The 57,671-nt window shown below is 43.6% G+C and carries 55 protein-coding genes and 2 pseudogenes (2 of these 57 running past the window's edge); 25 read left to right on the top strand and 32 right to left on the bottom strand.

Annotation, left to right across the window (positions count from 1 at the left end; translation table 11 throughout):
• The 5 genes from B9T38_RS09745 to B9T38_RS09725 form a co-directional block, all read left to right on the top strand.
• Window positions 1–288, top strand: partial view of an MFS transporter gene (locus B9T38_RS09745; RefSeq protein WP_086196612.1) — the 3' end only. The gene continues 1,074 nt to the left of window position 1, outside the view; only the last 288 of its 1,362 coding nucleotides appear in the window; its start codon lies beyond the left edge, outside the window; its stop codon occupies window positions 286–288.
• A gap of 342 nt (window positions 289–630) precedes the next feature.
• Window positions 631–1,980, top strand: coding sequence for an aromatic acid/H+ symport family MFS transporter (locus B9T38_RS09740; protein ID WP_086196611.1), 1,350 nt, complete (start codon window positions 631–633; stop codon window positions 1,978–1,980).
• 135 nt (window positions 1,981–2,115) lie between these two features.
• Window positions 2,116–2,796: a hypothetical protein gene (locus B9T38_RS09735; RefSeq protein WP_086196610.1), complete on the top strand. Its 681-nt coding sequence runs from the start codon at window positions 2,116–2,118 to the stop codon at window positions 2,794–2,796.
• A 35-nt stretch (window positions 2,797–2,831) separates the two neighbouring features.
• Entirely contained in the window at window positions 2,832–3,155 is a 324-nt protein-coding gene (locus B9T38_RS09730; RefSeq protein ID WP_086196609.1) for an ankyrin repeat domain-containing protein, read from the top strand.
• Between the two features lie 319 nt (window positions 3,156–3,474).
• On the top strand, window positions 3,475–4,665 hold the full coding sequence (locus B9T38_RS09725; RefSeq protein ID WP_200223391.1) for a PQQ-dependent sugar dehydrogenase: 1,191 nt from the start codon (window positions 3,475–3,477) through the stop codon (window positions 4,663–4,665).
• A 983-nt stretch (window positions 4,666–5,648) separates the two neighbouring features.
• On the opposite strand, the pseudogene B9T38_RS09715 reads toward B9T38_RS09725, so the two are convergent.
• The 5 genes and pseudogenes from B9T38_RS09715 to ribF all read right to left on the bottom strand — a co-directional run bounded on the left by B9T38_RS09715 (window position 5,649) and on the right by ribF (window position 11,260).
• Window positions 5,649–6,191 (bottom strand): annotated as a pseudogene (locus tag B9T38_RS09715) (NADPH-dependent FMN reductase).
• A gap of 147 nt (window positions 6,192–6,338) precedes the next feature.
• The gene (locus B9T38_RS09710; protein ID WP_086196607.1) at window positions 6,339–6,821 is read right to left on the bottom strand and encodes an FKBP-type peptidyl-prolyl cis-trans isomerase; all 483 of its coding nucleotides are present in this window, start codon (window positions 6,819–6,821) and stop codon (window positions 6,339–6,341) included.
• On the bottom strand, window positions 6,814–7,356 hold the full coding sequence (lspA, locus tag B9T38_RS09705) for a signal peptidase II (RefSeq protein ID WP_086196606.1): 543 nt from the start codon (window positions 7,354–7,356) through the stop codon (window positions 6,814–6,816). The genes B9T38_RS09710 and lspA overlap by 8 nt, the downstream gene beginning before the upstream one ends.
• The gene (ileS, locus tag B9T38_RS09700; protein ID WP_086196605.1) at window positions 7,349–10,195 is read right to left on the bottom strand and encodes an isoleucine--tRNA ligase; all 2,847 of its coding nucleotides are present in this window, start codon (window positions 10,193–10,195) and stop codon (window positions 7,349–7,351) included. Before ileS ends, lspA begins: the two co-directional genes overlap by 8 nt.
• Before the next feature lie 63 nt (window positions 10,196–10,258).
• Window positions 10,259–11,260, bottom strand: coding sequence for a riboflavin biosynthesis protein RibF (ribF, locus tag B9T38_RS09695; protein WP_086196604.1), 1,002 nt, complete (start codon window positions 11,258–11,260; stop codon window positions 10,259–10,261).
• Between the two features lie 320 nt (window positions 11,261–11,580).
• On the opposite strand from ribF, the gene B9T38_RS09690 reads away from it, so the two are divergent.
• Window positions 11,581–12,144, top strand: a complete 564-nt coding sequence (locus B9T38_RS09690; RefSeq protein WP_086196603.1) for a 5'-methylthioadenosine/S-adenosylhomocysteine nucleosidase family protein — start codon at window positions 11,581–11,583, stop codon at window positions 12,142–12,144.
• Window positions 12,145–12,223: 79 nt separating this feature from the next.
• On the opposite strand, the gene B9T38_RS09685 is transcribed toward B9T38_RS09690, so the two are convergent.
• From B9T38_RS09685 to ubiG, 13 genes are all read right to left on the bottom strand, one after another.
• Window positions 12,224–12,838, bottom strand: a complete 615-nt coding sequence (locus tag B9T38_RS09685) for a TetR/AcrR family transcriptional regulator (protein ID WP_086196602.1) — start codon at window positions 12,836–12,838, stop codon at window positions 12,224–12,226.
• Between the two features lie 346 nt (window positions 12,839–13,184).
• A complete protein-coding gene (locus B9T38_RS09680) occupies window positions 13,185–13,994 on the bottom strand; it encodes an ABC transporter ATP-binding protein (RefSeq protein ID WP_086196601.1) in 810 nt (269 codons plus the stop codon).
• Between the two features lie 10 nt (window positions 13,995–14,004).
• Window positions 14,005–14,820, bottom strand: a complete 816-nt coding sequence (ssuC, locus tag B9T38_RS09675; protein WP_086196600.1) for an aliphatic sulfonate ABC transporter permease SsuC — start codon at window positions 14,818–14,820, stop codon at window positions 14,005–14,007.
• Entirely contained in the window at window positions 14,820–15,995 is a 1,176-nt protein-coding gene (ssuD, locus tag B9T38_RS09670; protein ID WP_086196599.1) for an FMNH2-dependent alkanesulfonate monooxygenase, read from the bottom strand. Before ssuD ends, ssuC begins: the two co-directional genes overlap by 1 nt.
• A 16-nt stretch (window positions 15,996–16,011) precedes the next feature.
• Window positions 16,012–16,935 carry a sulfonate ABC transporter substrate-binding protein gene (locus B9T38_RS09665; protein WP_251992224.1) on the bottom strand — a complete coding sequence of 308 codons (924 nt, stop codon included), beginning with the start codon at window positions 16,933–16,935 and terminating at the stop codon, window positions 16,012–16,014.
• 97 nt (window positions 16,936–17,032) lie between these two features.
• Window positions 17,033–17,995 (bottom strand): sulfonate ABC transporter substrate-binding protein, encoded by a 963-nt coding sequence (locus B9T38_RS09660; protein ID WP_086196597.1) that lies wholly within the window; start codon window positions 17,993–17,995, stop codon window positions 17,033–17,035.
• A 329-nt stretch (window positions 17,996–18,324) separates the two neighbouring features.
• Window positions 18,325–19,677, bottom strand: a complete 1,353-nt coding sequence (gene argA / locus B9T38_RS09655; RefSeq protein WP_086196596.1) for an amino-acid N-acetyltransferase — start codon at window positions 19,675–19,677, stop codon at window positions 18,325–18,327.
• 130 nt (window positions 19,678–19,807) lie between these two features.
• Entirely contained in the window at window positions 19,808–20,194 is a 387-nt protein-coding gene (locus B9T38_RS09650; protein WP_086196595.1) for an RcnB family protein, read from the bottom strand.
• 228 nt (window positions 20,195–20,422) lie between these two features.
• The gene (locus B9T38_RS09645; protein ID WP_086196594.1) at window positions 20,423–20,821 is read right to left on the bottom strand and encodes an RcnB family protein; all 399 of its coding nucleotides are present in this window, start codon (window positions 20,819–20,821) and stop codon (window positions 20,423–20,425) included.
• A gap of 300 nt (window positions 20,822–21,121) precedes the next feature.
• Window positions 21,122–21,277, bottom strand: a complete 156-nt coding sequence (locus B9T38_RS16770; RefSeq protein ID WP_166170523.1) for a hypothetical protein — start codon at window positions 21,275–21,277, stop codon at window positions 21,122–21,124.
• A 204-nt stretch (window positions 21,278–21,481) separates the two neighbouring features.
• Window positions 21,482–22,228, bottom strand: a complete 747-nt coding sequence (locus B9T38_RS09640; protein WP_086196593.1) for a YciK family oxidoreductase — start codon at window positions 22,226–22,228, stop codon at window positions 21,482–21,484.
• A 31-nt stretch (window positions 22,229–22,259) separates the two neighbouring features.
• Window positions 22,260–22,961, bottom strand: coding sequence for an HAD family hydrolase (locus B9T38_RS09635; RefSeq protein WP_171263219.1), 702 nt, complete (start codon window positions 22,959–22,961; stop codon window positions 22,260–22,262).
• Entirely contained in the window at window positions 22,958–23,671 is a 714-nt protein-coding gene (gene ubiG, locus B9T38_RS09630) for a bifunctional 2-polyprenyl-6-hydroxyphenol methylase/3-demethylubiquinol 3-O-methyltransferase UbiG (RefSeq protein ID WP_086196591.1), read from the bottom strand. Before ubiG ends, B9T38_RS09635 begins: the two co-directional genes overlap by 4 nt.
• 180 nt (window positions 23,672–23,851) lie before the next feature.
• Between ubiG and B9T38_RS09625 the strand changes: the two genes are divergently transcribed.
• Window positions 23,852–24,469, top strand: coding sequence for a thiol:disulfide interchange protein DsbA/DsbL (locus B9T38_RS09625; RefSeq protein ID WP_086196590.1), 618 nt, complete (start codon window positions 23,852–23,854; stop codon window positions 24,467–24,469).
• Between the two features lie 60 nt (window positions 24,470–24,529).
• Here B9T38_RS09625 and B9T38_RS09620 read toward each other — a convergent pair whose 3' ends face one another.
• Window positions 24,530–25,189 (bottom strand): TetR family transcriptional regulator, encoded by a 660-nt coding sequence (locus B9T38_RS09620; protein ID WP_086196589.1) that lies wholly within the window; start codon window positions 25,187–25,189, stop codon window positions 24,530–24,532.
• A gap of 173 nt (window positions 25,190–25,362) precedes the next feature.
• Here B9T38_RS09620 and B9T38_RS09615 point away from each other — a divergent pair, with 173 nt between their 5' ends.
• The 3 genes from B9T38_RS09615 to rph all read left to right on the top strand — a co-directional run bounded on the left by B9T38_RS09615 (window position 25,363) and on the right by rph (window position 28,506).
• Window positions 25,363–26,385 carry a ferredoxin reductase gene (locus B9T38_RS09615; RefSeq protein ID WP_086196588.1) on the top strand — a complete coding sequence of 341 codons (1,023 nt, stop codon included), beginning with the start codon at window positions 25,363–25,365 and terminating at the stop codon, window positions 26,383–26,385.
• 84 nt (window positions 26,386–26,469) lie between these two features.
• Complete coding sequence (locus B9T38_RS09610; protein WP_086196587.1) at window positions 26,470–27,615, top strand: fatty acid desaturase family protein; 1,146 nt, start codon at window positions 26,470–26,472, stop codon at window positions 27,613–27,615.
• 174 nt (window positions 27,616–27,789) lie between these two features.
• Window positions 27,790–28,506 (top strand): ribonuclease PH, encoded by a 717-nt coding sequence (gene rph / locus B9T38_RS09605; RefSeq protein WP_086196586.1) that lies wholly within the window; start codon window positions 27,790–27,792, stop codon window positions 28,504–28,506.
• An 89-nt stretch (window positions 28,507–28,595) separates the two neighbouring features.
• On the opposite strand, the gene nadC is transcribed toward rph, so the two are convergent.
• A complete protein-coding gene (gene nadC / locus B9T38_RS09600) occupies window positions 28,596–29,441 on the bottom strand; it encodes a carboxylating nicotinate-nucleotide diphosphorylase (RefSeq protein WP_086196585.1) in 846 nt (281 codons plus the stop codon).
• A gap of 175 nt (window positions 29,442–29,616) precedes the next feature.
• On the opposite strand from nadC, the gene ampD reads away from it, so the two are divergent.
• Window positions 29,617–30,192, top strand: a complete 576-nt coding sequence (gene ampD / locus B9T38_RS09595; RefSeq protein ID WP_086196584.1) for a 1,6-anhydro-N-acetylmuramyl-L-alanine amidase AmpD — start codon at window positions 29,617–29,619, stop codon at window positions 30,190–30,192.
• A gap of 75 nt (window positions 30,193–30,267) precedes the next feature.
• Window positions 30,268–31,818: a murein biosynthesis integral membrane protein MurJ gene (gene murJ / locus B9T38_RS09590; RefSeq protein WP_171263217.1), complete on the top strand. Its 1,551-nt coding sequence runs from the start codon at window positions 30,268–30,270 to the stop codon at window positions 31,816–31,818.
• Between the two features lie 176 nt (window positions 31,819–31,994).
• Here the strand turns inward: murJ and B9T38_RS09585 are convergent, their stop codons facing one another.
• Complete coding sequence (locus B9T38_RS09585; RefSeq protein WP_086176419.1) at window positions 31,995–32,153, bottom strand: DUF1328 domain-containing protein; 159 nt, start codon at window positions 32,151–32,153, stop codon at window positions 31,995–31,997.
• 191 nt (window positions 32,154–32,344) lie between these two features.
• Between B9T38_RS09585 and B9T38_RS09580 the strand changes: the two genes are divergently transcribed.
• Both B9T38_RS09580 and B9T38_RS09575 read left to right on the top strand, forming a co-directional pair.
• Window positions 32,345–32,797 (top strand): YcgN family cysteine cluster protein, encoded by a 453-nt coding sequence (locus B9T38_RS09580; protein ID WP_086196582.1) that lies wholly within the window; start codon window positions 32,345–32,347, stop codon window positions 32,795–32,797.
• A gap of 160 nt (window positions 32,798–32,957) precedes the next feature.
• Window positions 32,958–34,232 (top strand): replication-associated recombination protein A, encoded by a 1,275-nt coding sequence (locus B9T38_RS09575; protein WP_086196581.1) that lies wholly within the window; start codon window positions 32,958–32,960, stop codon window positions 34,230–34,232.
• A 340-nt stretch (window positions 34,233–34,572) separates the two neighbouring features.
• On the opposite strand, the gene purC is transcribed toward B9T38_RS09575, so the two are convergent.
• Genes purC through dapA form a run of 3 tightly spaced genes read right to left on the bottom strand, consistent with a single transcriptional unit; the run spans window position 34,573 to window position 36,847 of the window.
• Window positions 34,573–35,292, bottom strand: coding sequence for a phosphoribosylaminoimidazolesuccinocarboxamide synthase (purC, locus tag B9T38_RS09570; RefSeq protein WP_086196580.1), 720 nt, complete (start codon window positions 35,290–35,292; stop codon window positions 34,573–34,575).
• A gap of 36 nt (window positions 35,293–35,328) precedes the next feature.
• Window positions 35,329–35,934, bottom strand: a complete 606-nt coding sequence (locus B9T38_RS09565; RefSeq protein ID WP_086196579.1) for a lipoprotein-34 precursor (NlpB) — start codon at window positions 35,932–35,934, stop codon at window positions 35,329–35,331.
• 13 nt (window positions 35,935–35,947) lie between these two features.
• Entirely contained in the window at window positions 35,948–36,847 is a 900-nt protein-coding gene (dapA, locus tag B9T38_RS09560) for a 4-hydroxy-tetrahydrodipicolinate synthase (RefSeq protein WP_086196578.1), read from the bottom strand.
• Between the two features lie 722 nt (window positions 36,848–37,569).
• Here dapA and mhpT point away from each other — a divergent pair.
• From mhpT to B9T38_RS09545, 3 genes and pseudogenes are all read left to right on the top strand, one after another.
• The gene (gene mhpT, locus B9T38_RS09555) at window positions 37,570–38,775 is read left to right on the top strand and encodes a 3-(3-hydroxy-phenyl)propionate transporter MhpT (protein WP_086196577.1); all 1,206 of its coding nucleotides are present in this window, start codon (window positions 37,570–37,572) and stop codon (window positions 38,773–38,775) included.
• 282 nt (window positions 38,776–39,057) lie between these two features.
• Window positions 39,058–39,693 (top strand): bifunctional nicotinamidase/pyrazinamidase, encoded by a 636-nt coding sequence (gene pncA, locus B9T38_RS09550; RefSeq protein WP_086196620.1) that lies wholly within the window; start codon window positions 39,058–39,060, stop codon window positions 39,691–39,693.
• Between the two features lie 97 nt (window positions 39,694–39,790).
• A pseudogene (locus B9T38_RS09545) lies at window positions 39,791–40,739 on the top strand (bile acid:sodium symporter family protein).
• 94 nt (window positions 40,740–40,833) lie between these two features.
• On the opposite strand, the gene B9T38_RS09540 reads toward B9T38_RS09545, so the two are convergent.
• The gene (locus B9T38_RS09540; protein ID WP_086196576.1) at window positions 40,834–42,087 is read right to left on the bottom strand and encodes a hypothetical protein; all 1,254 of its coding nucleotides are present in this window, start codon (window positions 42,085–42,087) and stop codon (window positions 40,834–40,836) included.
• A gap of 77 nt (window positions 42,088–42,164) precedes the next feature.
• On the opposite strand from B9T38_RS09540, the gene serB reads away from it, so the two are divergent.
• The 3 genes from serB to B9T38_RS09525 all read left to right on the top strand — a co-directional run bounded on the left by serB (window position 42,165) and on the right by B9T38_RS09525 (window position 44,772).
• Window positions 42,165–43,385 (top strand): phosphoserine phosphatase SerB, encoded by a 1,221-nt coding sequence (gene serB / locus B9T38_RS09535; protein WP_086196575.1) that lies wholly within the window; start codon window positions 42,165–42,167, stop codon window positions 43,383–43,385.
• Window positions 43,386–43,808: 423 nt separating this feature from the next.
• Entirely contained in the window at window positions 43,809–44,144 is a 336-nt protein-coding gene (gene aciT / locus B9T38_RS09530) for an AciT family ciprofloxacin tolerance protein (protein WP_086196574.1), read from the top strand.
• A gap of 148 nt (window positions 44,145–44,292) precedes the next feature.
• Window positions 44,293–44,772, top strand: coding sequence for an SCP2 sterol-binding domain-containing protein (locus tag B9T38_RS09525; RefSeq protein ID WP_086196573.1), 480 nt, complete (start codon window positions 44,293–44,295; stop codon window positions 44,770–44,772).
• 70 nt (window positions 44,773–44,842) lie between these two features.
• Here the strand turns inward: B9T38_RS09525 and dtd are convergent, their stop codons facing one another.
• On the bottom strand, window positions 44,843–45,283 hold the full coding sequence (gene dtd, locus B9T38_RS09520; protein WP_086196572.1) for a D-aminoacyl-tRNA deacylase: 441 nt from the start codon (window positions 45,281–45,283) through the stop codon (window positions 44,843–44,845).
• 358 nt (window positions 45,284–45,641) lie between these two features.
• Here dtd and pncB point away from each other — a divergent pair, with 358 nt between their 5' ends.
• The 3 genes from pncB (at window position 45,642) to asd (ending at window position 48,659) form a co-directional block, all read left to right on the top strand.
• Window positions 45,642–46,847: a nicotinate phosphoribosyltransferase gene (pncB, locus tag B9T38_RS09515; RefSeq protein WP_086196571.1), complete on the top strand. Its 1,206-nt coding sequence runs from the start codon at window positions 45,642–45,644 to the stop codon at window positions 46,845–46,847.
• 115 nt (window positions 46,848–46,962) lie between these two features.
• On the top strand, window positions 46,963–47,811 hold the full coding sequence (locus B9T38_RS09510) for a sulfurtransferase (protein WP_086196570.1): 849 nt from the start codon (window positions 46,963–46,965) through the stop codon (window positions 47,809–47,811).
• Complete coding sequence (asd, locus tag B9T38_RS09505) at window positions 47,808–48,659, top strand: archaetidylserine decarboxylase (protein ID WP_086196569.1); 852 nt, start codon at window positions 47,808–47,810, stop codon at window positions 48,657–48,659. Before B9T38_RS09510 ends, asd begins: the two co-directional genes overlap by 4 nt.
• Window positions 48,660–48,799: 140 nt before the next feature.
• On the opposite strand, the gene B9T38_RS09500 is transcribed toward asd, so the two are convergent.
• The 5 genes from B9T38_RS09500 to B9T38_RS09480 form a co-directional block, all read right to left on the bottom strand.
• Entirely contained in the window at window positions 48,800–49,411 is a 612-nt protein-coding gene (locus B9T38_RS09500; RefSeq protein ID WP_086196568.1) for an SPOR domain-containing protein, read from the bottom strand.
• Between the two features lie 225 nt (window positions 49,412–49,636).
• Entirely contained in the window at window positions 49,637–51,427 is a 1,791-nt protein-coding gene (argS, locus tag B9T38_RS09495; RefSeq protein WP_086196619.1) for an arginine--tRNA ligase, read from the bottom strand.
• A gap of 317 nt (window positions 51,428–51,744) precedes the next feature.
• The gene (locus B9T38_RS09490) at window positions 51,745–53,052 is read right to left on the bottom strand and encodes a DUF445 domain-containing protein (RefSeq protein ID WP_086196567.1); all 1,308 of its coding nucleotides are present in this window, start codon (window positions 53,050–53,052) and stop codon (window positions 51,745–51,747) included.
• A gap of 30 nt (window positions 53,053–53,082) precedes the next feature.
• On the bottom strand, window positions 53,083–53,634 hold the full coding sequence (locus tag B9T38_RS09485; RefSeq protein ID WP_086196566.1) for a CC0125/CC1285 family lipoprotein: 552 nt from the start codon (window positions 53,632–53,634) through the stop codon (window positions 53,083–53,085).
• Between the two features lie 51 nt (window positions 53,635–53,685).
• Window positions 53,686–54,225 carry a DUF924 family protein gene (locus tag B9T38_RS09480; RefSeq protein ID WP_086196565.1) on the bottom strand — a complete coding sequence of 180 codons (540 nt, stop codon included), beginning with the start codon at window positions 54,223–54,225 and terminating at the stop codon, window positions 53,686–53,688.
• A gap of 226 nt (window positions 54,226–54,451) precedes the next feature.
• Here B9T38_RS09480 and gshA point away from each other — a divergent pair, with 226 nt between their 5' ends.
• Together gshA and B9T38_RS09470 are read left to right on the top strand one after the other, a co-directional pair.
• The gene (gene gshA / locus B9T38_RS09475; protein ID WP_086196564.1) at window positions 54,452–56,029 is read left to right on the top strand and encodes a glutamate--cysteine ligase; all 1,578 of its coding nucleotides are present in this window, start codon (window positions 54,452–54,454) and stop codon (window positions 56,027–56,029) included.
• 18 nt (window positions 56,030–56,047) lie between these two features.
• Window positions 56,048–56,572 carry a disulfide bond formation protein B gene (locus B9T38_RS09470; RefSeq protein ID WP_086196563.1) on the top strand — a complete coding sequence of 175 codons (525 nt, stop codon included), beginning with the start codon at window positions 56,048–56,050 and terminating at the stop codon, window positions 56,570–56,572.
• Window positions 56,573–56,939: 367 nt separating this feature from the next.
• Here B9T38_RS09470 and B9T38_RS09465 read toward each other — a convergent pair whose 3' ends face one another.
• A protein-coding gene (locus tag B9T38_RS09465) for a PGAP1-like alpha/beta domain-containing protein (RefSeq protein WP_086196562.1) crosses the window boundary here: on the bottom strand, window positions 56,940–57,671 show its 3' portion. It continues 600 nt past the right edge of the window; only the last 732 of its 1,332 coding nucleotides appear in the window; the start codon falls outside the window, past its right edge — the gene reads right to left on this strand; the stop codon is at window positions 56,940–56,942.

Raw genomic sequence — 57,671 nt, 5'->3', positions numbered from 1 at the left:
GGTTCACAAATTTTGCTTTATAGTTATGTCGCACAGTATTATCCGCTAACCGTACGTTCAACGGGTATTGGCTGGGCTTCTGCAGTGGGACGTACTGGTGCGATTATCGGACCAATCCTGATTGGAATGTTGCTGGGTATGGAATTGCCACATCAATTTAACTTTATGGCAGTCGGTTTACCGGTAATTGTTGTGGCACTTGCGGTAGCATTGATTGTTCGTCAAGACAAAGTGGTAAAAGCTGATCCATTAGCGGTGAAAAAACTGAACACTCTAAAAGCCCAATGATCGTATTGTGATCAGAATCTTTAAGCGTTAAATATTTCAAAAATATCTAAACCTCTTCAAATGAAGAGGTTTTTTTATGCTATTTCATAAAAGATTAAACCAATCAAAAAAATAATCGAGCTAGAAGGCCTGAAAAGCCCAATTTACTTATAAAAATGATCATAAATTACTCTAATAATAATGTGATATGTCAATCAAATAAATGTTATTTCAGTGATCATAGAAGAATATCAATTAGTCTTATTGTGCGTTAAATCCGGCTTGCGTATATTGCGTCGAATTAAATATTCAGCTGAATATTTAAAGAATGTTACGGACAAGTACTCATGGGAGATGAGAACGATGACAATGGAAACTGTAGATATAAATTCTGTGGTCGACAATGCGAAATTTACGCCTTTTCACTTCAATGTAGTTGCTTGGTGTTTACTGGTAATTTTATTTGATGGTTATGATTTGGCAATTAATGGTGTAACTTTACCACTATTAATGAAGGACTGGGGCCTCAGTGCCGTTCAAGCGGGAATGCTTGCCAGTACAGCTCTTGCAGGCATGATGTTTGGTGCGATGATCTTTGGTTCTTTGGCGGACAAGATTGGTCGTAAGAAAGTCATCATGATCTGTATTGTTTTATTCAGTGGTTTGACCTTTGCTGGTGGTTTTGCCTCTAATCCAACCGAATTTGGTATGTTACGCTTCCTTGCCGGTCTGGGGATTGGTGGTGTGATGCCGAACCTGGTGGCACTGACTTCTGAATATGCTCCACAAAAAATGCGCAGCACACTTGTGACCACCATGTTTAGCGGTTATGCGGTTGGTGGTGTGATGGCAGCATTATTAGGTTCATGGTTTACGCCTGATTTTGGTTGGCAAATCATGTTCTTTATTGCAGGTATTCCTTTATTTTTGCTGCCTTTAATCTGGAAATTCTTGCCTGAATCTTTAGCGTTTATGGTAAAGCAAAACAAGCAGGCTGAAGCACGTCGTATTGTGCGTCGCTTGTCGCCAAATACCAAAGTTACTGACCAAACCACATTTACTTTGCCACAGGAAAGTGTACCTGAAGCGGCAAACGTGGTGAGCCTGTTCCGTCGTGGCCGTGCAACCAATACCTTATTGTTCTGGGTTGCATTCTTCACCTGCTTACTGACCATGTATGCCTTGAGCAGCTGGTTACCGAAGCTGATGATGGCGGCAGGTTACTCAATGGATAACAGCCTGATGTTTATGATGGTCATGAATGTTGGTGCAGTGGTCGGTATTGTGGGTGGCGGTATTCTTGCAGACCGTTTCCACTTGAAACCGGTATTGATGATCCTTGGTATGATGGGTGCGGTTGTGATGAGCTCAATGGGCTTTGCGTCTAACCAATTCTTACTTTACATCTTGGTGTTCCTGGCGGGTGCGGCGTCGATTGGTTCGCAAATGTTGCTGTATAGTTATGTCGCGCAGTTCTACCCACTTGCGGTACGTTCAACCGGTATTGGCTGGTCGTCTGCGATTGGTCGTATGGGCGCGATTGTAGGCCCGATCCTGATTGGTGGCTTACTGGGCATGAACCTGCCTGCACATTTCAACTTTATTGCAGTCGGTTTACCGGTGCTAATTACTGCGATTGCTGTTGCATTGATTATGCATGACGATGAATCTGAAAAGATTGGTTCAGCTGAACCAGCAGTTTCTAAAGCTTAAAAGTTAAGTTTAAAAAGAAGCCTCCGAAAGGGGGCTTTTTATTTATATAATTAATTTAAGTATTTTTCTAAGTTATTGATATATTAAAAAATAAATTATATATTTATAGAAAATTATTGTAAAAAAGAGATAAAAGTGGCTGATTACATTGATAAAAATATTTTGAGTCAAGCATATATACATGTTGAACCAAAAGGTTTGGATTCTGAGCAAGATTTATTAGTATTTAAAGAACATATTCAAAAATTTGTTGAAACTAGAACTGCATTCTATCTTCATCCAGATATGTCAATAAAAGTTGAATTTGAAGAAGGATCTTTAAAAGCTAGGATCACTGTTTTTGGTGCAATTAATATACTATTACAGGCAGTTTCTAGTTATCCAGATTTACGACAAGGTGTAGCCCTCATCTATGGTGATTCAAAAAGATTAGCAGAATATATTGTTTCTGAAGTTCAATTTTCTACAAAAGCAAAACATGAAGATGTGATTAGATTAGAAGCCAGAACCGGGATAATAGGCTCATTACATAAAATATTATCTCAATTAGAAAGTATTAAAAGAAGTGCTGAGTTAGGAGTGCCTGTAACTGAAATTACTCCAAAGATAGAGCAAGTACATGAGGAAATTGAAGAATTAATTAGAAATATAAATGTAAATGATGCGAGTTTAATAAAAAATGGAATCCATGATTTATCTAAGAAAATACCCCTTACTCCAAAAGAACCTAAAGATAAAGTTAACTTACAACAAGATATTGCTTTATATAGAGATCGAAGAAGAAAATTGGTAGGATTATTTGAAAAAGCAAAATGAATATAAGATTCATTATTTAAGTGAGTAAGCTATTTATGAAACTAAACTCATTCTCCCCAATCCCTGAAGATGATGACGAACTGCATCTTCCTGAACTTGTGTACTGGGCATCTATTGGTGACATTGACCAGATTGAGCAGGCTTTACAAGAAGGTCTGGACGTCAACTCAGCTGATGAAGAAGGCTATAGCGCCTTACAGGCAGCAGCTGAAAATGATCATTTAGAAGTCGTGAAGCTATTGATCTGTAAAGGTGCAGATGTTGATCATCGCAGTACTTATACGGCTTTAGAGCTTGCTGAAATGGCAGGCAATAAAGAAGTCACAGCTTATCTTAAAAGCTTAAAAGGATTATCGTGATAAAAAAGAAGCCCCATCATTGTGATAGGGCTTCTTTATATGGGTTGCCTAGGTATGACTCCTATCGTACCTCACGTCCTGATGTTCAAACTTTATTATTGTTGTTTTCTGTTTGGGAAACGTCCTGTTTCCTGATGAATTTAGAATAAGAAATTTATCTTGATGCAGATAGAGGTTAATAGAATCATTTTGTGTACGTTATGTCTTACACAAGCTGACCATAGCAAATGAAAGTTTGTTACCAATAAAAAATAGTGATTTTCAATATTGTACTTAGAATAAAACGGGTGAGCGATTTGAATGGCAGAGGATCATCAGGATGAAAATAAAAATATTCCGACAGCGTATGCTGATCACAACTATATTAATCAGTACATCAAGTTTAACTGCATGTAATGCACAAACTGATGCTGTAAGTCCGGCATCCAAGTCAGCAGCAGAAACCACATCTTCCAAACCTTCTTCAGGTTCAGTCAATCAAACGTATAAACTCACCAGCGTCGCAGAATTTAATGAACCCTGGGCCATGACAGGGCTGAAGGATGGTCGTTTACTGGTCACTGAAAAAAAGGGAAAGTTACAGTTATTTGACCCCAAAACCAGAGAAAAAATTGAAGTCAAAGGCATTCCTAAGGTGGCCTATGGCGGGCAAGGCGGTTTGGGTGATATAGCCTTGCATCCGGAATTTGAACAGAACCATATCATTTACTTAAGCTATGCAGAAGCAGGACAGGGAGGCTATGGGGCTGTGGTGGCACGTGGCGAACTGGATTTATCCAATGTTCAGCAACCACAGGTTAAAAACTTAAAAACAATATGGAAACAGGTGCCTAAAGTATCAGGGCAGGGACATTATGCCCATCGGCTCCTGTTTGGTCAGGATGGAAAGTTATGGATTAGCTCGGGTGAACGCCAGAAGTTTGATCCTGCGCAAAATATGCAATCCAATTTAGGCAAAATATTGCGTTTAAATGAGGATGGAACACCTGCCACAGGTAATCCGTTTAGCGATCAGGGCGAAATTGCAAAACAGGTCTGGTCGTTGGGGCATCGTAATCCATTAGGCATTGCATTTGATGCACAAGGAAAACTGTGGGTGGCGGAAATGGGACCGAAAGGCGGGGATGAACTGAATCTGATTGTTAAAGGTGAAAATTACGGCTATCCGCTGGTTTCAAATGGCGATCATTATGATGGCAGAGATATTCCTGACCATCATACCCGTCCTGAATTTAAAGCACCTGAAATCAGCTGGACACCTGTCATCTCCCCATCTAGTCTGATTTTTTATAACGGTTCCCAATTTCCGGCATGGAAAAATAAGGCCCTGATTGGTGGCTTGTCTTCCAAAGCCATTGTAGTGGTAGATACAGCGATGAAACCTGTGACTGAAGTACAGCGCGTGGATATGAAGCAGCGTATCCGTGATCTGCTGCAAGCCCCAGATGGTTCAATTTGGGTGCTGGAAGATGGTAGCAATGCCAGACTGCTGAAAATGACTGCGAAATAAGGTGATTAATAGATATCTTTCATAAATCAAAAATATGTTCAATCTTAATTTTTTTAATTCAGCACAGCCTCATTTGATGGATTTCATTTTGATGCCTTTGCGTAGGCAATATCGCTACTTTTGAAAGGTCAAAATGAGAACATCAAAATATATTTTGAGTTCGCAAGAAAAACCTTTTGTTTCCCATACACGACTTCCTTGTCGTGATGAGAAACGTGTGGCATCCATGCCACACTCATGAATCCAATACCTGCTAAAAAATCAATTTTTTATTTTCGTATTATGAAATACTTATAGTCACTGAAAATGATTTATGAAATAAATTTAATAAAGTTCAAAAGCCCCTGATGGGGTTTTTAGAATAATTGATATTCATGACTGCACTGAATCAGGCTGCGTAATGCTCATCTGCATTAAACACATTGGCCTGAATCTGGATCAGTTTACGGTTGCCTTGTTTGCCATTCATGCCCCAATCGGCAATCCTGATATTAACCACAAGGGCGACATCACCTTTCTGTCATTGTAGTCACAGGGCATCACGTTAGGTACATGGTATTAAAAAAGGTCTGCTTGTCTTGAGCGTTCCATTTTATTATTTTGTTGAGGATGGCTGGAATAATTCTGAGGGTTATTCTAATGATGCCTCATTTTTGTATGCTTGTGATTATAGAGTTTGAAGTTTCAATAGCATGTAAACTTTAATCGTTTTAGTTGAAGTTTTCGATAAATGCTCAGCCCGATCAGCATCATGCATAAAGAAAAAAACCCCGACATCCTGTCGAGGTTTTTTATATTCTTTCTAAGGTATAACTCCTGTCGTACCTTGCAGCATCCTGCTGTTATATCACTTATCTTTTTAGTTGTAAGTTTAGAGACTTCCTGTCTCGGTATGAGTTAAATATATCGTGAAAGATAATGTGTGAAAAGTAGATATATTCTTCAACTCTTGTAAGCTTAAACGTACAACGATTTTCTAGGTATCAATTGCTTACGTATTGAATCAGTTTATCCAGTACGCCCTTTAAAGTATTTTCGTCAAACTCATTCGGTTCAAATTCTTCGGTTTTATTACGTGAAAAAATATCGCGAATTTCAATCACTGCATTACTGTCAACTAAGCCAAGTTGCGTTCCGACCTGGCGAATCTGGTCGATGGAACGGGAGCCATTGGTTGCACCATAGCCAATATAGGCAGCCGGTTTACCTTGCTATTCCTTACCGACGTAATCGAGGGCATTTTTAAGTGCCGGGCTGTAGCCATGGTTATATTCAGGGCTAATAAAAATGAAGGCATCGCCTGAAGCCACTTTATCTGCCCAGTCTTGTTGTTTGGGTTGATCATAAATGCCCGTAATTGGAGGATGGCTACCAGCAAAAATCGGCAGAGCCCATTCTTTTAAATCGACTAGTTCGGCCTGAACTGTACTGAAATTGGCCTGATCAATACTGCGCTTGACCCAACGTGCCACTTTAATGGCAGTCCGACCTTCACGCATGCTACCCACGACAATATATATTTTCATGTATGGACCTTAGATTTTTGAATTGTCATGTTTAACTTATTATGAATATTATTTATTGAATATTAAGGATTTGTATCTTTAACCATCGCTGCAAGCAGAAAATAAAAAAGCTCCCGAAGGAGCTTTTTAACGAAAAAGGCTGAAACCTTACATAATTTTAACGCCTTGCTGACCCGCCGGAGTCACTTTAAAGATTTCCACTTCAAAGGTAATGTTTTTACCGGCAAGTGGGTGATTAAAATCAATTTCAGTAATATCTTCACCGACCGATTTCACCACACCAAACAGACTTTGCTTGGCTTTATCTTCAAATTCAATCATATGACCCACAACAGGAGGCTGTTCGAATTTAACCGTATCAAATTTCTGTACGTTTTCAGCATTCCATGGACCAAAAGCTTCTTCTGGTGGAAGACTCACGGTACGACGGTCCCCGGCACGTAGACCAAACAGGGCTTTTTCAAAGCCCGGCAATAAACTGCCATCACCCATTACCAGGCTGACAGGCATTTCACGGCTACGGGTGTTGTCAATTTCCACGCCATTTTCAATGGCGACCGAAAAATGCAGCTCGACTTTAGAACCTTCTGCAATTCGGGTTTCTTCATTTGGATTAATAAAATCAGTCATTTTGTTGCGCTTCCGCACGTTGAATACGGTGTTTTTCCAGGAAAAACGTATCGATCAGGAGCAAGATAGTCCCCACGGTAATGGCACTATCAGCAATATTAAAAGCAGGAAAGTGGCTGTTGTTGTAGTAAACGTGAATAAAATCGACCACATAACCCAAGGTGACCCGGTCAATCAGGTTACCGATGGCTCCACCCAGAATCAGGGCAATCGCCATAGGTAAAATCACGATTTTTTTCGGCATACGCATCAGCCAAAATACAAAAATTACAGACACTAACGCTGCTAGTGAAGTAAAGAAATAGCGTTGCCATCCACCAGCATCGGACAGAAAACTAAAGGCTGCGCCATAGTTATGTAGCAATGTCCAGTTTAAAAAGGGCAGTACAGGGACCGGATCTGCATAGTTCAGATGGGTCGTTGCAAACCATTTGGTCCATTGATCCAGAATAATTGCCACTATGGATAATCCGACCCACACCAGATTGTGCGGGTAGAACTGGAATAAGCCCTTTTTATTTTGCGGATTAGGCATACTTTCTCTCTTCGCCTTGACCTGTAGGAAGGTTAATAATACAGCGAGAACAAAGGCCTGGATGTTCATGATGTGTATTCACATCAGGCAGCACATGCCAGCAGCGTGCACATTTTTCACCATCGGCAGCAGAGACTTTGACGCGTAAACCTTCCAGATCGGTTGCCTCACCTTGCGCTGCATCAAAGGCATTTACAGTAACTTGAGAGGTGATCAGGACAAAACGAAGCTCGTCGCTTAGCTGATCCAATACGGCTTTCAGTTCAGCATTGGCCCAAAGTTCAACTTTAGCCGACAGGTTAGAACCAATCAGTTTGGCATTACGTGCCGCTTCAATTTGCTTGTTTACTGCAGATTTAACGCTAATTAAAGTCGGCCAGTCAGCTTCTGAAACCAGGTTCGCAGTTGATGCGACCGGAATGTCATACCATTCGGCAGTGAACACGTATTTCTCGCTTTGACCCGGAATTAAAGGCCAAGCTTCTTGTGCAGTAAAGCTCAAGATCGGTGCCATCCAGCGTACAAAGGCCTGTACCAGATGATACAAGGCAGTTTGTGCAGAATGACGCGCTTGCGAGTCCGCTTTGGTGGTGTACTGACGGTCTTTGATGATGTCGAGATAGAAACCACCCAAGTCATTGATACAGAAGTTAGTCAAGGCGTTAGTGACGATATGGAAGTTCATATCTTCATACGCTTGCTGAATGGTTTTTTGTACGTCTGCAGCTCGTTGCAGGATGTATTGATCTAAGGCAATCAATTGATCGACTGGCAATGCATCCGTTGCTGGTTGGAAGCCATTCAGGTTGGCCAGCAAGAAACGCAAGGTATTACGGATACGACGGTAACCATCCGATGCACGGCTAAAGATTTCTTTACCGGCAGTCATTTCATAACGGTAGTCGGCAGATGCGATCCAGAAACGTAAGCCGTCCGCACCCATATCTTTAATGATGTCTTGCGGGGTAATGATGTTACCCAGTGATTTAGACATCTTGCGGCCTTTTTCATCGACCACGAAGCCGTGAGTCAACAAGCCCTTATACGGTGCGCGTTCGTTAATCGCAATTGAAGTCAACAATGAAGACTGGAACCAGCCACGGTGCTGGTCTGAACCTTCAAGATACAAATCAGCAGGGTCTTGCAGTTCTTCACGTTCACGTAATACCGCGTAGTGGGTTGTACCTGAGTCGAACCACACGTCCAGGGTATCGCGTACGGCATTGTAGTGTTCAGCATCATCACCGATGAAGTCTTTCGCTTCACGGTTGTACCAGCCATCAATACCTTCCTGTTCGATCAGTTTCGCTACTTCTTCGATCAGTTCAGGGGTACGCGGATGCAATTCGTTGGTGTCTTTATGCACGAAGAACGGGATTGGCACACCCCAGGTACGTTGACGTGAGATACACCAGTCTGGACGACCTTCGATCATCGCCTGGATACGGTTTTTACCCCAGTCCGGTACAAAGCTGATTTCATTTTCAATCGCGTTCAAAGCACCTTGGCGTAAACCTTTGGCATCCATGCTGATAAACCATTGTGGCGTAGCACGGAAGATAATCGGGGTTTTATGACGCCAGCAGTGCGGGTAGCTATGCTTGATCGGGTGATGCGCCCAAAGTTTGCCCGCTTCACTTAATGCTTCAATGATTTTTGGATTGGCTTTATAAATGTGTTCGCCGGCAAAAATAGGTGAAGTTGGCAGGTAAACACCATTACCACCGACCGGGTTGTCGACTTTTAAATTGTATAACAGGCCGACTTTATAATCGTCCACACCGTGGCCCGGCGCGGTATGTACTGCACCCGTACCACTGGTTGCAATGACGTGTTCACCCAGGATGACCGGTACTTGACGATCAGCGATTAACGGATGTTGTAGTTGCAGGTTTTCAAGTTTACTACCAGCAAAATCGGCAATCACTTCAACCGTGCTAAAGCCATAACGTTCAGTAGCAGATTCAACCAGGTCTTTGGCCAAGATAAAGTTTTGCGGTTGTTTATCTTCACCACGTGCTTTGACCAATTGATATTCAATTTCAGCATGCAGGGCAACGGCCTGGTTGGCAGGTAATGTCCAAGGTGTCGTGGTCCAGATCACGATGTCAGTTGAGTCTTTAACTTCAACGCCTAAACGTGCAGATAGGTCTGCCAAATCAACCACTGTAAAACCGACATCAATCGCGTCTGATTTTTTGTCTTCATATTCAACTTCAGCTTCAGCCAATGCCGAACCACAGTCCAGACACCAGTTCACCGGTTTTAAACCCGGTTCGATATGGCCTGCTTTGGCAATTGCACCTAATGAACGCACGATGTCGGCTTCTTGCTTGAAGTTCATGGTGAGGTAGGGGTTATCCCAGTCACCGAAAACGCCCATACGCACGAAGTCTTTTTTCTGTAATTCAACCTGGGTGTAGGCATACTCACGGCAGTGCTTACGGAAAGTTGCGGCATCAACTTTCACGCCGACTTTACCGACTTTTTCTTCAACTTTCAGTTCAATGGGCAGACCGTGACAGTCCCAACCCGGAACATAAGGGGCATCATAGCCATCCATCACGCGGCTTTTGATGATGATATCTTTCAGGACTTTGTTGACGGCATGGCCTAAATGGATTTGACCGTTGGCGTATGGAGGGCCGTCATGAAGCACATATTTTTTCTTGCCAATACGCGATGCACGAATCTGCTGATAAATGTTGTCGGCATACCACTCTTCTAACCATTTTGCTTCACGTACTGCCAGATTTGCTTTCATTGCAAATTCAGTACCTGGGAGGTTTAGCGTGGCTTTATAATCCACTGCATTTTCAGGAGTTTGCTTATCGCTCATGCAAGTTGTCTTCCAATTTAATCAGTCTGAGGCTGACGCGTTTTACAATAAAAAATCTGGGATTTAAAAGGGAAAATGGGGCGTGTTTTGTCGAAACTCAAGCAGTTTCTCAACATCGTCATCAATTCCGGCTTTTAATGCTTCAAGCGAAGGGTAGTCCTTTTCGCCATGTAAATAGTTCAAGAATGTCACCCGCATTAACAGGCCATACAGATTAGCAGAAACATCAGGAAAATGTACTTCTAATCGCCATTCCGGATGGACTTGTTTGATGGCCGGTCGGGTACCGACATGTCCGGCACCGAACAGAGCGGTAGGTTCATAGCCTGCAATGCCTGATTTTTCAGGATCGTCGGCTTTCACTTTATCTTTTAACGATAGGGTTTCACACATCACCTCTACGCCGTAAATGCCTTTCAAGCACGGTTTATGACGGTTTAGCGCGACATTAATGGTTGGAAAATCAAGGGTTCGTCCAATCTGGTCACCGTATTGTACCCGACCGGTGATGCTATAGGGACGGCCAAGTAATTTGGCAGCAAGGGCTAAATCACCTGCTTGCAAGGTCTGGCGGATCCTGGTCGAACTGACGCGTTCACCATCCAGTGCAACCGTAGTTAAGTTGGTGACCTGAAAACCATAGGCTGTTAAAAATTCACTATTGCCCTGACGGTTTTTGCCAAAGTGGAAGTCATCGCCCAGAACCAGATGTTCTGCATTAAGTTTTACTTTTAACAGTTCAGCAAAGCTTTCAGCATTTAGACTGCGGAAATGGTTATCAAATTTTGCAACGGCAATGTAGTCCACGCCCAGTTTAGTCAGATATTCCACTTTTTCACGCAGTGAGGTAATACGTGGAGGAGCATCATAACCCTTAAAAAACTCCAGAGGTTGCGGCTCAAAAATCATCACCAGCGTTTTTAAATTTTCTGCGGCTGCCAGCTGTTTTAACTGGCTAATCATTGCCTGATGGCCCAAATGTACACCGTCAAAATTACCAATGGTTACGGCCGTTTTTGGCAATTGAAAATTGGGCGCTAAAGCATTCAGGCGGAGCAGCTTCATGGGCGAATCAATAAGTGAAAAGTTATCAGGGCTATATATTGCCATAATCTTACGCGTTCGTCTTGTTGTTGTGTTTTCATACAAAAAAATATTAAATTTCTTGCAAAAATAGTATTTGAAAAAATCTGCATCCAGAAGATTCATTGCATGGAATGGTTTCAAAATCGTTCATGATAAGAAAAATAAATTTAAATATTCAAGTGAATCGGGGGGATCAAATTTTTGTACGGGAACGTGCTTATGATTTTAAATTTGCACTTATTGGGTAATTCTTTTCTAATTGGCACAATTTTAAATTTGTGCATCGATAAGGTTTTGCTATGTCTGATCTGGCTTTAATTATGGCTTTGCCCAGTGAATCTAAAGGTCTGTTTGAACAGGCAGGCATCGAAGTCCATTACAGCGGTATAGGCAAAGTCAATGCGGCATATAAAGCCTTCGAGGTGATTCACAAGACCGGTTGCAAGACCCTGCTCAATTTGGGTACCGCCGGAAGTTCGCATTTTAATGCGCATGAACTGGTCGAAGTCAGCACCTTTGTGCAACGGGATATGGATGTATCCCCGCTCGGTTTTGCAGTTGGGGTTACGCCTATGGATGAGGATCATCCGGCAGAAATCCATTTGCAGTCCTATTTTCAGCATTTGCCTCAAGGTATCTGCGGAACAGGGGACAGCTTTGAGATAGGCTTGCCTAAAGTGCCATGCCATCTGGTCGATATGGAAGGCTATGCCATGGCCAAAGTCTGTAAAAAACTGGGGATAAGATTCGTTTCTGTAAAATATATTACCGATGGGGCCAATGAAACTGCGCATCTGGATTGGGAAGAAAATTTATTGTTGGGTGCGAAAAAACTGTCAGAATTATATCAAACGATAAAATAAGATGGGTAACAGTAGTAATTTGGCGACCATAGAAGGCTATGGTCGTATGCCAAAATTATCCTTGGGGATAATTTAACAGTTATGAACGAGGAATGACGCCATATAACATCATATGTACAGTATGTTGAATACAACGTTGTTGCATACTGCGGTTGCGTAAGGTTTTACCCGTGACCATTTCCATTTGCGTGGCAAAATCTGCATAGTTTTGCGTCAATGCCCAAATATTCAAAATCAGCAGTTCAGGATCAATTTCTTTGGCAATTTTCCCCTGTTCCTGCCATACGCTAATCACTTTAGCCTTGCGCTTAAACAGTTTCTTTAAAGGACCTTTTAGAATTGGCAAAATATGGGGTGCACCTTGGATCACTTCCAGCGCAAACAGGCGGGATGCTTTCGGTTGAGTACGTGACACTTCAATTTTTTGCAATAAATAATTGGTAATCGCTTCTTCAGGTTCCAACTCTGATTCCAGCATTTGTAGCGGCGCAAGCCATTTCTGTAGAACGGTGGTAAGCACTTCTACATATAAAGCTTCTTTATTTTCATAATAGTAGAAAATATTCGATTTATGCATTTCAGCAATCTGAGCAATCTCGTCTAAGCTTGCCCCATTAAAACCGTAAAGGGAAAATACATCGAGTGCAGCATTTAGCAATTGATGTCTTTTTTGTGTACTCTTTTTTTGTTCCATTGGCAAATTTAAAAAAATTAAAGGGGAAAGGCAAATTGTACGGCAAATCGACAGATTTGTGCATTACTAAAAATTGCATTTTTATCATAATTGATAGTTTATTCTGTAGGTTAGCTATTTAATGAGTTAAAAATCCTATAGAACCTACCGATAGGCAATGATTGCATTTCTTATATAAATGATTAAATGGGATTGATTTTTTTGGTAAATGATACGGCTGGTCTTTTGTGTTTAGATTTGGTGCAGTTTTAAAAAAACTAAAGAGTATGTTTAGGCTGGACTAAAAGATGCATAAACCGAGGAAGGATAACGGATCGTTTAGATTCGTTATCGCCGTGTTGCATGCTCAGGTTGCCAATACCGCATTTAATACTTGCTGTTCCAGCTCGGTAAATGTGTAATCTTTTTTACGTGGTCGAGGCAAATCCACTTTAAACTGCTGGGCAATGTGCCCCTTATCTAACAGGATAATCCGGTCGGCCAGTTGTACGGCTTCACTGACATCATGAGTGACTAAAATGGCGGTAAAGCCCTGTTCAGTCCAGAGTTTTTCAATCAGGTTCTGCATGTCCAAACGGGTGAGTGCATCCAGTGCACCTAAAGGCTCATCAAGCAGCAAAATGCGAGGTTTATGCGATAAGGCCCGGGCCAGTGCAGTACGCTGACGCTGACCGCCTGAAAGTTGTGATGGCCAGAGTCCGGCCTTTTCTTTCAAGCCGACTTTTTCCAGTAGTGCAGAAGCATTGGCTTGCTGTTCTTTGGCTAAACCCAATTGTACATTTTGCTCAATGCTACGCCACGGCAACAGTCGTGGGTCCTGGAACATGACCCGAATGTCATCGCTGGTGATGCCTTCGCGAATATGACGTGCTGATTTAAACTTGATTTCGCCATAGCTCGGTTGTTCCAGATCGGCAATTAGACGCAGCAGGGTACTTTTACCACAGCCACTGCGTCCGACAATGGCCAGGAATTCACCCGGTTGAATATGCAGGTCCAGATCTTCCAGAACTTTCACTTCGCCATAGAATTTGTGCAGCTGTTCAATCAGAATTTCTGCACCCACCACAGCGTTAGGATTGATATCTGTAGGGTCAGGTTGTTGCGATATTGAGCGTTCTTCAGATACATGACGCCCGATGCTTAAATCAGTCATGTTTTATTCCTTATTTTTGATAGCCAGCGTGCCAACGCAGCAGGTATTTTTCTAAAGCGACGGCCAATACATCAGCCAGTTTGCCCAACAGGGCATACAGTAAAATCCCTACCAAGACCACGTCAGTTTGTAAAAACTCACGAGCATTCATGGTCATATAACCAATGCCGGATTGTGCTGAAATAGTTTCGGCCACAATCAGCAGTACCCAGACCAGACCCAGGGCAAAGCGTAAACCGACCAGAATTGATGGCATCGCACCCGGTAAAATAATTTCTTTGTACAATTGCCAGCGCGTTAAGCCGTAACTTTTACCCATTTCGATCAGCTGCGGATCGACTGAACGAATGCCATGATAGGTATTGATATAAAGCGGGAAAAATACCCCTACAGCTACCAGAAACAGCTTGGCGGATTCATCAATCCCGAACCATAAAATCACCAAAGGGATTAAGGCTAAAGCCGGGATATTACGGATCATCTGTAACGTGGTATCCAGCAGGGTGGAGGCAGTTTTAGAAGAACCATTGAGCAGGCCGAGTAATAAACCTAAACCTCCACCGACCAATAAACCGAGCAGGGCACGTCCGGCACTCACCTTTACGTGTTGCCAAAGTTCACCACTGATCAGCAGATGCCAGAATGCAGCTACGACCGCCGTCGGTGCAGGTAGAATGCGGCTTTCCAACAGCCCGGTACTGGAGGCAATTTGCCAGATAACAATCAGTGCAATCGGGAACAACCAGGGCAGCAAACGCTGCCCAAATTGTGTTCCACGTGAAACCTTGAGTTTCTCCAAGGCTCCCGCAGAAATGCTTGTGCTCATTAAGCCGGCTCCTGATGTTTCACTTCCTTCTTGGCCTCATCAGCAACATAGTTATTTGCCACGATTTCACCAAAAGGACCAGTCAAGTTCGGTTGAGCCAGTTTTTTACGGGTTTCTAAAGGCAACAGCGGGAACACCAGTTCGGCAAAACGAATAGACTCTTCCAGATGCGGGTAGCCTGAGAAAATAAAGGTATCAATACCCAAGTCCGCATATTCCTGAATGCGTGCAGCAACCGTTTCAGGGTCACCCACCAGTGCTGTACCTGCACCGCCACGAACTAGGCCTACCCCTGCCCAAAGGTTTGGAGATACTTCAAGTTTAGTACGGTCACCGTTGTGCAGTTCAGCCATACGGCGTTGACCGACGGAATCCATCTGCTTGAATTTTTGTTGTGCAGCAGCAATCGTTGCATCATCTACATACTGAATCAGCTCTTCAGCAGCAGCCCATGCCTGTTCATTGGTTTCACGCACAATCACGTGTAAACGGATACCGTAACTTAAACTACGGCCTTTGGCGGCAGCTTTGGCTCTGACATTTTCAATTTTTTCTTTCACTGCGGCTGGTGGCTCACCCCAAGTCAGGTAAGTATCGACCTGGTCGGTGGCCAATTCCACGGCTGCATCGGAAGAACCACCAAACCAAAGTGGCGGATAAGGCTGCTGTACTGGTGGATAAAGCAGTTTTGCGTCATCGACACTTAAGTGTTCACCGTGGAAAGTGAAACTTTCACCAGTATGTGAACGTTTTAAAATTTCACGCCAGATGGTGGTGTATTCAGCCGCAGTTTTATAGCGCGTCGCATGATCTTCATATACGCCGTCACCTTTAAGCTCTTGCTCATCACCACCGGTGACCAGGTTCAGCCGAACGCGACCGCCAGACAAACGGTCAAAAGTTGCGGCCATACGCGCAGCCAGTGCCGGCGTAGTCACGCCTGGACGTAATGCCACCAGGAATTTCAAATTTTTAGTGGCATCAATCAGGCTGGCAGCGGTAATCCATGGATCTTCACATGAACGGCCGGTTGGAATGAGTACGCCTTCATAACCCAGGTTATCTACCGCGACGGCAATCTGTTTCATATAAGCATGATCGACCTGACGGGCACCTTTGCTCGTGCCTAAATAACGACTGTCACCATGCGTAGGAATAAACCAGAAAATTTTCATTGCATTGATCCTTAGATTATTTGCCTGCCCAAACGGCTTGCTGAATATTGATAGATTTCGGAATGATTTTGAGTTCGCTAAAACGGTTGGCGAGCTCTTGCTGGTCGGCAATTACTTTTTTGCTGAGCAGAGCTGCACCAGACGGGTTAGGACGGCGCTGGATAAAAGTCTGGCTGACAATCGGTTTCAGACCTGTGCTTTGCGCAAACAGGCTTGCAGTCGCAGCCTTGTGGCTTTGTACCCATTTATCAGCAACATTAAGCTGCTTGATAATGCCTTTAAGTGCCTGAGGATGATTCTTAACCAAATCATTTGAAGCCAGATAGAAGGTGTAATTTGGACTTAAGCCTTTCCCTGTGGTCAGTACCTTGGCCTTATCTTCCAGTTGTGCCGCAGCATAGTACGGGTCCCAAATGGTCCAGGCATCAATCGCACCTTTCTGGAAAGCCGCACGGGCATCAGCCGGACTGAGCCAGATCGGTTGAACATCTGTCCATTGCAAACCAGCCTTACGTACTGCCTGCACCAATAGATAATGTGAGCTTGAACCGCGGTGAACCCCAATACGTTTGCCCTTCAACTGGCGGAGCTGGGTAATTTTGGAGTTGCTTGGCACCAAAATGGCAGAAGCCAAAGGTTTTGCCGTTTCATAAGCAAAATAATGCAGTGGTTTGTTGCCTGCCTGAGCATAGACAGGCGGCGTATCGCCGGTTGAACCGATATCTACAGAACCGACGGCTAGGGCTTCTAAAATTTGTGGACCGCCAGGAAATTCATTCCAGCTGATTTTGGCGTTGGGAAATTCCTGTTCAAATAACTTTTGCTGTTGTGCAATCACCAGATTGACAGAAGATTTTTGATAGCCGACGCGAAGCTGTTTCACTGAAGGATCAACAGCCCAGGCGGCACTTGAACCCAACATCGCACAAGCAACTAACATAGCATTTATGCCATGACTGGAGGTCTTGAACCATGTGACTGCTTTGTTGTGTAGTTGATGCTGAGTCATGTTAAATCCCCTAAGTTTTATTTATGATTTACTTCGCTAAAATCGCGGATTGAATATTGAGTTTGTTTGGAATCAGTTTCTGCTGATAAAAGGCATCGGCAACATATTGCTGCTTTTGCACCACCTCATTAGAAATGGGTTGTACTCCAAAGCCCATGCGGGAAATGGACGTTTTCAGGATGTCTTTAGACAGTCCTGTTGGCTTTTCCAGCAGCTTGGCGGCTTCGTCCTGATGCTGGGATACCCATTGGGTGGTGGTGTTGAGTTCATTTACGACCGCTTTCAGCACATCAGGATGCTGCTCGGCAAATTTGCGGTCAGCCAGATAAAACTGATGGTTACTGACCAGGTTTTCACCTGTGGCAATGACACGAGCACCAATCTGCTTTTCTGCAGCAGCAAAGAACGGGTCCCAAATCACCCAGGCATCGACGGCACCACGTTCAAATGCGGCGCGTGCGTCCGAAGGCGGCAAGTACACCACCTGAATGTCATTTAGGGTGAGCTTGTTGGCTTGTAACACTTTTAACAGTAGATAATGAACATTCGAGCCTTTATTGAGTGCAACACGTTTGCCTTTTAAATCCTGGATGCTATGAATGGCTGAATCTTTTTGCACAATCAAGGCTTCAGCTTTAGGTGCTTCCGGCTGGTTGGCGATATAAACCAGATTTGAATTGGCAGCCTGTGCGAAAATAGGCGGTGCTTCACCTGCTTCACCTAATACAACACTGCCGACATTTAAGCCTTCAAGCAATTGAGGACCGGCTGGGAATTCTACCCATTTCACATTGACGCCCTGATCTTTCAACGCCGTTTCTAAAGTGCCGCGTTCTTTAATAATCGGTAACAAGCCATACTTTTGAAAGCCGATATTTAACGTGACTGTTTCAGCTTCTTTTTTTCCGCAACCTGACATCATCATTGCGCCAGCAACTACTGAAGAAAGGACCAGTGATTTCGCCCAGAATTTTGCTTGAATGGCGCTCATGTATGTGTGCTCCGCAATAAGGAAGTGTTGAATATTGAACACATACGCTAAAGCCTTTTCTTTTTCGAAAAAAATAAGAAAAGATAAATTTCTAATGAGGAAAAAAGATAAATAAAATAAAGAAAACCTTATGCGGAAATATGATTTATCAGGACAACTCAATATCCAGTTTTATTTAATTAAATTATTGATATTAATTAACTTAAATTCTAAATCTTAAGCGTGGATAAGAATATGCAAAAATGCCATAAACAAATCATGATAAATTTCGATGGGTTTATCATAAAGATATAAAAAATAAAGATATAAGCGGCATAAAAAAAGCCACTTTAAAGTGGCTTTTTGAAGACTAGGGAATTACGTTGATAGTTATACAGGGCCTGACGTGCATTGGGCAGGTCATCGACACTGGCGGGTTCAAAACCATGTTCGACAAACCAGTGCGCGGTACGTGTGGTCAGTACAAATAGTTGCTGAATGCCCAGACTTTTGGCCTTGTCTTCCAGATAATGCAGAATCTGGCTGCCGCGGTTAGACTTGCGATAGGTCGGATCGACTGCGACACAGGCAATCTCCGCCGATTTAACTTCATTGGCTGAGGTGGGAATAGGGTACAGCGCGGCACAGGCCAGAATCATCCCGTCCCGTTCAATCACGGAAAACTGTTCAATTTCACTTTCTAATCTTTCACGTGAGCGATACACCAGAATACCTTCGGCCTCCAGTGGACGAAGCAGATTCATCAAGCCGCCGACATCCTGAATCGTAGCCGTACGTACATCTTCATAATGGGCATCGGTCATCATGGTACCCGCACCATCACGGGTGAACAGTTCTTCCAGCAAGGCCCCATCGTAGGTATAAGAAATCAGATGTACACGATGTACCCCTTGCAGTGATGCATTTTTGGCACCGCGCAATTGCAGGGCAATATCGGGATTGGAATCCTGATATTGCAAGATCTGCCGATCCAGCTGATGCGGCGCTATTTCACGTTGCAATTGTCCAAACTCGTTGACCAGACCTTGCTGTTTACCCAAAAAAATCAGCTTGTCGGCTTTCAGCAGAATGGCAGTATTGGTGGCCACTTCTTCTGCCACCAGGTTAAACACCTCACCGGTACTGGAATAGCCGGTTGGACCCAGCAACACAATATTGTGATTTTTTAAATGTCTTTGAATGGCGTCAGTATCGACCGTTCGTACTTCACCCGTCAGCTGAAAATCGATGCCGTCCCGAATGCCATAGGGTTTGGCGGTGACAAAATTGCCCGAGATCACATCAATGCGTGCGCCATACATGGGGGAATTGACCAGTCCCATGGAAAGCAGCGCTTCAATTTGTAAACGGATCGAACCCACTGCATTCATGACGCAGCTTAAAGATTCGCGTGTGGTAATGCGGCGGTGATTGTGAAAAGGCGTTTGAATACCGCTGGCTTTGAGGTTCTGGTTGATTTGCGAACGTGCACCATGTACCAGAATCAGACGAATACCTAAAGAATGCAGCAGGGCAATGTCATGAATAATATGCTGGAAATTTTCATGTTGCACCGCCTCACCATCAAACATGATGACAAAGGTTTTGTTGCGGTGGGCATTGATATAGGGTGCAGAATGTCGAAACCAATGCACATATTGCAAATTTGTGCTTTGTGATGTTTCAGATGAATTCGTTTGCATACCTATCTCAAAATTAAAAAAATTTCCTTCCTTGATTCTAATCAAAAAATGACGGGGGGGAAGCTAAAAAATAAAAAACACCTGAATCGAATTCAGGTGTTTTTTAGGGAAGAGGAAACTTAGGCCGGTTTTAGTTGATGATGCGCACAATACGATCGGTACGTTCATTCACTAACACATAGTCGCCATTGATTTTATACCACTGTTGATAACGGTTGGTATTCGGTAAGCGGCGTGCTTCACGGTCGCTGACTTTATAGTTGGATGAGCTAAATACACGCGGGAAGTTTTGGCCGGCACGCCAGTCACGGCTTGGGTTTACTCTTTTATTGTCATAACGATTCTGGTTATAGCGATTATTGTCATAACGATTATTGTGATCCCAACGGTGGTCCTGTTGTGATGCTGTATGATTGTAGTGTTGATGATCATCATAACGATGGTCTGGTGCTGCCATCGCTGAAGTTGCCATCAATGCAGATAAAGAAAGCGCAATTGTAGTCAGAATTTTTTTCATTACTTTCACCCTGGATCATTTAGGAAGATGTTTTCGATGATTCAAAATTAGAGGAAAAGTCGAGATAAACGATGTTGGAATCTTAGTTGAATTGTGAAATTGATGGAGAAAAAAAGAAGATTGTAAAAGACTGAAAGTTATAGAGATAAAGGGATAGGATTGACCATAAAAGTGCAAAAATAAAAAAGCCCAAACAGGAGTTTGGGCATGGAGCATTTAAAACGGCGTTTAGAATCCTTGAATGCGTACAATATTATTGCTGTCTGTATCCACTAAAATATAGTCATTATTGATTTTGTACCATTGCTGGTTACGCGACGGTTTTGGCAAGTCATGGTTTTTATAGTCGACCTTGTAGCCATCGCCACGATAATGCTGTGGCATCACATAACCCGGTTGCCATTTATGCTGTTGTAGGCGCTTGAATCCGCGTTCTTCACGCATACGGCGTTTGTCTTGCATGTCATCATCATCTTCACGAAAATCGCGACCGCGGCTAAATTTTGGCTGATCGGATTGATCCCAGCCACGATAATTATTGTTTTTTTCATGAGGTCCGGCAAGGCTGACACTACTTGCCATCAATGCACTGAAAGAAATTGCCAAAACAGTCAAAATCTTTTTCATGTTGAACCCTCATAAAAAAAGTATTAATTTCACTGATGTTAATGTACAAAATAATTGCAGAGAAACTGTGAAGATCAATCATGCATTTCTTAAAAAATGCAGAGATAATAAGGATATTATGGGAAAATATCTCATCATTTAAAAATCTTCAGCAATTTTATAGCGCTATTAAATATTAAAAAACTTTTGCTTGAGGAAAACTTTGTATCAAAGTTTTGAGATCACGTTGACTGATTTAACAATGTTCTAAGCAACGGGCTGAACAGCGGGTTGGATTCGACAGTTCTATATAGTTTTCTTTTAGTTCCATTGTTCCACCAGGCCTTGTAGTGAGCTGACAGCCTCAGCAATCGCTTCTGCCTGTTTGACATCATCCAGACCGATGATCAAAGAATTTGAAAGCTGTAGTTTTTCAATACAACGAATCGTTTCAATTTTACGTTTTTGATCTGCCATGTTGAAATTTCTCATACTGAATGTTTTTGAATGGTGTTCAGCATAGCGGCATTCTTTTAATTTATAAAAACGAATATTTTTGTGAAAATTATCTAAAAATACGATTTAAGCCTTAAATAGCGAAAGTACAGTTCTGAGTTTTTAAAAATTTAAGTCTGTAATAAAAAAGGGAGCATATAGAACTCCCTTTTTTATTTTTAGAGATTAGTCTTGTGCATCAATGCTTTGACCATTCAAATGCAGGCTGTCGTCCCCCATTAAATACAGGTAAGCCGGCATAATGCTTTCCGGTGTCGCCAGGGTTTTTGGATCTTCCTCAGGATAAGCCTTGGCACGCATGGCGGTACGGGTGGCACCCGGATTGATGCAGTTAAAACGCACATTCGGATAGACATTTTCTTTGGCAAAAATCTGGTTCACTGCTTCAATGGCAATTTTGGATACCGAATAGGCTCCCCAACGTTCCCGCGCTTCACGTCCGACACCGGAACTGGCAAATACCACCGAAGCATGCTCGGACTTTGCCAGTAAGGGCAGCAGTTCCTGGGTCAAAATAAAGGGAGCACGCAGATTCACCGCCATCACATCATCCCAGACATCTACCGGGTAATGCGCCAGTTCGGTACGCTCTCCCAGAATCCCGGCATTGTGCAAAATGCCGTCCAGGCGACCGAACTGTTGCGTTAAAGTATCGACCAGTAACTCATAGTCACGAGGAGAGGCACTGGAGAGCTGCAAAGGCAGAATAGCCGGTTGTGGCGCACCCAGGCTTTCAATTTCATCATAGATGACTTCAAGCTTGTTTAGGGTACGTCCATGCAGCACTACAGTGGCACCATGCAGGGCATAGCTTATTGCAGCCGCACGGCCAATACCATCGCCCGCACCTGTAATCAGGATAATGCGATCTTTTAACAGATCGGGGCGAGGCTGATATTCTGAATATTTCATTGCATACCTCCTCGTTTATATTGTTATGTCGTTATGAAATGAGTGAATGATGATCTTGTTTTACGCCGACTAGTTGATTAATCACTTGATGTAATTCTGCAACTGTCTTCACTATACAATCCGCCTGCCATGCTGTTAAGTTATCTTTGTGTTGCAATGGTAAATAGCCATAGCCTGCCAGAATGGTGTACATATTGGCATTGCGGCCCGCATCAATGTCACGCGGATGGTCACCCACATAAATACAATCTTCAGGTCGTACCTGAATTTGCTTGGCCGCCAGATACATCGGTTCCGGATCGGGTTTGGTATTGCTGACATCTTCCGGGCAAACCAGAACCGCACAGCGTTCGGTCAGATTGAGTGCCTGAAGCAGGGACTCACTGAGCCAGCGTGGCTTGTTGGTGACAATGCCCCAGGGAATATCCTGACTTTCCAGTTGTTGCAGCAAGGGATACATGCCTTCGAACAGGTCGGTATCCACGGCAATATCTTCACCATACAAATCCAAAAAGCGCTGGCGATGGGCGAGAAACACCGGATCTTCCACTTCCAGTTCCGGATAGACTAGTTTCACCATGGCCCGGGCACCTTCAGAGACTTGGGTACGAATTAAATCCGCGGCCACGATGTCACAGGGTTTGTCGCGGCACATGTCCTGAATAATGCGAATGAAGTCAGCCGCTGTGTCAATCAAGGTGCCATCCAGGTCAAACAGTACAGCTTTCATCAGGCACCTTCTTTTACCGTATAAACCATATAGTTCACATCGACATTTGGTGCCAGCCAGTAACGTTTTGTTAGCGGGTTGTAATGCAGGCCGGTCATGTTTTTCAGTTTCAGATTGGCAGCACGGATATCATGTGCCAGCTCGGAAGGCTTGATAAATTTGCTGTAGTCATGGGTGCCTTTAGCCAGCATACGCAGGACGTATTCCGCACCAATAATGGCAAACAGATAAGACTTTGGATTACGGTTAATGGTCGAGAAGAACACATGGCCGCCCGGTTTGACTAGGGTTTGGCAGGCCTGAATAATTGATGCCGGATTTGGAACATGCTCCAGCATTTCCATACAGGTCACCACATCATATTGTCCAGCTTGTTCCTGGGCCAACTGTTCTACCGGAACCTGGCGATATTCAATATTCTGTACGCCTTCCTGTTCGGCATGAATGCGGGCTACATTTAATGGCGCTTCACCCATGTCGATACCCAAAACATTGGCTCCACGACGCGCCATACTTTCCGAAAGAATACCGCCACCACAACCGACATCGAGCACTTTTTTACCGCTGAGACCGCCAGCATGCTCATCAATCCAGTTTAAACGCAGCGGATTGATCATATGCAAGGGGCGGAACTCAGAATGCTGATCCCACCATATGGCAGCGAATGCTTCAAATTTGGCAATTTCTTGTGGATCAACATTCAATTGCGACATCGGTATCACCTCAATCAAGTCATTATAATTTAAAAAAGTTACAGAAGCTTAGTGTAGCGTTAATTCTAAAAAAAGCGATAAATGCCGTAAAAAAGTTCACAGAATGAAAACGAATTCGGCATAATTGATTTATAGTGATCGCATAAATTAGACATAATGATTTAGAGGACAATAAGGTCAATGAAAAAATTTCTTTTAGGTAGTGTAGCAACGGCTATTTTTGCCTTATCCGGTACTGCAATGGCAGCCAATTTTGTTGCAGGTAAAGATTACACCGTGGTGGCCAATCCGGTTAAGGTTGAAGTTCCTGGAAAAATTGAAGTGCGTGAATTCTTCTGGTATGGCTGCCCGCATTGCTATCGCTTAGAGCCGCATATGCAGACCTGGCTGAAAAAATTACCTAAAGATGTGCGTTTCGTGCGTACTCCGGCGGCAATGAATCCTGTCTGGGAGCAGGGCGCGCGTGGCTATTATGTGTCTGAAGCATTAGGCGTTCGTAAGAAAACTCACTTGCCTTTATTCCATGCCATTCATGCAGGTGGCCAGCAGATTTTTGATCAAAAATCCCAAGCCAAGTTCTTTGTAAAATATGGCGTGCCTGAAGCCAAATTCAACAGCATGTTTAATTCATTTGTTATTACTTCAAAAATAGCGCAAGCCAAACAGTTGGCACAGCAATATCAACTCAGTGGTGTGCCTGCGGTTGTGGTCAATGGTAAATATGTGGTGCAAGGTGAAGATGCCAAAGTCACTCAAGTGATCAGCTACCTGGTAGAAAAAGAGCGTAAAGCCAAATAAGCAACAGGTTCTAAAAAAACCGCCATCATGGCGGTTTTTTTACCTCTGGTCGTTATTCAATTATGAAGAGACCGAATCTTTGGAAGGGTCCCAGTTGGAGATGCCACGGAAAATCAAATGCACTTGAGTCATGGTTTGCAGCTTAAACTGTTTTTGTTGTTCTAGACGTTCTTCAGCCTGATAGTGACGGTTGATATCCATCCAGGTCATGGCCCAGGTAAAAGACAAGTTAATTAAAATATTAGAAAATACTTGTAGGTCTTGGGTATTACCAATGTGCTGCATGGCCTCAATTTGACCCAAATCATTAGCCAGGTCTTCAATTAAAAAATTAATTTCCCGGGCAATGGCCTGGCGAATCACTTCTGATCCACCCCAGCGTTCGGCAATCATAAATACCCATGGTTCAGGATGATGTTCAACTGCCTGAAAAAACAGGTCTAGGCTGATTTGGGTTTCGGTATCTGGTTGATAGATATAGGCTTGTCCCAGCTGATGAAAAATACCTTTTAAATGCAGGGCCACCTGATCGACTAGTTCCAGTCCCAGCTCATTCATGTCCTGAAAATGACGGTAGAACGCCGTCGGTACCAAACCGACATGGCGTGCAATTTCACGCAAACTGATGCTGCTGAAAGAGCGTCCAGACGTGTTTAAAGCCAGCGCAGCATCCAAAAGTGCCTGGCGGCTCTGCTGTTTACGCTCATCCCGTATCGACATGCGACTACCCTAAAAAAATGCTGAATGAAGTCTATCAAAAAAAAACAAATTAAACGACGAATGTCAGTGAACGGATGTTGACTGAATTAAAAAATGATTATAGTGTACATGTGTTCACTATAAGAACACCTGTTCACTCAAATAAATAGCCAGCAATAAAAGAGGAACGTCATATGAGTCATGTCATGCAATATCAGCCGCAATGGATTCGAGAAGATTTCGTCGATTTTATTGCTGAAAAAATCAATCCAGTTTGGGCATGGAAAAAAGTCAAAGCCAGTATTGTCGATGTACAGATGCTGAGTTCAGACTTTTATCAGATTGAGTTGCAGCCGAATCATAATTTTCGTGCTGATGCTTTTCATGCCGGACAAAGTATTTTAGTGACTGTAGTGATTGCAGGTGTGCGTGAGCAACGCAGTTATTCCGTTGTCAAAATCACTGCCAACGGCAACGTGGTGATTGCCGTAAAACGTCAGGGCAAAGTATCTAATGCTTTAACCCATTTGCCCGTAGGTGGCGTAGTGGAAATCTCTCAGGTGCAGGGTGATTTCACATTAAGTTCATCTCAACAACCTATTCTGTTGTTAGCTTCAGGCAGTGGTATCACTGCAATTTATTCTTTATTGCAACAGGCCATCCATCAAAAAGTCAGTCAAATTGACCTGATTTATTTTAGCCGTGATGAGGCTTTTCATAGCGAATTGCAGCAATTGGCCGAGCAGTATCCACAGTTTCAATATCATCATTTTAATACCCTGACCCAGAAGCAACATTTAACGGTGGAACTGCTTGAAAGTATCATTCCAGATTTTAAGCAACGTCAAAGTTATGCTTGTGGTGCCAAGGGCATGATGCAAAGCCTGAACCAGATTTATCAACAGCTGGGGATTACCGATCTGCTCAAACAGGAATATTTCCAGGTCGTCGTTGATGAAACTGCTGCAGTACAACCGGTAATTTTCTTACGCGCTCAACAACAGTTTGAAGCCAAGACCAATTTGCTGGAAAGTGCCGAACAGGCGGGGTTAAGACCCGCACATGGTTGCCGTATGGGCATCTGCAATACCTGTACCTGTACCAAAGTCAGCGGCTCAACCAAAAACCTGCTCACTGGTGAAATCGACCACGATAGCAATACCCAGATTAAATTGTGTATTAGCCAGGCCGTGAGTCCGGTGGTGATTAACCTTTAAAAACAAAAAATGCTTTGATAGCGCTGCTCAGTGATTGATTGCAATTTTTATAGCAGTGTTTGATTCTCACTCAGGAGAAAAACAATGAATATGTCAGTAAAGTTTCAAGAAAACAGTAAATCAAAATATTTAACTGCTGAACAAATTGCCGAATTTGGTGAAAAGGTCGATGCCATTCGCCGCGAAATTATGGACAGCATTGGTGAAAAAGATGCCGAATACATTTATAAAATCCGCGATTTTGTCCGTTATAGCGAAATTGCCTCACGCAGCATGTTGATGTTTGGCGGCTGGATTCCACCAGTCTGGTTATTGGGAACCGGTTTATTGGGTATTTCCAAAATCGTGGAAAATATGGAACTAGGCCATAATGTGATGCATGGTCAGTTCGACTGGCTGAATGATCCGACATTAAATGGTGCCAATTATGACTGGGACACCATGGCAACAGGCGATGACTGGAAACATACGCATAACTATATCCATCACACCTATACCAATATTGTCGGTAAAGACCATGATGTGGGCTATGGCCTGATTCGGGTCAGTGAAGCACAAAAATGGGAACCGCGCTTTTTATTCAATATTCCTTTAACTATTCAGCTGATGCTGTTCTTTGAATGGTATGTCGGTGTACAGAATTTACATCTGGAAGATGCGATTGCCTATAAAACCAAAACCTGGAAACAGGTCTGGAAAGAGTCGGCAAAATTCCGCAAGAAAGCCACCCGTCAGATTGCCAAAGATTATGTCTTTTTTCCTCTGATCGCGGGTCCGAATGCGTTGCCGGTATTTGCCGGAAATGCCGTGGCGAATGTCATTCGTAGCCTCTGGGCATCTGCAGTGATTTTTAATGGACATTTCACTGAAGATGCCGAAACCTTTGAACCGGACAATACGGCCACTGAAACGCGTGCCGAATGGTATTTACGTCAAATTCGCGGATCGAGTAATTTTAGCGGCACAGAATGGCTGCATATTTTGAGTGGTAATTTGAGTCATCAAATTGAACACCATTTATTCCCTGATATGCCGGCGAATCGCTATGCCGAAGCTGCACCGAAAATCCGTGCCTTATGCGCTGAATATGGCATTCACTATAATGAAGCCAGTTTCATGAAACAGTTTGGGAGCGTCTGGGTACGTTTGGCTAAATGTTCATTGCCAAATTCATGGACTTCAACCCTTGAACAATCCAAACAGAAATTAAAAGACTTATTGAGCTTTTAAACTTCACTAACAAGCTTAAGGATATGCAGGGTGGGTAGTGAATTTCATGCAAGCTTAAATGGATGCGTTCGGGCTTGATGGTTTTTGCCAATAGAGAATCTCTTGGCAAAACCTGAGAGCATGCTTCTGTTATACTAGGCCGCAATGAATTTTAGCCGAAATTAAGGACTCATTATGCGTATCGACCAACGTACATTAGATCAATTACGTGACGTAAAAATTACCCGTAACTATACACGTTATGCGGAAGGTTCAGTGTTGATTGAATTTGGTCATACAAAAGTTCTTTGTACCGCAAGTATTGATAATTCAGTCCCGCGTTTCTTGAAAGGTAAGGGACAGGGTTGGGTGACTGCGGAATACGGCATGTTGCCACGTTCTACCCATACCCGTAGTGACCGTGAAGCGGCGCGTGGTAAACAAAGTGGCCGTACTCAGGAAATCCAGCGTCTGATTGGTCGTAGCCTGCGTGCCATGGTTGATTTAAAAAAACTGGGTGAAAATACCATTACCATCGACTGTGATGTGATTCAGGCGGATGGTGGTACACGTACAGCATCCATTACTGGTGCAGCAGTGGCTTTAGTCGATGCCATGAATGTATTGCTTGAAACCAAGAAAATTAAACACGATCCGCTGAAAGGTCTGGTGGCTGCGATTTCTGTCGGCATGTATCAAGACAAAGCCTTGCTCGATTTGTGTTATGAAGAAGATTCAAACTGCCAAACTGATTTAAACGTAGTGATGACTCAAGCAGGCGAGTTTATCGAGCTGCAGGGGACTGCTGAAGACAAGCCATTTACCCGTGCACAATGTAACGAAATGCTTGAATTGGCAGAAAAAGGCATCCAAGAACTCATTAAAAAACAGCAAGAAGTTTTAGGCTGGTAAGTTGTTAATTTAACAATCTAAACAATAAAAAACGCACCCATCGGTGCGTTTTTTATTGACTCAATTTTTATTGAATTGAGTAGGGGAAATCAAGCATTAAAACGCATGGATAAATCCACTGCTTTCACATCTTTGGTTAACACACCCATTGAAATATAGTCCACCCCTGAGCTTGCCACTTCACGTAAGTTTGCGATGGTAATGTTACCCGATGCTTCCAGCTTGCAACGACCGGCAACATGCTTCACCGCATCAATCATTTGCTGCTGGCTAAAGTTATCCAGCATCACGATATCCGCTTTTGCTTCTAAAGCCTGGTTCAGTTCATCCCAGGTTTCCACTTCAACTTCCACCGGTTTACCCGGTGCAATGTTATGTGCCTTGCTAATCGCCTGTGCAATACCGCCCGCTGCCATAATATGATTTTCTTTAATCAAAAAGGCATCAAATAAACCGAGGCGATGGTTCTGACCGCCACCAATCGCCACGGCATATTTTTGTGCAATACGTAAACCCGGCAAGGTTTTACGGGTATCTAACAATTTGGTATTTAAGCCGTCTAGTTCTTTGACATATAAAGCGGTTTTGGTCGCAACTGCAGAAAGTGTTTGCACAAAGTTGAGGGCAGGGCGTTCCACCGTGAGCAGGCTGCGTGCAGAACCGGCCAGTTTTAAAAAGGCTTCATTGGCTTGTACGCGGTCGCCATCATTTTTTAGCCAGGTCACCTGTACCTTTGGATCATAAGCCTGAATCAGTGCATTGACCCAAGGCTGACCGGCCAGCACCATGTCTTCACGGCTAATAATGGTTGCTGTCGCCTGTTCATCTTCAGGGGTTAATAATGCAGTGATATCACCTTCGCCAATATCTTCTTGTAATGCTTGTTGAATGTTGATTTGGATCGATTGTTCAAGCAAGGATTGAGATATGCTCATAAGGATTCCCGTATCTTTTTTAACCCATGAAAATTGCGCGTTATTTTAGCACTGTTCATTTAAAAGAAATGTTTTTTTCCAGCGATTTTAGCTGCGGAATTTGAGATTTTAAGTTTAAAGTTTTAGGATTGCGCTAAAATCATCAGCTTATGCGAACAGGACTCAGGATTGGACTATGCAACAGGCCCCCTTTTTTCAGGTCATCGACGGTCAGTTAATCGGTGCCAGGCAAGTACCTTCCCCCAATTATAATCAACGTCCCGAACATACCGAAATTCAACTGGTTGTGGTGCATAACATCAGTCTGCCGCCGTCACAATTTGGTGGGGGATATATTGAACAGTTTTTTCAGAACCAGCTGGACTGGTCAGAGCATCCTTATTTTCAAAGTATTGAAGGCATGCAGGTTTCTGCCCATCTGCTGATTTTACGCAGTGGTGAAGTGCTGCAATTTGTCAATTTTAATGATCGGGCCTGGCATGCCGGACGTTCCATTTACCTGGGCAAAAAAGAATGTAATGACTATTCCATTGGCATTGAACTGGAAGGCAGTGATGATTTGCCTTTTGATGAGGTGCAATATGCAGTGCTGGCGCAAGTGACGGCTGCATTGCAAGCGGCTTATCCCAAAATTTTACAACATTTGGCCGGTCACTCGGATATTGCGCCTGGACGTAAAACCGATCCGGGCCCATTTTTTGACTGGGTCAAATTCAGAACTTTATTGCAGCAGCATAAAATCCATCAATAATGAATGGGCTTTATGATTAAACAACGAAACTCCATGTAGAGTTTCATTACAATAGCGACTTAATTTTTTCACTGGGTGGTTACGATGGCGCTTTGGCGATCGACCTTTATTGTTAGTACAATGACCATGTTGTCTCGGGTGCTGGGCTTAGTCCGAGATGTGGTGTTGCTGAATGTGTTTGGTGCGGGTAAAGATTTCGATACCTTTGTGGTGGCCTTTCGTATTCCGAACTTTTTCAGGCGCTTATTTGCCGAAGGTGCATTTTCACAGGCTTTTATCCCGGTTTTAACCGAATATAAAACCACGAAAACCCATGCCGAAGTACAAATCCTGATTAGCCGGGTGTTTGGCTGTCTGGCCACCTTTATGACCACCCTGACCTTTATTGCCATGGTGGCAGCACCTGCGGTGCTGTATATCTATGCGCCCGGTTTCCATGATGACCCGGAAAAATTTGCCCTGGCGACGGATATGTTTCGTCTGACCATTCCTTATCTGCTGTTTATGTCTTTAACTGCTTTTGCCAGCAGTATCCTGAACAGTTACGGTTCTTTTTCGACACCGGCTTTTTCGCCAGTACTATTGAATATCACCATGATTGCAGGTGCATGGTGGCTAACACCCTATATGGCCGAACCGATTATGGCACTCGGTTGGGCGGTGGTGATTGCCGGTATTTTACAGCTAGTGATTCAAATTCCAGAGCTGTGGCGTAAAAAATTATTGATTCCACCTAAAGTGGATTTCAAACATGAAGGTGTGGAACGCATCATGAAATTGATGCTTCCGGCACTGTTTGGTGTTTCGGTTACCCAGATTAATCTATTGCTCAACACCATTTGGGCATCGTTCATGCAGGATGGCTCGGTATCGTGGTTATACAGTGCCGAGCGGATGACGGAATTGCCTTTGGGGTTGATCGGTGTGGCGATTGGTACCGTGATTTTACCTTCACTGTCTGCACGTCATGCCGAACAGGATCAGGTCAAGTTCCGTGGCATGATTGACTGGGCTGCCAAAGTGATCATGCTGGTTGGTATTCCTGCCAGCATCGCCTTATTTATGCTGTCTACTCCAATTATTCAGGCCTTGTTCCAGCGTGGGCAATTTACCTTGCAAGATACTGAAATGACTGCGCTGGCCCTGCAATGTATGAGTGCCGGGGTAATCTCCTTCATGCTGATTAAAGTCTTTGCCCCGGGCTTTTATGCACAGCAAGATACCCGTACACCTGTACGTGTTGGCTTGATGGCCGTGGCAGCGAATGCCATTTTAAACGTGGTGTTTATTAGTTTCTTCAAGCTCATTGATTGGCATGCAGAACATATGGCCTTGGCCCTGGCTTCTTCAGGTTCGGCCTTGGTCAATGCCGGTATGCTGTATTTTTATCTGCATAAACGCAATATTTTCCGCTTTGCCGGACACTGGAAAAAGCTGTTTCTACAATATGCAGTGGCGAATGCCGCGATGATTGCTGCACTGTGGTATGGATTGAGTTGGTACAATGGAGAGGTATCACAATGGATGCGTATACTGGAAGTGATCGGTTTATGTGTCGCTGGTGTGGTGGCTTATGCGATTGGCTTATTGGTCACCGGCTTTAGACCACGTCATTTAAGACCTTAATTTTTATCTTAAAACTCTACACGGTGAGATAAGTTAGATAAAAAGATATTTAATTCGGTTCTTTTGCTAGGTAGATAATAGAAAGCTGAATAAAAAAAATCGGATATGAAAAAAGAGCCTGAATAGGCTCTTTTTTTTTGATCAAGTGAGATATTTTTTAAGTGGAGTTCATTCAACTAAACTCTTCCCCTGGAGAGGAAGCCGACGATTGCTAAAATAACGGCAACCACGAGTAAAATAACTGCAAAATCTTTAGATAATCCTGCGACGCCAGCAAAACCTAGTAGACTTGCAATCAGTGCAATCACTGCAAAAATAATCGCCCAACGGAACATAAGCTTTCTCCATGTGTTGTTATTTTCAAAGTAGATTCAGTATAGGGGCGGAAATTTCCAGCAGTGTTATGCTTGTGTTTAAAAAATGTTCAGTTTGACGGCAAATCGATGATTTAAAGTAATAATCACGTTTATGGACTGTAAACATGCACAGGTTATAATATGCTTCATTTGCTAATTTTTGCCTTACTATGACCGAATCCTTACGTCCACAATTTTGGAAAGAATACGCTTTAACTGAACTTAATCCTGCCGAATGGGAAGCATTATGTGATGGTTGCGGTCTCTGCTGTTTAATCAAATTAGAAGATGAAGAACTGCAAGAAGTCGCTTATACCAAGGTGGCTTGCAAACTTTTAGACTGCAAAACTGCACGTTGTAGTAATTATGAGCAGCGACTTGACCATGTGCCGGATTGTATTCAACTCACACCAGAAAAATTAGCCACTATTCATTGGCTGCCGCCGAGCTGTGCTTATCGCCGTTTAAAAGAAGGTAAGAGTCTACCTGCCTGGCATTATTTAAATACAGGAACACGTGACAGTGTGATCAAGGCACGCAAATCGGCAGCAGGCCGTTGTATTTCCGAAACAGAAGTCAATGAAGATGATCTTGAGGAATATATTGTGCGTTGGGTGCGTTAATCCCTTGTTCATCATCATATAATTTTGGTTGAAAGTATTTGGAAATATCATCCTCCCCCCGACCTGACACAGCGATTTTTTTGTAAATCAGCTCATTTGAAATGCGCGATATTAAAATTACATAGTAGACTTAGTTTAAGTACAGTAAAGAAATAACAAGATGTCTGAGAGCCATATTCCACTCCCTGAACGACTTCGTCCGCGTGATTTGTCCGAAATTATCGGGCAAGATCATTTATTGGGAGCAGGTGCCCCCTTACGTCAAATGATTGATCAGGGCCATTTACCTTCCATCATTTTTTGGGGGCCACCAGGCGTTGGAAAAACCACCATTGCTTTGCTTTTGGCTCAAGCCGTGGATCGGCCCTTTATCAGTTTATCGGCGCTCAATACCGGAGTAAAAGAACTGCGTGAAGTGATTGCCGAAAGTGGCGATTTATTGACCCCGGTCGTGTTTATTGATGAAATTCACCGTTTTAACAAGTCACAGCAAGATGCCTTATTGAATGCAGTAGAAAAAGGCAAAATTACCTTAATTGGAGCAACCACAGAAAATCCCTCTTTTGAAGTGAACAATGCCTTGTTATCGCGTTGTCAGGTGTATACCTTAAATGCGCTGGATGATGAGTCAATTCGAACTTTATTGAATAATGCCATACAGCAGGATGCCTTTTTAAAAGAGCGTTATATCCAAATTGAAGAATACGAAGCATTACTGCAATTTGCGGCTGGAGATGCACGTAAGGCGCTTAATCTTCTAGATTTAATTGCCAGTACTTTTGAACCGGAACTGGAAAATATCATCACCAATGCCATTGTGGTCAAGGTGGCGCAGCAGAATATTGCCCGTTATGATAAATCGGGTGAGCAGCACTATGACCTGGTTTCGGCATTTATTAAATCCATCCGCGGCAGTGATCCGGATGCAGCGCTGTACTGGATGGCGCGCATGCTGAAAGGCGGCGAAGATCCGGTGTTTATTGCACGCCGTATGCTGATTGCCGCTTCGGAAGATATTGGTAATTCCAATCCGAATGCCTTGCTTCTGGCGGGCGAATGTTTCCGTTCGGTACAGGCTGTGGGCATGCCAGAGTGTCGTATTATTCTCGGTCAGTGTGCAGTGTATTTGGCGACCAGTGCCAAAAGTAACAGCACTTATCTGGCCATTAATAAGGCACTCGACCTGGCTGAAAAAACTGCAAACTTGCCTGTGCCACTACATTTACGCAATGCACCAACCAAGCTCATGAAAGAGCAGGGCTATGGTGTGGATTATCTCTATCCGCATAATTATCCAGAGCATTTCGTTCTGCAAGAGTATATGCCACCTGAATTAAAAGGCACCAAGCTATACGAATCTGCACGGAACAAGCGCGAAGTGGAAGGAGAAAAACTGCAACAGCGTCGCTGGATGCAACAGCAACAACAGCAATAACAGTCAAGATGATTCCAGGCGCTGAGGCATTTTCTTTCATGTTGAGTTTTTCAGATGAAAAAACGTAAAAAAAAGCCCAATCCATAGGACGGATTGGGCTGAAAATAGGATGTCTTAGGGGAGATACATCCTAGAGGGTAAACTAAAAATCTTGGTCGGTCAGCAGGAGCTTATAAAGTCATTGACTTCAACCTCTTGCTGCCTGGTATATAAGAAATATTAAGTAAAAAAACCAATATTGTAAAAACGATCATTTTTATTAATTAAATCTGTTTTTTCGATTTTTGGAGATATAAAAAACCGGGCTGTTTAGCCCGGTTTTTGAAATTCGATGAACGAATTAGATATCAGAAAGGTCGATACCTAAACGTGCAGCAACTTCTTCATAAGCTTCAACAACACCGCCTAAACCTTGACGGAAACGGTCTTTGTCGAGCTTTTTCTTGGTATCTTTGTCCCATAGACGGCAACCGTCTGGAGAGAATTCATCACCCAGTACGATACGGTCGTGGAATACACCGAATTCAAGTTTGAAGTCTACAAGTAACATGTTACCTGCATCGAACAAGCCTTTAAGCACTTCGTTCACTTTGTAAGTGAGTTCTTTCATTTGTGCCAACTGTTCAGCAGTTGCCCAACCTAAAGCAATCGCTTGAGATTCGTTCACCATTGGATCGCCAAGCGCATCATCTTTGAAGAACAATTCGAAAGTAGGTGGAACCAGTTCTTTACCTTCTTCTACGCCTAAACGACGGCATAAAGAACCGGCAGCATAGTTACGGATTACACATTCAACTGGAACCATTTTCAATTTTTTCACTAAAACTTCAGTTGGAGAAAGAAGTTTTTCAAAGTGAGTTTCAATGCCAGCTGCAGCCAATTTTTCCATGATGAAGGCGTTAAAACGGTTGTTCACCTTGCCTTTACGATCCAGCTGTTCGATTTTTTCGCCGTTAAATGCAGAAGCATCGTCACGGAAAACTAGGATAAGGTGATCTGCACTATCTGTTTCATAAACAGATTTCGCTTTACCAGTATAGAGCAAGGTTTGTTTCAACATGGGGGAACCTTTTTCAAAAAAAAATGCCTAGTACGACTAGGCTGGCCAATTTTGGTAAATCTGGGTTAACAGTTCTGCAGCTTTTTCTTGGTCTGCAAAGCTGTTATCGGCATTGAATACAGCTAAGTTGTTACTTGTGCCTACAGAGGTCAGTCTTAATACATAAATCTGCTGATCAATCTTAATGGTTACTTCGTAACGATTTTTACTTTGACCAACAATGCTATGGTTGAGGCTACTGAGGGTGGCAAGTGTGTACTGCCAGATTGTAGCAGAATTTCCGTCTATTTTGAGCAGTGGATTTTGGTTTCCATCACGAACCAGCTGTGGACGACCGATATTTGTGCTGTCTTGTTGAGCATCGGCAGCGCTATTGCTTTGCGCCTTGTCGGGACGGGGTAGCACAAAGCGGTTACCGTGCTTGTTTTCAAGCTTGGGTGCATGCTCAATCGCCAGCGGGTCAATTGTTGGGGCTGGATACAACGGCGTTGCCGGTCGAACCATTGAACCTTCCGGATATTTCACAGGTTCAAGGGTTGTTGTATTTTTATAGTCCAGTGAACCATTGCTGATTCCCATGGAACTACAACCCGCTAAACTGAATGCCGAAAGTGCAAGGGTTAAACCGAAACGTAATTGCATAGTGTTGTGCTCTTTATTTAATGACACCCGCAGCGCTGAGTGCTTCACGCAACGGGGTACGATATTGTTCTGCAAGAGGAGTTAATGGTAAGCGAATACCGGTACCAATTAAGCCCATTTCATGGAGTGCCCATTTCACAGGAATTGGGTTAGATTCACAAAATAAAATATTGTGTAAATTTGCAACTTTATTATTTAAAGCTTCAGCACCTTCTGCATCACCTGCAAGTGCTGCAGCACAGATCAGGCTCATTTCCTTCGGTGCGACATTGGCAGTGACAGAAATGTTGCCTTTAGCGCCAAGTCCCATGAGCTGGTATGCCGTAGCATCATCACCAGAATAAACCGTCATGTCTTTGCCGGCTAATCCTTCGATGAGTTCTTTCCCACGCGCTACATCCCCAGTCGCATCTTTAATACCGACAATTTGCGGAATATCGGCCAGACGGATCACGGTTTCGTTAAGCATGTCCACGCCGGTACGTCCTGGGACGTTATACAGAATTTGAGGCAAATCAACAGCTTCAGCAATCGCTTTGTAGTGCTGATATAAACCTTCCTGTGTAGGCTTGTTGTAATAAGGCGTAACCAGTAATGCGGCATCTGCACCGAGTTCTTTTGCTTCTCTGGTGAGCTCAATGGCTTCATGAGTCGAGTTTGCACCGGTACCGGCAATAATAGGAATGCGTTTATTGGCTACACGGATGATTTCTTTAATCACCCGAGTATGTTCAGCCATGCTTAGAGTCGATGCTTCACCTGTGGTCCCTACAGCCACAATACTGTTGGTGCCTTGTTCTATATGCCACTCAACCAGCTTTTCTAGACCCTTCCAATCTACGCTGCCATCTTCAAACATCGGGGTGACGATTGCGACAATTGAACCTTGAATGATCTGTGCTTGCTGAGTCATTTTAAAAAATTATCCTATTTGGCCATCCAACTGGGGTAGAAAAACAGAGATGTGGATGGTTACGTATTTTGATTTATAGCAAATTCAAGCCAATTGAATAATGCTTATGCAAATTATGAACGAACAAGCGGTGAAGAACAATATGCTTTAGTCAAACCATCTAAAAACTTTATGAAAAGCAAGTGAAAAACAGCACAAATATAACCAGGGTAATTTTTTTAAATGGATGTGTCCTGAAATTCTAATCTGTTTTTAATCCTTTAAGATCAATTTTTTGACTGTGAAAATGCTTACTTTGATTTTAAAAAACTGCGCTGGGCCCAATCAACTCAATAATTCCGGGTAAAAACATCAGAATTTAAGATTTAATAAGAATCAGTATAGACTTTAAAGCTATATGAACCAGACAGTTAATCTATCAAAATGATCATTAAAAACTAGAAGAATAATTAATAAAAACTATTACTCCATTTTGACTTTTTTCGCACAGGATGATTTTTAGAATCGAATTTATCAAGATCATGTGAATTTTTCTTGTACGGATTAAGCGGATTAAGTGTTTTTGCGACTATGTGTATTTGGTACTGAAAAACTTTAAATATCCAGTATTTTTGTTAATAAAGTGTAAATTATTCAACTTATTGGTAGTTAATTATGCTGCCAGTCTCATAGATGATTGCGACTTTATTATGAACAACGCTGATTGAAACAAGGATATTCCAATGGAAAAATCAGATAACAAGCACGCGGTCATCACAGTAGCGATCTGTTTTCTGATCGCGGTGATCGAGGGCCTGGATATTCAGGCCGCAGGTATTGCAGCCGCGGGTATTCGTGAGCATTTTGGTCTTGACAGCTCGCAATTGGGTGTGTTTTTCAGTGCAGGGATTTTAGGCTTACTGCCTGGTGCACTGGTCGGCGGTCGATTTGCAGATCGTATTGGTCGTAAGAAAGTCCTGATCTGGTCGACAGCAGTGTTTGCCGCATTTACTTTATGTACAGTTTGGGTAAACAGCTTTAACACGTTGCTGGCTGTGCGTTTCCTGGCGGGTGCCGGTCTGGGTGGTGCCATGCCAATTCTGATCACGCTGGCTTCTGAAGCCGTATCGCCAAAAAACCGTGGTCGTGCCGTGGGCCTGATGTACTGTGGTATGCCGGTCGGTGCTGCGATTCTGTCGTTAATTGCCGCAACTGAATTCGGTGCCAACTGGAAGAATGTATTCTACTTGGGCGGTTTATTACCGATTTTCGTGATTCCACTGATGATGCTGTTCCTGCCTGAGTCGAAAGAATACCTGAAAGCACAGAACAAAACTGCAGCTGAACTTGCCGCTGCTCCACAAGGTTCATTCAAGGATCTGTTTAACTCGAATAACCTGTTACGTACCCTGTGCATCTGGGTCAGCTACTTCTTCACGCTGATGGTGGTTTACATCATGCTGAGCTGGTTACCATCATTGTTTATGGAGCTGGGCTTCACCCGCAAAGACGGTTCAACTGCACAGTTCTACTTTATGGTTACTGCAACGATTGGTACTGTAATTTTGGGTATGTTGACCGACCGCTGGAAAAAAGCCTACGTGATTGTGTTGATGTACGGTGGTATTTTGGCAGGCCTATTGGCATTGAACGGTGCAAGCTCGCTGAGCCAGATGTATATGGCTGCAGCATTGGCAGGTGCCTTCGTGATTGGCTGTCAGGGCGTACTGTATGCTTTCGGTAGTATCGTGTATCCGACCGAAGTACGTGGTACCGGTGTAGGTGTTGCTTCTGCAGTAGGCCGTATCGGTGCAATGCTTGGCCCTGTGATTGCAGGTCAGTTACTGACTGCAGGTTTCGGTGCAGCAGGCGTTATCACCGCAGCGATTCCATGTATCATTATCTCCGCAGTATGTATGCTGATTCTGGTGAACCGCACCAAGGTGTAATACTGAAAAGATTAAAAAAGCCTGCATTTGCAGGCTTTTTTAATGCTCAGAATTTAAAAAATAATCATGTTATTGATAGGGGGAATTTCCTGTTTTGCTTATCGTTTGCGATGCAATCAAAGCGATTTCCTAATTTATTAGGCATTGCAAAATAATACAGATATGGAACTGATTCCAAGATTAATCCGAATGAACAGTCATTCTATTTTTATCGGCAGCGCTAAAAATCCTCTACTATTTTGCGCTATGCTTGGGCGTAAATTGATATTTCAAGGGATGAAAATAATGCAGAATGCGGCTTTGATTGTGGTGGATGTGCAACGAGGATTTACGCCGGGAGGCAATTTGGCTGTGGCCAATGCTGATCAGATTATTCCGAACATCAACCAGTTGGGGCTGCATTTTGACAATATTGTGATTACCCAGGATTGGCATCCAGAAAATCACATTTCCTTTGCCGAGAATCATTCTGGTAAAACACCTTTTGAGATGATTCAGCTGGATTATGGCTCACAAGTCCTGTGGCCAAGCCATTGTGTGCAAGGCACTGCTGATGCAGAACTTCATCCAGATCTGCATTTACCAACTGCCCAACTGGTCATCCGCAAAGGCGCGCATGCCCATATCGACAGCTATTCAGCTTTTCTGGAAGCAGATCAAAAAACCACAACCGGTTTGGCTGGCTATTTAAAAGAACGTGGCATTGATACGGTTTTTATTGTCGGCATTGCCACAGATTTTTGTGTGACTTGGACCGCAATAGATGCCTGTAAACTGGGCTTTAAAAGCTATGTGATTTCCGATGCCACCAAAGGTATCGATTTACACGGGTCATTACAGCATGCCTGGCAAGACATGCTTGCAGCAGGGGTCAAGCGTATTTTGATGAAGGATATCGTTCAACGCCATATTTCCTAAAAAACAGGATCAAGCTGAATAAAGTTGCTGTTTTGCTGAATAGATATGGTACAACCAGCTCTCCAGATCAGAACAGCATAAATATTGGATGTATTGTATGTCTGCTTTTTTGCGCTTTACCCAATTTATTCAGAAAACCTTTGCCCTGTGGGTAGTGCTATTTGCCGCTATTGCTTTAATTTTCCCGGAAGCCTTTGTCTGGCTTAAAGCCTATATTACCTGGATGCTGGGAATCATCATGTTCGGTATGGGCATGACCATGACCGTGGATGATTTTAAAGGAGTAGTGCAAAGTCCCAAAGCCGTGGGGATTGGTGTGGTCGCACAATTTGTGCTGATGCCGGGACTGGCCTATCTGTTGTGCAAACTGTTTCAACTGCCCCCTGAAATTGCCATCGGGGTAATTCTGGTCGGCTGCTGCCCGGGCGGCACAGCATCCAACGTGATTACCTATATGTATGGCCAAAGGCAATACCGCGTTATCGGTTGCCTGTACTTCGGTTTCGACTCTTTTAGCACCTGTATTAACTCCGGCAATTTTTTATCTTCTGGCCAGCCAGTGGATTGAAATTAATGCCCTGTCGATGCTGGGTTCAATTTTACAGGTGGTCTTGTTTCCGATTATTCTGGGTTTAACGATTCGGGCGGTACTGAAGTCAAAAGTGGACTCTTATATTCAGGTGATGCCCTTGATTTCAGTGCTGGCGATTGTGGCCATTGTGGCGGCAATTATTGCAGGAAGTAAGACACAAATTTTGCAATCTGGTTTATTGATTCTAGGGGTTGTGGCTTTGCACAATGGTCTGGGCTATCTGTTGGGTTTCTGGGCAAGCCGTTTGTTTAAATTACCTTATGCAGACTGTAAAGCCGTTGCGGTAGAAGTCGGCATGCAAAACTCGGGTTTAGGCGTGGCTTTAGCAGCAGTGCATTTTGCTGCCTCACCACTAACTGCGGTGCCAAGTGCCATTTTTAGTTTATGGCATAATATTTCAGGTCCTGCATTAGCGAGTTATTGGGCAAGCAGGACAGATAAAATAGAAGAATGATCAAGAACTCTCTGTTGAGCACAGTTGTACTTCAGCACAGAATCCTAGAGATAAAAAAACCGAGCAGTTCAGCTCGGTTTTTTATACCTTAAGTTTAAGAGGCCTTGGATTGTTTGGCTTTTAAGATTTCGGTTCTAAAGGTTTGTGCCAGTTCCGCCACTTCACTGTCCATCCCGTTCATCATAAAGGCATGACGGGTCAGTACATTGGTTGGATTCGGCAGGCTAACCAGTTGGTAACAATCCGAGATCTGCTTGAGCAACTCATTCGGTAAGTGAATAGCACTTTCCTTGGCAGTCAATTGTTGTACCAGACGTTCTGCTGCCTGGACAGGGCTGAGCTGCATGGCCTCAACGTGGCTGGAAATGGCACTGCGGGTCTGCAACACAAAACGTTTTTCTTCACGATAACGTTTGTACAGCACATCGGACAAGAGCTGGAACACGGTACTGATCATCACCAGGCAAGGTACTGCATTTGGTGTTTCTACCGTCATGCTAATGGTTGCGCCATGTTCATCAAATTTATGCACCGTGGTGATGTCTGAACTGTTTAACTTGTAATGTTGTACACAGAGTTCAGTGGCTTTATTCAGGAAAATCTGGCATAGATTGAAATAGGGGATGGAAACGGTTTTATTGACCGAATCCATCAGCTGTTTAGGGTCATAAAACTGGATATTTAAGGCAATACACTTGTCATCCAGTACCACAGGTTTCGATTCTTTGATTTTAGCTTTGGCCTGAGCATTGTTCTGTGCCTGGGCAATCGCGACTGCGGCATTGTGCTGTTCTTGTTCCAAAGCCTGAGTCAGGGTTTGAATTTCATGTTTGAGGCGTGATTCATTATTGATACGTGCCAGATATTCGGTACGGCTTGGACGGGCAATGGCACGGTAAGCCAACCATAACAAGCCATGAATCAGCAGCGATAATAAAATCGCCAGCCATTGGGTACGTAAAATTTCCCCAATACTGGGTTGAATGAGGGTAATTTCAATACTGCCCACTTTCTTTTCATTTTGCAGTGCTTCACGAACAAACACTTCGCCTTGGCGTGTTTTGGTTAAACCGCCTGTTGCCAGTACCTGATTGTTCGCATCCAAAATACGGATAGAAGCCACACTCGGGTTGGTGGCATAACGGTCGGCCAGTAAAGCCAATGACACCGTATTGGCCGGTTCCAGCTCGGACAGGCTGTCTGTGACCAGTTGACTGGTCATCAGCTGTCCCTGACTGGCGCGGTTAGCATTCAGCTGATGCGTCGTCGCAAGTACCAGTAAAAAGGTGTGAAAAGCAAAACTTACAATCAGTAGGCTAGCAAATAGCCCTTGTCTAGGCGCATTCAACGTAAACTTCCAAGGCATTTATGTTCAAATTCGATTATGATTCTAGCAATAGTTGTAGCTCAGATCCGAGTCAATTCATGCGAGAAATCATTCTTATATCATTTTTGGGACCCGACCAGCCTAATCAATTTACACGATTAATGCAGGTATTGTCCGTACATTCGTTACAAATTTTGGACGTTGGACAAGCCGTCATCCACAACCAACTGACTTTAGGTATTGTTGTTTCGTCAGATGACCAAACTGCTACAGCATTAGCCATGAAGGAGATTCTGATTCTAGCACATGATATTGGCTTAACAGTGCGCTTTAAACCAATCTCTACATCAGAATATGATCAATGGGTGAGTGAAGGTGGGCAGACCCGTTATATCGTGACGGCACTGGCACCTGAATTGACCGCCTCACATTTGCAGGCCGTGACCCAGATCGTCTCTAACCAGGGTTTTAATATTGAAACCGTGACCCGTTTATCGGGCCGCCCGGAACTTACCGGCACAGTTGAAGGACCAAAACGCTCTTGCGTACAATTTGGCCTCAAAGGACAAATGCTCGATGCTACTGCCATGCGCGCCGCCTGCTTGCGTTTATCCAGTGAACTGAGTGTCGATGTTGCGGTTCAAGAAGATAATGCTTACCGTCGTAATCGCCGTCTGGTCTGCTTCGATATGGACTCGACCCTGATTGAACAGGAAGTGATTGATGAGTTGGCCATTGAAGCCGGTGTCGGTGAGCAAGTGGCTGAAATCACTGAACGTGCCATGCAAGGTGAACTGGACTTCCAGCAAAGTTTCCGCGCCCGTGTCGCTTTGCTCAAAGGTATGGATGCCTCTGTTTTACCTAAAATTGCCGAGCGTCTGACCGTGACTGAAGGGGCAGAGCGCCTGATTTCAACCTTGAAAGCGTTGGGCTATAGAACGGCAATTCTTTCCGGTGGTTTCCAGTATTTTGCCGAATACCTGCAAGAAAAATTGGGGATTGATGAAGTCCATGCCAATATTCTGGATGTAGAAGATGGCGTGGTCACAGGTGAAGTCAAGGGTCACATTGTCGATGGCGCTCGCAAAGCCTTGTTGCTACGTGAATTGGCAGACAAAATGGATATTTCACTGGAACAGGCCATTGCCGTGGGTGATGGTGCCAATGACTTGCCAATGCTGTCGATTGCCGGTTTAGGGGTGGCTTTCCGCGCCAAACCTCTGGTTCGTCAGAATGCCAATCAGGCGATTTCAAGTGTGGGTCTGGATGGGGTGTTATATCTTCTAGGGGTACATGATAAAGACCTGAGCCGTGCCTAATGGTTCAGTCTAACGGTGGATGTTATTGACAAAACGCGACATTGATGTCGCGTTTTTTTGTGGTCAAAATAGTGAAATTACGATGAACGGTTGGCTTAAATTGCCGATCAAAACACCAATCTATCCATTGGTAAAAAATATTTTTTTAATGCTTTTAATGCATTATTTTTTTGTAATGACACGGCAAGTCCGAGCCCATCTTATTTCCAGAAAAAGTTAAAAATAAAAAAATGTAATGACAAAATAATATTGCGACAAGGTATGTCGCTTGCTGAAAATACAAGACTTTTTTTCTTCAAAAAACTCCGCATAATGCTTGCATAGAAATTGATATAAATATATTTCAGCATTTATTCACGCTATCGGGGATTTGATTTAGACCCATATAAAAGTGTCAACATCCTTTATAGGACGGAGGTTTTTATGGTTACAGCGAATTTAGCAACCATCATAGGCTTAAGCTTGATTGCTGCTGCTTTGATAGCTGTTTTCTTCTCGCCTTATCGTCGTTTGTTAAGCTTTATGTTTGCAGGTATGCTGTTTTGGGGCTTGATTGAAGCCATTCGCTTTAGTACTCAACTGGCGTTTGATTTACCGATGGGATACAGCTACCTGACAGCGTTAATGTCGGTTATGGGGATTTTAACCCTGCTGTTAATCCGCGAAGATCGTCGTGCAGAACGCGCTTTAGCCAAACGTCGCTATATTGAACATACACCAGTCTATGATGACGAGCAGCAACACTACTCAAGCCGTTAATTTGAAAAACTGATAATTCAAAGAAAAAGATGTGCTGCGGCACATCTTTTTTTATTGATTATTGTTATACAAAGCCTTACTTCAAAAAACCCAACTTATGGTAGGATAAGTCGTCAATTTTCCAACAATTACAATAGGCTTAAATGTCATGAAACTATCTTCGATTCCTGTCGTAAAATTACCACTGGTCGATGTAAGCACGGATCCGCTTGATTTGTTAGTTGCGGGCTTAGCTTTGCGTATGAAACAGTTGGTGCGTACCAGTCCAAAATTTATTGAACTGGTTCATGAACGTCAATTCCGTATCCAAATTGGCACTGATCTCGGCTTTGCACGTCAAATTATTGTAAATAATGGGCAAATTGACACAGTAGCAGGCGATGCAGAAAAAGCAGACTTCATTTTGCAGTTCGCAGACAGTGAACAGGGCGTAAAAACCTTAATGAAAGGTGATCCAAGCGCTTTCATGACTGGCATGCAAAATGGCACGATTAAAATGGAAGGCGATTTTGGCCTTTTGGTCTGGTTTAATAAAGTTGCCAAACTGATTCCGCCAAAATTACCAAAACCGGTACAAGAAAAAGTGAAATTGGTTCGTGCATTTATCCGTGAAAAAACCGGAAAATAGTTTTTAAAAAATACGCTAAAAATGAAAAGCCCTCAATCGAGGGCTTTTTTATGCATGATATATTATCGCACTATTCAACTTCCAGATTAAACGTCACCGGGCCATCATTGACCAGATGCACTTTCATGTCGGCGGCAAAAATACCTGTTTGCACATTTTCAAATTGAGATTTTGCATAGTCGACCAAGGCTTCATATAAAGCTTTTGCCTCACCCGGTGGCATGGCTGGACCAAAGTCCGGACGCAAGCCTTTTTGCGTTTGTGCCATCAAGGTAAATTGCGACACTAGTAATAATCCACCGCCGGCCTGAGCCACATTCCAGCCCATTTTGCCCTGTTCATCGTCAAAAAAACGGTATTTCAATATCTTGTCGATCAGCTTTTTGCCTTTTTCCAGATTGTCTTCTTTCGCTAATCCCAGAAAAACTAAAATGCCTTTTTCAATTTGCCCAGTGGTTTCACCATCCACCACAACCTTTGCTTCTAGAACCCGTTGCAATAATGCACGCATAACTTAACCAATTTAAATCTTCAATTTATCCGCAGCATTGTAGCAAACAGGCAGAAATTTAAGCTTTAAAATACACACAATATCTCAACAGAATCATCAGGTTTGGTTAAAGATATTTTGCTCTATCTTGACATGAATGAATCCAAGCAGACTTTAATGAAACTGGATATGAAGATGCAAATGTGAGAGTCGTGACTCAAGACCGCTCACAGGAAATAAAATACAGCTCTATTACGGAATAACAGTGAGGTTTACCCGTGGCTCTATTGCCTTGACGGTTCCAGCTGTACGCAAAACTAGCAATATCAAGATAAAAAGTGTGTTTTAATGCAGTCAGCACAGCGAAATTTCATTAGATATGGCTCCAATCATTCAATCTTTGCTTGATACCGACTTGTACAAATTCACCATGTTACAGGTGGTATTGCATAAATTTCCTCAAACGCACAGTGTTTATCATTTCCGTTGCCGTAATTTAGAGGATACCGTTTATCCGCTGACGGATATTCTGGACGATTTGAATCAGCAACTCGACTATTTATGCCAGCTTAAATTTAAAGAAGATGAGCTGCTCTATCTTCGCAGTTTACGTTTTATCAAAAGTGACTTTGTTGATTATCTGGAACTGTTCCAGTTGAAACGTCGTTTTATTAAAGCCAGCATTGATGAGCAAGGTCGTCTGGACATCTGGATTGAAGGCCCGATGGTTCAGGCCATGATGTTTGAAATTTTTGTTCTGGCGATTGTCAATGAACTGTATTTCATGCGTATTCGCAGTGATGAAGTTTTGGCAGAAGGTGAACGCCGTTTGCAAGCCAAAGTCGAACTGTTAAAGCATTATGAAAAAGAACTGAAGCCTCATGAACCACCATTCCTGGTGTCTGACTTTGGTACGCGTCGTCGTTATAGCTTTGCATGGCAAAAGCATGTGATTGAAGTATTTAACCAAGCCTCACCGAATATTTTCCGTGGTACCAGCAATGTGTTGATTGCGAAAGAATTAGGCATTACTCCGATCGGAACCATGGCACATGAGTTTTTACAGGCCTTTCAGGCTCTGGATGTGCGTTTACGCGATTTTCAGAAAGCGGCACTGGAAACCTGGGTGCAGGAATATCGTGGTGATTTAGGGATTGCCCTGACCGATGTGGTGGGGATGGATGCATTTCTGCGTGATTTCGATTTGTATTTTGCCAAACTGTTTGACGGTTTGCGTCATGATAGTGGCGATCCCTATGCATGGGGTGATAAAGCCTATGCGCACTATAAGAAATTAAAAATTGACAGCAAAACCAAGATGTTGACCTTTAGTGACGGTCTGAATCTGGAAAAAGCCTGGAGCCTGCATCAATACTTTAAAGACCGTTTTCAGGTCAGCTTTGGTATTGGTACCAATTTAACCAATGACTTGGGACAAACCCCACTCAATATTGTGTTAAAACTGGTGGAATGCAATGGTCAATCGGTAGCAAAAATTTCCGACAGTCCAGGAAAAACCATGACCGATAACGATACCTTCCTGGCCTATTTACGTCAGGTATTTAATCTCAGCGAAACAGAATAATCATCATGGCTATAGCTGATTTTTTTGCTAAACCAATGCAAAAAAATCAGCATAATAGTGAAAATGACTTATGTTAAGATCCTTGCTATTGATCTAAATAAAACACGAAAAAAGTATGACTGTATCTGCATTTAATTTTGCTCTGCTGATAGAAGCAGAAGAGCTGGTTCCGTTTTTAGGCAATGAAAAATTACGCATTGTCGATTTAAGCCGTCGTTCTGTTTATGATCAATTGCATATTCCGCATGCCATTCATGTGCAACCGAAGCAGCTGGTACGCCAAGAAGAGCAGGCTTCAGGTTTGTTGCCTGATGTAGAGGGCTTAAAAGCCCTGATTGAATATCTGAATATTTCTCCTGAACATCATGTGGTGGCCTATGATGATGAAGGTGGGGCTTGGGCAGGGCGTCTGATCTGGAACCTGCATTGTCTGGGTTTTGAAAATACCAGCTTGTTGAGTGGTGGCATTCATGCCTGGCTGGCAGCCGGTTTGCCTACTTCTTCAGAAGTGGAAAAATTAGTTCCCGTAGTGCCTCTGGTGGACATTAACCAGACCAATATTGAAAAGTACCGTATTGAATATGCAGAGCTGTTAGAAAAAGTACAAAACAACAGCATTCAATTGTGGGATTGCCGCACCGAAGATGAATATACCGGTCTTCGACTGGCAGCACGACGCGGCGGTCACATTCCAAATGCCCGACATTTTGAATGGAGTACTGCCCTAAATCGTGAAAATCATTTAAAATTGCATCCTTTACAACGCACTCAACAGCGCTTGGAACAACTGGGTTTCAATTTAAAACAACCTGTAGTGGTCTATTGTCAGTCACATCACCGTTCGGGTTTGGCCTATATTCTGGGCCGATTGCTCGGTTGGGAGATACAGGCTTATGATGGTGCGTGGAGTGAATGGGGCAACCGCCTCGACAGTCCGATTATTACCGGAGAGTTACCGTCTTGAGCTTCGCATCACGTTTAAAAAAACAAATTTTTATTCAAGCACAACGTGTTGTGCCACAACACCAATTATCACGTGTCGTGGGTAAACTGGCTGCCAGTGAACATCCGATTATCAAAAATACCGTGATTCAGGCTTTTAAAGCCCAGTATGGAATTGATATGTCGATTGCTGAACAAAGCAATGCATTGAAATTTAAATCATTTAACGAATTTTTTACCCGCTCTTTAAAAGAGGGTGTACGTCAAATCGATACCGATCCGCATAGTATTGTGTCGCCTGCCGACGGTGCCATTTCACAATTGGGTAAAATTGAAGAAGGCGATATTTTTCAGGCCAAAGGGCAAAGCTTTTCGGTGGAAAAACTGATTGCCGATCCACAATTGGCCGAACCGTTTAAAAATGGTCATTTTGCTACAGTGTATTTATCACCTAAAGATTATCACCGTGTGCATATGCCTTTTGCCGGGACTTTGACTGAAACCTTGTATGTTCCAGGGGAATTGTTCTCGGTCAATCAAACCACTGCGGAAAATATTCCGGGGCTGTTTGCACGTAATGAACGGATGGTGTGTCTGTTTGATACTGAGCTGGGGCGTATGGCGGTGGTTTTGGTTGGTGCCATGATTGTTGCAGGTATTGAAACTGTGGCAACGGGTAAGGTGAAACCGACGGGGCATTTGGAGCTTAACCAGCACAATCTGTTCCTTGAAAAAGGGGCAGAGCTGGGCCGTTTCTATTTGGGTTCAACTGCTGTAGTGCTATTTGAAAAAGATAAAATGGCTTGGGATGCTGCATTTAAAGCCAATTCTGTTGTAGTGATGGGCGAAGCGTTGGGGCATACGGTTTAATAATATTCCTCCTCCCTATGGGAGGAGGTAAGGTGGAGGGGTCTTTAAGTATGACCTCTCCCTAGCCCTCTCCTGGCAGGAGAGGGAATTTAAGCGATAAAAAAAGCGCCTCATTTGAGGCGCTTTTTAATGTCTAAAAATTAGCGTTTCACCACAATCGAATCAATACCACTGCGTTGCAAGGTTTGCTGTGCAATCATCGCAGCTTCCTGAGAATCATAAGGCCCAGAAATTACCCGGTACCAAGTTTGACCGCCTTCAACCGATTTTACTACATCTGCAGACAGACCATTCAGGATAATTTCGGCACGGCGTGCATCGGCACTATCTGGATCGGGATAGCTACGCACCTGCAAAATATAACTTGGCTGGTGGGCAACAGGTGCTTCAGTGCTTTCCAGACCTGGCTCGGCTGTTTCAGCCGGAGGAGCTGTTTCTGTTTCTGGAGCTTCAACAATCACTACAGTTTCTGAATTTTTAGTTTCAGGAACTGCCTGATCTGGAATGGGTGTCACTTGCTGTTGTGGCAATAAATCGTAGAAACGATAGTCCTTGTTGGTATCTTCCTGATAATGTTCAGAACTGATCTGATTTTTCGGTTTAACCGGTGCCCACGGTTTCCACAGCATCAAAGCTACGGCAAAACTCAACACAATTAAAATAACCACCAGCGTTCCCAGCCATGCAGGAATCAATGGCTTTTTCGGCTTATTCGGTCGCTCAGAGACACCGCGCTGCGTTTTTCCAAACACGTGGGATTCCTCGTGTATTATTTTTAATTTAAATTTATTTAAAACAAGGTGTTATTTTTAGATAACACCTTGTTTACCCTATTGTCTATAAATCATTAACTAAGTTTAGATGATCACAAACATGACTTTTGCTGCGAGTAACATTGCTGTACAAAGGCATTAATTATTACATCGCCACTTCAAGCATAGCTTTCGGTCTTGCGGTGATGCAAAACCTTGTTTTGCTTACATCGCCTCAGGAGCAGATACACCTAATAATTCTAAACCATTACGTAAAACCTGTTGTACGTTTACTGAAAGTAATAAACGGGCTTGTGTAAGTTCAGCATCATCATTAAGTACTTTATGCTCATTATACCAACCGTGGAATAATGCTGCCAATTCTTTCAGATAGTTACCGACTTGATGCGGCTCATAACTGTTGGCTGCGCGAATCACGATCTCAGGGTAGGCTGCAAGTTTGGCCAGAATTTCTGTTTCTGCATCCAGCGCAAGTTTCGCCGCAAATTGACGTGCATTCGCAGCATCAAAGTTCACACCTGTTGTAACCGCTTTTTCTAGCATACGGCAGATACGGGCATGTGCATACTGAATGTAATACACGGCATTGTCTTTACTTTGAGAAACAGCAAGGTCCAAGTCGAAATCGATGTGCTGTTCAGACTTGCGCATCACGTAGTAGAAACGTGCTGCATCGTTGCCGACTTCTTTACGCAGGTCACGTAAAGTCACGAACTGACCTGAACGGGATGACATTTGCACCATTTCGCCACCACGCCATAAGCTCACGAACTGAACCAGAAGCACGGTTAATTTCTTCGAGTCATAGCCCATGGCATCAATCGCTGCTTTAACACGGGCGATATAACCGTGGTGATCTGAACCCCAGATATCAACGATATCGGTATAGCCACGTTGTAATTTGTTCAGGTGGTAAGCAATGTCAGAGGCAAAGTAAGTGGTTTGACCATTCCGGCGTTTCACTACGCGGTCTTTTTCATCGCCAAATTCGGTCGATTTAAACCAGATGTTGCCATCTTGTTCATACAGATAGCCACGTTGATCCAGTGTTTGTAGTGCTTCTTCAATTTTTTCAGTTAAAGATGCTTCGCTGAACCATTGGTTGAAGGTTACACCAAATTCGCCCAAGTCATCTTTAATGTCATCCAGAATGGCTTTGAGCGCCGCTTGATGGAAGACGCGGTAGCCTTCACCAATCAATGCTTGAGAATTGTGAATCAAGCCATCGATGTGTTTTTCTTTATCGCCCGATAACACCACCTTGTTGCCATCTGCATCCAGTTCGGCAGCATATTGAACATCTTCAGGCACATCTTTGTAGACATCAGCCACTGGACGTACATAAGCCTCACCATCCTGGTCGATAATGCTTTGCGCGATTTCTTTAACGTAGTCGCCTTGGTAAGCATTTTTAGGGAAGACTAAGGTTTGACCCGTAAGCTCTAAATAACGAAGGTATGTAGAGGTCGCCAGGATGTCCATTTGACGGCCAGCATCATTGACATAATATTCACGGTCAACTTTGGCACCGGTTGCTTCCAGCAGATTGGCAACGGTCATGCCATAGGCTGCACCCCGACCATGACCAACGTGCAGGCTAGAAGTCGGGTTTGCTGAAACAAATTCGACTTGAACGCGTTTTTCACCATTGGCTTGGGTACGACCAAATTGATCTTTTTGTGCTTGAATCTGGTCTAAAACAGCAAAGCGCTGGTCGGCATTTAAAAAGAAGTTAATAAAGCCGGGACCCGCAATTTCTGCTTTGCTGATGTCTGCTACTTCAGGCAATGCAGCAAGAATTTTTTCTGCAAGATCACGAGGCTTCATACCCGCAGCTTTAGAACCAATCATGGCAATATTCGAAGCGAAGTCACCGTGGCTTCGGTCTTTGGTTCGCGTTAAATGACCGCTGTTATTCCAGTCGGATGGAAGTACACCTTCAGCTTGAAGAGATTGCACTGCATGATCGAGAGCTGCTTGGATTGCCGTATTCATAATCAGTCGAAAAATAAATGTCGCAGAAAAACAGCAAATATAGCAAATTTCGTGGTCTTTAGGTGAATGCATTTGTATTGAATGAATCTTGTCCGACAACTACCGCAGAATTGAAGCAGGAAAATTCTGAAAAAGATTCAAAAAAGCAGGATTTCCTGAGTGTTTGCTTTTCCCATTGTGCTAACCCTGTTGCCTTTGGTGCGTAAATTAACAGACAAACTGGTTAATCTTTCTGCTCCCAATTCATCGAAGTGAATCAGTTCTTAGTCCAGACCAGTTGCTTTGATGAATAGGCTTTATTGATTTTGAACAGATCTTTAAAGCAATAGATCCACCAAGGCACGGATTATCCCCAGCACCAAACCGATAAATGCACCGACTACAACCCCATTGACCCGAATCATGTGCAAATCGCCACCGACTTCATTTTCAATTTTGTCGATCATTTCGCGTGAATCCCATTCATGAATGCGTTCGCTGATAAAACGGATCACTTTTTCACTGTATTGATCACTCAAATTGACGGCAAGCCCACTCATTCGTTCATTCAGCAATTGACGTACTGCCGGATTGGAAATGATATTTTCCCCGACCTGTTGAATCGCAACACGAAGGTTTTGCGCAATGCCTGAATCGGGTTTGAGCAAGTCTGCTTTAATGGCATCACAGAGGATCACTACGGCACCACTGATAAAATTCAGTACCTGAGGGCTATCCAACAGGGCATCTTTGGTGCGGTTTAACCGCTCACTGGCCTCACTTTCACTATCTGCCAGTTCCAACATCAGCTGCTGGCCCATCTGTTCAATTTTTTGCCGCCAAGGATGCTGCGGATCGGCCAGCATGGATTCCACCCGTTCAATCAGTGAATCGATGGTGCGTTGCTGTACATCAATACCAATCCAGCTGGCACCTTTGGCCAGCTTCCACACGCCCAGTTCTTTGAACAGCCGGCGGGTCAGCTCATTAGTTTGTTCTGGATGGGAAATCATCCATTCATGTGCCAAATCGAGTCCGCGTTGCAATACATCCTGATGGAAGTCATTTTCTAGTACCGCGCGCAGCATTTCACTGGCCAGGGTGTTAACCTGGGTGTTACGCACCCATTGCACACTGTTGTTTTGAATAAAGTTTCCAATCTGTTCCTGACCAACAAATTCGAAAATCTTCGGTACGGTTTGCTGAATGACCTGAGTGACTTGAGTATTATTTTCCGGTTTTGCCAGCCATTGTCCGACCGCAAGGCTGAGATCGGTACTTTGCAGGCTTCTTTCCACCACTTGTGGAGATAAAAAGTTTTCCTGTACAAAACGTCCCATCGATTCGGCAATCCGGGCTTTATTGCGCGGAATGATTTCAGTGTGGTCGAGCAGAAACTTGGGAATTGGCATTTTCCCAAAAGGATTGCGGAACAATACGGTAATGGCATACCAGTCGGCCAGTCCGCCGACCACACCCGCTTCGGCAGAAAGCATGAAAATATGAACCAGCCAGGCATATTCAGGAATCAGTTTGGCCACTACCATTAACACCAACCAGGTCACAATGGCACTGATGAGGGCAATGGTGGCAAAGCGTTTACTGCGTTGCAAACTCGGTGTGGTGATTGCTTCCGCTGTGGTCATGCAGGATTCCTGTCGGTTACTAAACTGTTGTTATTTTACTGTTTTTGGTACTGGTGGTAATACTTGGCCGTTAGGGCCCAAGCCATACTTTTGTCCTAAATATTTTAAAATCAAATAGGCATCAAAGGCATCATCCGGTGCTTTTTTCTGATCTTTATAACATTCAATGCTATAGGAAACCTGTACCGGGTCAATAGTCACCACGTGCGGCATGTCATAAAACGGGTCAGGCCAGAAGCCGGGATAACGGCGATAATAACCATAGGGATAGTACATCGGGCTGGAATAGACCACAGCCTGACGAGGTGGCTGGTTACGGTTACTTGGATCAGCTAGTACTTTAAAATAGCGGAAGCCGTTCTGTACCGTGGTCTGGGCGGCTTTCACCAGAGTAATTTCTTCGGCAGTCCCAAAACTCATGTTAGGACGGGCCTGAAAACTGATGCGATAGCTTTGTGCATTCAGGGGCGTATTGCTGAATTGCCCCAGCTGTTCAAAAGTTAGCGGTTTTGAAGGTGTGGTTGCACAGCCTGACAGCGCTATGGCTATGACCATAGTTAAACCTATAATGCTGTTCTTCATGTTAAACCTCCATACGATTTACTGTGCGCGGGGAGGAGACACAATAAATGTTTAGAAACGACTATTCGGTTGGGTTAAAAATTCGAGCTCTTCCGTAGTTGAGCTACGTGCCAGGATGGCATTGCGGTGCGGATAGCGCCCGAAACGGTCAATAATGGCTTTATGCTGTTTTTCATAATCCAGATTCAGTGGATTATTTAAGCGTTGAAATAATTTTAACGCGAATTCGTGGATCAGTTTCGATTCACTGTGCATAAAGGGCATATATAAAAACGTACGTTGTTCTGGACTTAATTGTTTATCCAAATCCAGGCTAATGGCTTCTTGCGCCAGAGCTAATGCTAAGGGGTCCTGGGCAAAGGCCTGAGCTTGATCCCGAAATAGGTTACGCGAGAATTGATCCAGAACAATAATTTCTGCCAGGCGGCCTTCAGCTGTTTTACGCCATGACCACAGTTCGGCCTGTGCCGCTTTTTGGTGAATGTCATAAAATTTTTGCTTGATCAGTGCATCAAAATCATCACTTTTTGCAAACCACAGCGGCTGGGTTTCCGGATTAAACCAAAAGTCCAAAACATCTGGATAATTCATAATATTTACAAATCCTTAGCACTTATTATTCAATACAAACACAAAATTCAGATGTCTTATACAGTATCTTTGTGATAAAAATTTGCCAGAAATAAAATTGACGTTTTGCTTGAAAACTATACAGGGTGTAATGTAGCAGCCAAAAATCACGTTATACTGATATAAACTGATGATTTTATTTTAGTAGTTTTATTTAGTAGTTATCTTCCGATAAGCGAGATTGTTAATGAGTCAACCCGAATCGACCTCTCAAGTTATGGTACCAACTTGGGTGGATTCTTCGCTGTTTAAGGGCATGTTGCGCGGTATTGAACGTGAAAGCCTGCGTATGCAAAGCAATGGCTTTTTATCCCAGGCAACACATCCTCAGGCACTTGGTTCTGCATTAACACATCCGCATATCACCACTGACTATTCCGAAGCCTTGATGGAATTTATTACCCCTCCACAAGACAGTATTGAAAAAGCACTCGATTATCTGGCTGATATTCATGCCGTTACGCACCGTCATTTGGAAAATGGGGAAAAACTCTGGCCCTTGTCGATGCCCTGCATGCTGGATGATAATGAAGAAAACATTCGTCTAGCCCAATATGGCAGTTCCAATATTGGACGTTTCAAAACTTTGTATCGTCGTGGTCTGGGCGTACGTTATGGTCGTCGTATGCAAACCATTTCCGGGGTGCATTATAATTTATCTTTTCCAGATCAATTGTTTGAAACACTGCAACAGCATGAAAGCGATGAAGCCCTAAAAAGCCTCAGTCTGCAGGATTATCGCAGTCACCGTTACTTTGGCTTGATCCGTAATTTCATCCGTCTAACGCCCTTGGTGATGTTCCTGTTGGGGGCCAGCCCTTCGGTCTGCCAGTGCTTCATGACCGGACGTGACCATCATCTGTTGCCTTTGTTAAAAGGTACCCTGTTCTTGCCTTATGCAACAGCACTGCGGATGGGCAATTTTGGCTATCAGAATTCTGCCCAGAAGCAATTGGGTATTCACTACAACAACCTGTCGGGTTATCTGGAGGGTTTGCAAAAAGCCGTGAAAACGCCTTATGCACCTTTTAGCCGTTTGGGGCTCAATGATGAATACGGTGAACCGATTCAAATTAATGATCATGTGTTGCAAATTGAAAATGAATACTACAGCTTAATCCGTCCGAAGCAGGTGCCTCAAGCAGGAGAAACACCATCCCAGGCACTGCAAAATCGTGGGGTCGGTTATGTTGAGCTTCGTGCAGTCGATGTCAATCCCTATAGCCCGATCGGGATTGATGAAAACACGGCAGCATTTCTGGAAGTCTTGGCACTGCACTGCTTGCTACAAGAGAGCCCGGATTTACTTGATCTGGAACAGGAACGGATTGAGCGTAATCAGGCCGAAGTGGTCAATCGTGGCCGTGCACCGAATGCCGCTATTCTGGATGCGGCTGGGAAACATCCGATTGAGGATTGGGCACGTGCGCAGGTCATTAAAATGCAGCCTTGGGCTGATTTACTGGATGCGACTTATGATACCCAAATGTATTCAGCAGCCCTGGTGGTCATGCTCAATCGTATTGATGAAGTAGATGAAACCCTGTCTGCCCAGGTTATAGCCGATACTTTGGAATATGGTGGGACATGGGGTTTTGGTAGTATGATGGCGCTGCAACATGCAGCAACTTATGAACAGCACCCTTTAAGCCCGGATACGCTGGCTTATTTTGATGGTTTGGCGGAGCAGTCATTGCAACAGCAACAACAACTGGAACAAGATACGAGCATCAGTTTTGAGCAATATCTTGCCGATTATCGATAAAAATTAAGAGGATTTGCCATGCAATGGAGTTATCGCTTCGTGAGTGGTTTTTTATTTTTAGCTAGTGTCGCGGGGATGGCATTTGCGTTGTATTTAGAGCATGGACAAGGGCTTGAGCCTTGTCCACTCTGCGTTTTTCAGCGTATAGGGCTAATTGGGCTGGGGATCATTTCCCTGATCGCTTTCCTGCATAACCCCATTTCAAATGCGTTTAAGCGTTTTTATGCTTTGCTGGGTACGCTTAGTATCCTCTGGTCCGCAGGGGTGGCAGCACGTCATGTCTGGCTGCAAAATTTGCCGCCCGATCAGGTGCCGAGTTGTGGTCCAGGCTTAGATTATTGGCTGGATACCTTGCCGTTAAAGTCGGTATTTGAACAGGTGCTGAAAGGTTCGGGCGAATGTGCCAAGGTTGACTGGACTCTGTTTGGACTATCTCTTCCGGTATGGTCATTGGCCTTCTTTACCGTACTTGCCTTGATCAGCCTGTGGCAACTATTGCGTCACTATCCAGGAATGAACAATAAAACAGCCAAGAAAAAATAAAGAGGTGTATAAAAAAGCCAACTGAATGTTGTAATGCTGATCAGTTAAGGAGTTTAGAAATAAACTCCTTAACTTTTTAGTGATTCATGGCGGAGTCTTACCATTTTAAATCAAACCCTTGCAGCTCATTTGTTACTTTGGTTTCGCCCAAAGTAACCAAAGGCATTTGTCATCCGCAAAACTCGTCAGCCACTATCAACTCGCAAATTTATCGCAGAAACAATCATTTTTTAATGTAGTCCGGCCTCAAACAGTTGCGGATGACTTTCCCACATATCAAATACAGTCATGAATTTAAAAAAGAAAATACCAGTCAATTTCTTAACTGACTGGCATTAAACCGAACGTTGGCTTTTTTATTTTTTACTTAAGTCAGTGCAATACCTGATAAATCTTCCAGCTGCATGCGGTATTCATGCACTTCTTCTTTGACCTGTTCATTTTGCGGCGGGTAGAACCATTTCACAATCTGTTCCGCCACACTGGAATGATAGTTGATTTCAAAATGACTTAAGCCATAAAAGATCGCTTTATGGGATTGTGGCACTTTCAGTTGAAAGCGCGGATTTGGATGTTCACCCAAAGCACTGTCTACACTGACCAGATAGTCCCCCAGCACCTTTAAGGTTCGGTTCTTTTTGTTTTCATATTCAATGGTGCCGGCAACCAGGTACGTATTAATATGTTTTGGCAGGGGAGCCGGTTTACGGTTGTCATCCATGCCGCCAATCCGGGCATGATTATGTTCCCAGTCATCATCGCGGACACTGCCATAGCGCAAATCCAGAATGCCATTGCTGCGGATATTGACAATATGCCGGATGATTTTCACAAAGGGAAAATGCCCGAGTTTGTCTTGCAGGATAAACCCGAAACGTTCCAAGACTGCACCATGATGCGGAGAACCCAGGCAGACCAGGTTCTCGGTCAGATGTATCCATTGATACATGTTCTGTTTGCCGTAAAACAGGGCACTGCGTAAGACCAGGCCGCCCATGCTGTGGCCAATTAAATCAATGCTGGTAATGCGCGGATTGCGACGAATCAAATCTTCTAGGGTATGGGAAAGACTACGGCCATTGGCCGAGATACGACGTCC

This window comes from Acinetobacter sp. ANC 4218 (assembly GCF_002135245.1).
In the GTDB taxonomy this organism is placed as follows: Bacteria; Pseudomonadota; Gammaproteobacteria; order Pseudomonadales; family Moraxellaceae; genus Acinetobacter.
The sequence above is the reverse complement of the archived record's forward strand: the minus strand, read 5'-3'. Positions and strand labels throughout refer to the sequence as shown.

Bases quoted from the DNA above. Each gene is read 5' to 3' on its own strand.
- B9T38_RS09740 (WP_086196611.1), top strand. From the start codon at position 631: ATGACAATGGAAACTGTAGATATAAATTCTGTGGTCGACAATGCGAAA.
- B9T38_RS09730 (WP_086196609.1), top strand. From the start codon at position 2,832: ATGAAACTAAACTCATTCTCCCCAATCCCTGAAGATGATGACGAACTG.
- B9T38_RS09725 (WP_200223391.1), top strand. From the start codon at position 3,475: ATGAAAATAAAAATATTCCGACAGCGTATGCTGATCACAACTATATTA.
- B9T38_RS09710 (WP_086196607.1), bottom strand. From the start codon at position 6,821: ATGACTGATTTTATTAATCCAAATGAAGAAACCCGAATTGCAGAAGGT.
- lspA (WP_086196606.1), bottom strand. From the start codon at position 7,356: ATGCCTAATCCGCAAAATAAAAAGGGCTTATTCCAGTTCTACCCGCAC.
- ileS (WP_086196605.1), bottom strand. From the start codon at position 10,195: ATGAGCGATAAGCAAACTCCTGAAAATGCAGTGGATTATAAAGCCACG.
- ribF (WP_086196604.1), bottom strand. From the start codon at position 11,260: ATGAAGCTGCTCCGCCTGAATGCTTTAGCGCCCAATTTTCAATTGCCA.
- B9T38_RS09690 (WP_086196603.1), top strand. From the start codon at position 11,581: ATGTCTGATCTGGCTTTAATTATGGCTTTGCCCAGTGAATCTAAAGGT.
- B9T38_RS09685 (WP_086196602.1), bottom strand. From the start codon at position 12,838: ATGGAACAAAAAAAGAGTACACAAAAAAGACATCAATTGCTAAATGCT.
- B9T38_RS09680 (WP_086196601.1), bottom strand. From the start codon at position 13,994: ATGACTGATTTAAGCATCGGGCGTCATGTATCTGAAGAACGCTCAATA.
- ssuC (WP_086196600.1), bottom strand. From the start codon at position 14,820: ATGAGCACAAGCATTTCTGCGGGAGCCTTGGAGAAACTCAAGGTTTCA.
- ssuD (WP_086196599.1), bottom strand. From the start codon at position 15,995: ATGAAAATTTTCTGGTTTATTCCTACGCATGGTGACAGTCGTTATTTA.
- B9T38_RS09665 (WP_251992224.1), bottom strand. From the start codon at position 16,935: ATGTTAGTTGCTTGTGCGATGTTGGGTTCAAGTGCCGCCTGGGCTGTT.
- B9T38_RS09660 (WP_086196597.1), bottom strand. From the start codon at position 17,995: ATGAGCGCCATTCAAGCAAAATTCTGGGCGAAATCACTGGTCCTTTCT.
- argA (WP_086196596.1), bottom strand. From the start codon at position 19,677: ATGCAAACGAATTCATCTGAAACATCACAAAGCACAAATTTGCAATAT.
- B9T38_RS09650 (WP_086196595.1), bottom strand. From the start codon at position 20,194: ATGAAAAAAATTCTGACTACAATTGCGCTTTCTTTATCTGCATTGATG.
- B9T38_RS09645 (WP_086196594.1), bottom strand. From the start codon at position 20,821: ATGAAAAAGATTTTGACTGTTTTGGCAATTTCTTTCAGTGCATTGATG.
- B9T38_RS16770 (WP_166170523.1), bottom strand. From the start codon at position 21,277: ATGGCAGATCAAAAACGTAAAATTGAAACGATTCGTTGTATTGAAAAA.
- B9T38_RS09640 (WP_086196593.1), bottom strand. From the start codon at position 22,228: ATGAAATATTCAGAATATCAGCCTCGCCCCGATCTGTTAAAAGATCGC.
- ubiG (WP_086196591.1), bottom strand. From the start codon at position 23,671: ATGTCGCAATTGAATGTTGATCCACAAGAAATTGCCAAATTTGAAGCA.
- B9T38_RS09625 (WP_086196590.1), top strand. From the start codon at position 23,852: ATGAAAAAATTTCTTTTAGGTAGTGTAGCAACGGCTATTTTTGCCTTA.
- B9T38_RS09620 (WP_086196589.1), bottom strand. From the start codon at position 25,189: ATGTCGATACGGGATGAGCGTAAACAGCAGAGCCGCCAGGCACTTTTG.
- B9T38_RS09615 (WP_086196588.1), top strand. From the start codon at position 25,363: ATGAGTCATGTCATGCAATATCAGCCGCAATGGATTCGAGAAGATTTC.
- B9T38_RS09610 (WP_086196587.1), top strand. From the start codon at position 26,470: ATGAATATGTCAGTAAAGTTTCAAGAAAACAGTAAATCAAAATATTTA.
- rph (WP_086196586.1), top strand. From the start codon at position 27,790: ATGCGTATCGACCAACGTACATTAGATCAATTACGTGACGTAAAAATT.
- nadC (WP_086196585.1), bottom strand. From the start codon at position 29,441: ATGAGCATATCTCAATCCTTGCTTGAACAATCGATCCAAATCAACATT.
- ampD (WP_086196584.1), top strand. From the start codon at position 29,617: ATGCAACAGGCCCCCTTTTTTCAGGTCATCGACGGTCAGTTAATCGGT.
- B9T38_RS09585 (WP_086176419.1), bottom strand. From the start codon at position 32,153: ATGTTCCGTTGGGCGATTATTTTTGCAGTGATTGCACTGATTGCAAGT.
- B9T38_RS09580 (WP_086196582.1), top strand. From the start codon at position 32,345: ATGACCGAATCCTTACGTCCACAATTTTGGAAAGAATACGCTTTAACT.
- B9T38_RS09575 (WP_086196581.1), top strand. From the start codon at position 32,958: ATGTCTGAGAGCCATATTCCACTCCCTGAACGACTTCGTCCGCGTGAT.
- purC (WP_086196580.1), bottom strand. From the start codon at position 35,292: ATGTTGAAACAAACCTTGCTCTATACTGGTAAAGCGAAATCTGTTTAT.
- B9T38_RS09565 (WP_086196579.1), bottom strand. From the start codon at position 35,934: ATGCAATTACGTTTCGGTTTAACCCTTGCACTTTCGGCATTCAGTTTA.
- dapA (WP_086196578.1), bottom strand. From the start codon at position 36,847: ATGACTCAGCAAGCACAGATCATTCAAGGTTCAATTGTCGCAATCGTC.
- mhpT (WP_086196577.1), top strand. From the start codon at position 37,570: ATGGAAAAATCAGATAACAAGCACGCGGTCATCACAGTAGCGATCTGT.
- serB (WP_086196575.1), top strand. From the start codon at position 42,165: ATGCGAGAAATCATTCTTATATCATTTTTGGGACCCGACCAGCCTAAT.
- aciT (WP_086196574.1), top strand. From the start codon at position 43,809: ATGGTTACAGCGAATTTAGCAACCATCATAGGCTTAAGCTTGATTGCT.
- B9T38_RS09525 (WP_086196573.1), top strand. From the start codon at position 44,293: ATGAAACTATCTTCGATTCCTGTCGTAAAATTACCACTGGTCGATGTA.
- dtd (WP_086196572.1), bottom strand. From the start codon at position 45,283: ATGCGTGCATTATTGCAACGGGTTCTAGAAGCAAAGGTTGTGGTGGAT.
- pncB (WP_086196571.1), top strand. From the start codon at position 45,642: ATGGCTCCAATCATTCAATCTTTGCTTGATACCGACTTGTACAAATTC.
- B9T38_RS09510 (WP_086196570.1), top strand. From the start codon at position 46,963: ATGACTGTATCTGCATTTAATTTTGCTCTGCTGATAGAAGCAGAAGAG.
- argS (WP_086196619.1), bottom strand. From the start codon at position 51,427: ATGAATACGGCAATCCAAGCAGCTCTCGATCATGCAGTGCAATCTCTT.
- B9T38_RS09490 (WP_086196567.1), bottom strand. From the start codon at position 53,052: ATGACCACAGCGGAAGCAATCACCACACCGAGTTTGCAACGCAGTAAA.
- B9T38_RS09485 (WP_086196566.1), bottom strand. From the start codon at position 53,634: ATGAAGAACAGCATTATAGGTTTAACTATGGTCATAGCCATAGCGCTG.
- B9T38_RS09480 (WP_086196565.1), bottom strand. From the start codon at position 54,225: ATGAATTATCCAGATGTTTTGGACTTTTGGTTTAATCCGGAAACCCAG.
- gshA (WP_086196564.1), top strand. From the start codon at position 54,452: ATGAGTCAACCCGAATCGACCTCTCAAGTTATGGTACCAACTTGGGTG.
- B9T38_RS09470 (WP_086196563.1), top strand. From the start codon at position 56,048: ATGCAATGGAGTTATCGCTTCGTGAGTGGTTTTTTATTTTTAGCTAGT.